Raw genomic sequence first — 57,671 nt, 5'->3', positions numbered from 1 at the left:
AAGCGTCAGTAAAATTCCATTCGTAGGTAGAACCGATCCAAAAAAGATCATCTTTCCAGGGAACAATACTTAGACCTTGTTTATAAATAAAGTTTGTATCGAGATTAGGTATTTGGGCAATAATGGCTTCCCCTTTATTAGGCGAATAAGGAAGATTTCGAAAGAAAGTATTATCAATCCCGTTCACACCGTCGCAAAAAATAATCTTATCGGCTGTAAAATTTTTGTAGGTAATGCTATTGTCCGTGACGGTAAGGTGTTCTGGCAAAAACGTTTCTTCCACTAACACGTGTTTCTTCTGCAACTGCTGTCGCCAAACGCACAGCAATGTATTAATGTCAATCAGCAGGCAGGGACTGATCTCTCCCACCCCGAAATGAAAATTAAAAATTTCTCGCCAGTCTGCTTCAGCCCGTTGATGCAAGTATTCCGTTTCTTCTTCCAATCTTTTTTCAAACGCATCCTTCATTTGGAGGCTTGGATGAAAATCGAGCACGCTGCATTCTTTCACCAGACGTACCCCTAGTTGCTTGCCCAAAGCGCCATACTCGCGTAACGCAAAAGGAAGCAATTCTTCAATCATCCACGTTCGTACAATGCGTCTTCCTGTAACCGGGTTGATAACACCGCTTGCAACTTTGCTTGCTGAGAAAGGTCTGTTATCATCAATTACTAAAACACGCTTACCTGCTTCGAGCAAGTAATAACTTAAAAATGTACCGCAAATTCCGTGGCCGATAATTAGAAAATCAATTTCACCACCTGTTGGGTCAGGGCTTTTGAAGTTGGCGTTGGGAGTTAGGTCGTCCATTGATTCTTCGGGTTAACTATGATTATGGCTATTTGGGTAAATAGTAGAAAAAACGCTGAAACGTGCGACGCAACGATGTAAAATAGTAGCAGTCTGCATTGGTCCAAAAAAAGGCTGCGGAACCCTGCAAAGCTTCAAATTAAAAAGGCCCGCATATTTTGTATGCAGGGCCTTTTCAGTTTTATATCAATTTATTTCTTTAATGCTTCAGCCATCGTTTTTCCGATGTCTGCAGGACTGTCTACCACGCTCACTCCGCACTCTGCAAGAATTTTCATCTTAGCAGCAGCTGTATCATCAGCACCACCGATAATGGCACCGGCGTGTCCCATACGACGACCCGGAGGTGCGGTTTGACCTGCAATAAATCCAACCACAGGCTTGGTTCCGTTTTCCTTTATCCATCTTGCGGCTTCAGCTTCCATTCCGCCACCGATTTCTCCGATCATAATGATACCCTCGGTTTCAGGATCATTCATTAAAAGTTCCACTGCTTCTTTTGTCGTAGTACCAATGATTGGGTCACCACCTATACCTATCGCGGTCGAAATTCCCAACCCCGCTTTGACTGCCTGGTCTGCAGCTTCGTATGTTAGCGTACCTGATTTAGATACAATTCCTATCTTGCCTGGCTTAAAAATGAAACCTGGCATAATACCTACTTTGGCTTCATCGGCGGTAATTACACCGGGGCAGTTTGGACCAATCAGGCGGGTAGTTTTAGTTTGTAAATAATTCTTAACCTTCACCATATCCTGAACAGGAATTCCTTCGGTGATACAAACAACAAGGGATATACCTGCGTCAGCAGACTCCATAATAGCATCGGCAGCGAATGCCGGCGGAACAAAAATGATACTTACATCAGCGCCTGTTTTCTCTACAGCGTCTGCTACGGTATTAAATACCGGCTTATCTAAATGGGTTGATCCGCCTTTGCCGGGAGTAACTCCACCAACTACATTAGTACCGTATTCGATCATCTGAGTAGCATGAAAAGTTCCTTCTGTACCGGTAAAACCCTGTACAATTACCTTGGAGTTTTTATTTACTAATACACTCATAGCAAACGTTTGATGTAGTTTTTTTAATGAAGGGCAAAAATAGTACTTAACGACAATAACAAAATAAAATTAATTCGATAGCAAATGCTATCAATGCTAGCACTTTAGATGTTTTTTTAAGCAATTTAATAATACCTCTAATTATCCGTAGAGCGATCATTCATGCAGTTCTGCCTTCTGCAAATTTTGTTTTCGCACATTTCCTAAAAATCATATAAATCACTTAAATACAACACCGTAACAAAGAATTGCAGCTAAGTTTGCATCGAACAAAAATTATGATGATAAAGACTACGCCTGTATATGCTTACTTACTTGCTCTTTTCATATCGGCTTTTATAGTAGTGGGATTGCCGGGCTGCGCTAACATGATACCTCCAGGTGGAGGGCCAATGGACTCACTTCCGCCTGTTCTTGTTGAGGCAACTCCGCGAGACTCGATGACCAACTTTACCGGCAATCGTATCACACTGAACTTTGATGAATTTGTTGAAATTCAAAATGCGTATGAGAATGTTCTCGTCTCTCCAAATCCTGTTAGTCCGCCAATTATTAATGCCCGTTTTAGAACAGTGACCATTCGAATTAAAGACACGCTTGAACCTAATACCACCTACTCTATAAATTTCGGAAACGCCTTAAGAGACATCAACGAAGGAAATGTCGCGCCTAATTTCACCTACCTGTTTTCAACAGGGCCAAGGTTAGATACAAACTCCATTTCAGGAAAAGTGATATTGGCCCAGACAGGAAAAATAGATACGACCTTAATCGTCGTGCTGCATAGAAACCTGGATGATAGTGCTGTGGTAAAAGAACGTCCAAGATATGTAGCAAAACTTGACGGGAAGGGTAACTTTCAATTTAAAAATATAGCGGCGGGAACTTTTGCCATGTACGCTCTTCCTAACGATTATTCGAAACGATACGATGACACAACTAAACCATTTGCTTTTGCTGATGCTGCCATCAATAGTTCTAATAACAGTCCTGTTACCCTGTACGCTTACCAGCTCGAAAAGATTGACACCGGTACAGTAAAGTCACGTTCAGCACCTGCTACAGGAAAGGCAAAAGAAGACAAACTATTGAGGTTTCAAACAAATTTTGAGGATGGAAAGCAAAGCCTGCTAAACAACTTCGTGCTTACTTTCAACAAAAAAATAACCTCTTTTGATAGTTCCAAAATTACCCTGCTCGGTCCGGACTCTAATGTTGTAGCTAATTATTCAATTGGTCGCGATACGAGTAGAACGAAGTTTACCATTCTGTATAAATGGCCTGAAAATACTGCTTACCGGTTAATACTTCGTAAAGATGCTTTTGCCGACTCAGCCGGCACTACACTCACGAAAAATGATACAATCAGGTTTAGTACAAAAAGAACAGGAGATTATGGTACGGTAAGATTGCGCTTTAAAAACCTTGATCTTACAAAAAACCCAGTGTTACAAATTGTGAAGACAGACCAGGTGGTTGACTCCGTTGCTCTTACTTCGTCTGAATGGTCGCGCAAACTCTATGAACCCGGTGAGTACGAAATACGGATCTTATACGATAACAATAAGAATGGCAAGTGGGACCCGGGCAAGTTCTTCGGCAAGCACGAACAGCCGGAAATAGTGATCATGGTGAATACAAAATTATCAATCAGGGCAAACTCAGATAGTCAGCCAGAGATTACACTATAACGCGTATTATCTGTTCTAAAAAGAGCCGTGTTAATCTCTGTTTTTAAAAAGGATTTAGTCCACCGATAAAGAGCAGGTTTTAATATAATTAACGTAATTCTCCAGCAAAGCAATTTTAACTTTCATAAAGTATTAAAGTCTTAGCAGCGGCGTTAATCTGTCAAGAGCCATAAGTATTTTTACAAGATGCAACTTCCTTCTTCTCTATTAGAAAATGCGGTAAATGAGTTTTCAAGGCTTCCGGGTATTGGAAAGAAAACTGCGTTGCGTCTGGTGTTGCATTTACTAAAACAAGATGTTTCAGAGGTGCTGCAATTTGGTGATACCATCTCGCGAATGCGCCAGGATATTAAGTTTTGCCAAAGGTGTTTAAATATTAGCGACGCTGACATTTGCTCTATTTGCGCAAACAGTTCTCGTAACCAGCATCTCATTTGCGTAGTAGAGAATATTCGTGATGTAATAGCTATAGAAAGCACTCAACAGTATAATGGAACGTATCATGTGCTCGGTGGTATTATATCTCCTTTAGATGGTGTAGGCCCGGACCAATTAAGCATTGAACCACTTATTAGTCGCATACAAAAAGAGGAAACTGAAGAGCTAATGTTTGCCCTAAATCCTAACATCCAGGGCGATACTACCATTTATTACATACAGAAGAAAATCCAACAATTTAGTTGCAAAGTAACAACCATAGCACGGGGCATAGCCTTTGGCGGAGAGCTTGAATATGCAGATGAAATGACACTTGCCCGAAGTATAACTAACCGTTTACCTATTGGTCAATACGTGAAGTAAACCCAACTATAAGAAAATGAACATGAAAAATATTCTCCTTTTTATATTAGCGGCCACTATTGGTACAACGACTTTTTCGCAAAAAGTTTTTAATACCAGGACAGGCAAAATCACCTTTTTCTCCAGTGCGCCTTTGGAAGATATTGAAGCCAAAAACAATGCAGTAACCAGCCAGCTTTTTACTGCAAACGGCCAGTATAATTTCGAGATGAACATCAAAGACTTTCATTTTGAGAATGACCTGATGGAAGAGCACTTCAACGAAGATTACCTGCACAGCGATAAAATTCCTAAAGCATATTTTAAAGGAACGATCACTAATCTCAGGGATATCAATTTCGCCAAAGACGGGGTTTACAACGCGAGTGTAAAAGGCAGTCTTACAATTCATGGAGTGACCAGGGAAATAGTACAAAACGGCACCATTGAGATAAGAGGAGGAAAGGCTATTGCAAGAAGCAAGTTCAAAGTTCAACGTAAAGACTATAACATTGGCGGCTCTCTCGCCAGCAAGATGATTTCTGACACTGTTGAGATTACAATTGACTGCACCTACGATTAGATTCCGCGAGACTCCAAGTCTTCCTGCCTTTCATCGTTTAATATTTTTGTCATATTTTTGCGCCGCTCAGCAGGCGGATTTGTTTATTGTTCAACCTGCTGCGGTAGGGTTTTAACTGAACTAATAAACGATCTCACTCTGCTTTATTTCCAGATTGTCCTCGTTTCTAGTTTAGAGATTTTTTTGAAGTCGGCTTCACAACTTCTTTTTTACATTGTTGCGTCGCACACTTCAACTATAACAATACTATTCATCGTTTATGCTTGTTTGTAAAACAGTCATAAAAAAATCGAAACTATGGATATCAGGAAAGAACTGGAAAAACGAATACTTATCATCGACGGTGCGATGGGTACCATGATACAGCGCTACAAACTCGAGGAGGAAGATTACCGCGGCGAACGTTTCAAAGATTGGCACACCGATGTAAAGGGAAACAACGATCTGCTTAGTATTACTCAGCCAAAAATTATTGAAGAGATCCATCTGCAGTACCTGGCGGCCGGGGCTGATATTATTGAAACAAATACTTTCAGTAGTACAACCATTGCACAGGCAGATTATGATATGCAGTCGCTGGCCTATGAGCTTAATGTTGCCTCAGCAAAATGCGCAAGAAATGCAATTGAGAAATTTCTTGCATCTCCCGAAGGAAAAGATAGATCAGGTGCATGGGTTGCAGGTGCAATAGGTCCGCTTAATAAAACGTTGAGCTTGTCTCCAGACGTAAATAATCCGGGTTATCGTGCAGTTACTTTTGATGAGGTAGCAATAGCTTATACCGAACAAATCAAAGGTTTGGTTGACGGCGGAGTGGACGTTTTATTAATCGAAACAATTTTTGATACGTTAAATGCGAAAGCAGCTATATATGCCGCTAAAAAGTTCTTCCGCGACAACAAATTGGAGGAACTACCGATTATGATTAGCGGAACAATTACTGACGCCTCAGGCAGAACGCTAAGCGGACAAACACTGGAAGCTTTTTATACATCTATCCGTCACGCAAGACCTTTAAGCGTTGGTTTGAATTGCGCGTTGGGTGCAACCCAAATGCGACCACATATAGAAGAGTTAAGCCAAATAGCGGAATGTTATACATCGGCCTATCCTAATGCAGGTTTACCTAACGCATTTGGCCAATACGACGAGCAGCCACATGAGACTGCACACATAATAGAGGAGTGGGCACAGGAAGGTTTTGTAAATATTGTAGGCGGCTGTTGTGGTACAACGCCTGACCATATCAAGCATATTGCTGATTACGTGAGAAATTTTAAGCCGCGGCCCTTGCCAGTGGTGGAAGATGCTTTGGTGTAAGAATAGGACAACCTCTGGTTGTTGCGCACCGAAGAAAAGTACAAGGGTGCGACGCAACAATGTTGAATAGTGTGAATTGGTGCGGTACATAAAGACTTCAAAAAAAGCGTTTGATATCACAGATTGGGACATCAAACAGACGAGGAAATATGTTTGGCAAAAAAACTTGATATCGCAAATTGCGATATCAAACCAGAAAGGTTATCATGGCAAAGTCATTACCCCAACAACAAATTTCAGAACAAATAATAAGTGAAAAGATTTATGTTGTTAGAGGAGTAAAAATAATGCTTGATCGAGATCTGGCGGAAATGTATGGCGTCTCTACCGGGCGATTAAATGAAGCAGTTAAGAGAAACATTACAAGATTTCCTGAAGATTTTATGTTTCAATTAAAAGATGAAGAATGGAATAACCTGAAGTCGCAATTTGTGACTTCAGGTTATGGTGGCATTCGAAAATTACCATTTGCGTTTACCGAACAAGGTGTTGCTATGCTCTCATCAGTGCTAAGGTCAGAAAGAGCTATCCAGGTTAACATACAAATCGTTCGGGTGTATACAAGAATGAAACAAATATTATTTGACAATAAAGAATTATGGATAAAGCTGGAGAAAATAGAACAAGCACTCTTTAAAAAAGATGAAGAAGTGAAATTGATTTTTAATACTCTAAAGGCTTTATTAATCCAGGAAGAAAAGCCGCGCACTGAAATAGGCTTTCTTGCAAATAGAAAAGAAAAAAAGAAATGAGCTCTACAGTTATAAAACCTTACTTACGTCTTTCAGGATTGGAACCTTTAGTCGTTAGACCTGAAATGAATTTCGTCAATATCGGAGAACGTACAAACGTTACCGGTTCCAAAAAATTTGCACGCCTTATTCGTGATAACAAATATGAAGAGGCACTTTCAGTTGCACGCCAACAAGTTGAAAACGGTGCCCAAATACTGGACGTAAATATGGATGATGCCTTGCTTGAAGGCGTGAGTGCAATGACTACGTTTCTCAACCTTTTGCAAGCAGAGCCAGACATTGCCAAGATTCCTATAATGATTGACAGCTCGAAGTTTGAGATCATTGAAGCAGGATTAAAGTGCGTACAGGGCAAATGCATTGTGAACTCGATCAGCATGAAAGAAGGTGAAGAAAAGTTTATAGAGCAAGCCTTCACCTGCAAAAGCTATGGAGCGTCTGTGATCGTGATGGCTTTCGACGAAAAAGGGCAAGCTGATACAAAACAACGAAAAGTAGAAATTTGCGAGCGGGCTTATAAAATACTGACTGAACAAGTAGGCTTTGATCCACAAGACATCATTTTTGATCCAAACATTTTTGCGGTAGCTACTGGTATAGAGGAGCACAACAACTACGCTGTCGACTTTATTGAGGCAACCAGGGAAATCAAACAAAAGATGCCCCTGACGAAAGTAAGTGGTGGAGTCAGTAATGTATCCTTTTCTTTTCGTGGCAATGATCATGTTCGTGAGGCCATTCATTCGGTCTTTTTATACTATGCGATAAAAGCAGGAATGGACATGGGAATAGTCAACGCGGGCCAGTTGGTGGTATACGACGAAATCGAACCGGAGCTTCGAAGGCTTTGTGAAGATGTTTTGCTAAACCGTAATAATGAGAACAACGAAGCAACGGAAGCCCTCATCAATTTCGCAGAAACAGTAAAAGCAAAAGGTAAAGAAATCGTCAAAGACGAGGCATGGAGAAATGACCCGGTAGAGAAACGTTTAGCACATTCGCTTGTAAATGGAATTACAGATTATGTAGAAGCTGACACCGAAGAAGCGCGACAAAAATATCCCAAGCCTTTAGATGTAATTGAAGGTCCTTTGATGGATGGGATGAATATAGTAGGTGATCTTTTTGGAGCAGGTAAAATGTTTTTACCGCAGGTTGTAAAGAGTGCTCGTGTAATGAAGAAAAGTGTTGCGTACTTGTTTCCATTTATTGAGGCTGAAAAAGAAGAGCGCCGCCAGGCTCACCTGGCTGCCGGTACCGTAAACGAGGAAGGCGCCGGAGCAGCTAAAATCTTGTTAGCTACAGTAAAAGGCGATGTGCACGACATTGGTAAAAATATAGTTGGAGTTGTGCTGGGTTGTAATGGTTATGATATCATCGATCTTGGTGTGATGGTTCCCACAGATAAAATTCTGGAAACTGCCAAAAGAGAAAACGTTGATATCATTGGATTAAGCGGTTTAATCACTCCCTCACTAGACGAAATGGTTCATATAGCCCGTGAAATGAAACGCAGACAAATGGACCTGCCGCTGATGATCGGTGGAGCAACCACCAGCCGCATGCATACGGCCGTGAAAATTGCCCAAGAGTATGATGAGGGAGTAGTGCATGTACTCGATGCGTCAAGAAGTGTTACTGTTGCCGGTTCTTTACTAAGCAAAGAACAAAAGCCTGACTTTTTGAAAGGTATCAAAGAAGAGTACAGGAAGCTGAAGGAAGATTTTGCAAACAAGAAAGTAACAAAGGCCTACTTGTCGTACGAGCAAGCGGTAGAGAACAGGGTAAAGTTAGATTGGCAGAACTTCCAGCCGGTGAAGCCTTCTTTCATCGGAACCAAGAGTTTTGTTGAACACGATCTAAAAGAAATTGCAGCTTATATAGATTGGCAGCCATTCTTTATCGCCTGGGAGTTGCACGGTAAGTTCCCTCAAATTTTAACTGATGAAAAAGTTGGCGCGGAAGCAACGAAGCTATACAAAGACGCCCAAGCCCTGCTTAAGAAGATTATAGATGAAAAATGGCTGACAGCAAAAGGCGTGATAGGATTTTGGCCAGCTAACTCAAACGCAAAAGATACAATTACAGTTACAGATGAATTGTCAACTGTAGTAGAACTTGAATCTTTACGGCAGCAGGTAAAAAAAGCTGCAGGCCAGCCTAACATGTCTTTAACCGATTTCATCGCTCCTAAAGAAACAGGTTTGCAAGATTACCTTGGAGCTTTTGCTGTTACCATAGATGGAATTGAACCGCATTTAAAGCGTTTCAACGAGCAGCACGATGATTACAACAAAATCTCATTACAAGCATTGGCCGATCGTTTAGCTGAAGCCTTTGCAGAGTTATTACACCATAAGACCAGGACTGAATATTGGGGTTATGTAAAAGATGAGAACCTAAGCAACGAAGATTTTATCAAAGAAAAATACCAAGGAATTCGACCAGCTCCCGGCTATCCCGCCTGTCCCGATCATACAGAAAAGTATAAATTGTTTGCCCTTTTAGATGCAACGAATGCTACCGGTATCCAGCTTACAGAGAGTCTTGCAATGTATCCTGCGTCATCAGTTTGTGGATGGTATTTTGCAAACCCGGAAAGCAAATATTTTGGAATAGGTAAAATAGAAAAGGACCAGGTTACAAATTACGCTAAACGAAAAAATATGGATCTGGAAGAAGTTGAAAGATGGTTAAGACCAGTGTTGGAATATGATGCCTAGAGGTTAATTGTTAGGTGGAAACTACTTAATAGGTGAAAGTAATGAATGGACTATGCAAATGAAAGCGAGTGTGTTTATAAAAGTCGTTTATCCTTCCACAAAAATTTCGTCGGAGATAACATTTGTCTGATGAATTTCTGAATACACCTTTAAAAACTTATTTACCGCTTCTTTACCTTCTTCGCCTAAACCAATTGAAAAATTATTGACGTATAAATCAATATGTTTCCGCATTACGTCTTCACTCATTTCTTGGGAATGACTGCTGATATATGAAGAGATGGCAGGATAACTTTTAAAAGAATATTCTACACTCCTCTTAATGAGTCTATCAAGTCTTCGCTGCACCTCTTTATCAATATCTTTCTTTACTATTATTCCACCAAGCGGTATCGGTGACCCGGTAGACTGCTCCCAATATTCTCCCAAATCCATCAGCTTCACTAAGCCTTTGTCCTGGTAGGTAAACCGATTTTCATGTATAATGACTCCGGCACCTACTTGTCCCGTTAACACTGCATTTTCGATTTCGTTAAAAACAAAAAACTGTTTGTTTTTAGCAAAAGGAAAGGCATACGAAAACAGCATATGAGCAGTGGTATTTACTCCTGGTATAGCAACTGTAATGTTCTCAATTTTATCGGTAAGATTTTCAACTTCATTTTTTGAAATCAGCAACGGACCCACACCTTTACCTAAAGCTCCACCACTATTAAGCACCACATAATCTTTAACTACCAAAGGCAGAACGCCGTAACTAATCTTACTTATATCCAATCTTTTTTCGATCGCCCATTTGTTCAAAGTTTGTACATCTTCAAGCAACGGCTCAAATTCAAAACCTTCAGTATCTATCTTTTTATTTACCAGGGCGTCAAAAATGAAAGTATCATTTGGGCAGGGACTAAAGCCTATCGTAAATTTCATTATTTCTTCTTTTTATCCAATTGTTTAAGATATTCTATAATAGCGTTAGTCAAATTATCGAGAGCATCCTTAAAGTTCCATTTCGATTTATCGCGTTCTCCAACATAGTTACTAATGGCCCTTATCTGAATAAAAGGCGTCGAAGTCTGCAGGCAACAATAGTGAAGCGAAGCACCTTCCATAGACTCTATTGCAGGTTCATATTTAGCTTTCAGTACTTCTATTCTCGTGGGTCTTGTTGTTATTTCATTTATTGTGATGGCCGTCACTTCTGCTAATCCTCCAAGGTTGTACTCAGGAAGAAACCTGTTGTGAAGCGCTCTTCCGGTAAAAGGAAACAAATTTTCTGTTTGAAGGTTTAAATCAAAAAGGTCCTTAAAAGCTCCATACTCTTCTACGCCAAGATCACCCAACAACTCATCTTTTACGACAACAACTTTTCCAAGTTCAAAGTTGTTATCGAAGGTCCCTGCAATTCCCGCCTGGATAATTAAGTCGGGATGTTGTTCAAAAATGAGTTGGGAGATGGAGAAGCATGATGACAATAAGCCCACACCACTTACGTGAAAAGAAAGGTCGAGCTCCTGGTTTTCCAAGGGAGGTGCTGAAGTAAGACTCTGTCTTACTTGGTCCGTTTCTTTCTGCGTTGCAGATGTGATGACGACATTCATTTTGCGAAGGTCGTTTATAGAAGGAAGTGGACAAGCGTTTACATTTCAAATATTACCTTTGGCAAAATTTAGTGCAGAATGGTTTACCTCACAAGATTGGAACATTTTAATGCAGCGCATAAGTTATACAACCCGGCGTGGAGTAAGGAGAAAAATGAAGAGCTTTTTGGGGTTTGTGCGAATGAAAACTGGCATGGGCACAATTTTGATCTATATGTAACAATCAAGGGACACATCAATCCTGAAACTGGTTTTTTGTTCGACGTAAAAAAATTGAGCAAACTAATACAGGAGCACGTGATAAAAAAGCTCGATCACAAAAACCTGAATTTGGATGTTGATTTTTTGCAAGACAAAATGTGTAGCACAGAAATATTAGCAATGGAAATCTGGAAACAATTGCAGCGCCATTTGCCGATGCACGTAAAGTTGCACTGCATTAAGCTGTATGAGACGCCAAGGATTTATGTCGAGTATTTTGGTGATTAGCAACGGAAAAATCGAATCAAATAATTTTTCAAAATTCTACATGAGTAATAAAGTAGCGGTATATAGAAAAGAACATTTTAATGCAGCCCATCGGCTTAACAACCCTTCTTGGGACGGAGACAAAAACGCGTCGGTCTTTGGTAAATGCAACAACCCAAATTACCATGGACACAATTACGAGCTGATAGTAAAAGTGGTTGGTGAACCTGCTGCTGATACAGGCTTTGTAATTGATCTCGGCGGGCTCAGCCAGCTGATTGAAGAAAATGTGTTGAATCGTTTCGATCATAAAAACCTCAACATGGATTGTAAAGAGTTTGAGCATTTGAACCCCACTGCAGAAAACATTACAATTGTGATCTATCGGATCTTAAGAGAAAAATTAGATCCAAAACTAGATTTGCAGGTACGCTTGTACGAAACTGAAAGAAATTTTGTGGAATATCCGGCATAAAGAAAAAACATAAAAGACAGAAAAGTAAGTTATGGCATATAATAAAAAAGAAGAGTACGATGAGGCGGTGACACAAGGCTTGATGAAAAATTACCGGGAAAGTATTGCGTTACTTGGCGAAGACCCGGACCGGGAAGGGTTGCTAAAGACGCCGGAAAGAATGGCCAAAGCAATGCAGTTTATTACCCAGGGGTATCAACAAGATGCACAGGCAATTCTTAATTCGGCAAAATTTCATGAAGATGTAAGTGAAATGGTTGTTGTTAAGGACATTGAATTGTATAGCATGTGCGAGCATCATATGCTGCCGTTTTACGGGAAGGCTCATATTGCCTACATTCCTAACGGCTGGATCACAGGGCTAAGTAAAATGGCCCGGGTGGTAGACGTTTATTCAAGAAGATTACAGGTGCAGGAAAGGCTGACCACTCAAATATTAGATGCTATCGTTGAGTCGCTTCAACCACTTGGTGCGGCAGTCGTTATTGAAGCATCGCATCTGTGCATGATGATGCGCGGAGTATCAAAGCAAAACTCTGTTACAACCACTTCTGCATTTTTTGGAGAGTTTGAGAAGTATCCAACAAGAAATGAATTCCTGAAGTTGATCTCTTCAAAACTTCATTAATTTTTCTAAAGATCCGTCAATGAAACACGCTTATATTTTTCCCGGGCAGGGAAGCCAGTTCTCCGGTATGGGTAAAAACCTGTACGAGAAAAACCCGGAAGCCAAAGACCTTTTTGAAAGGGCAAACGATATTCTTGGTTTCAGAATTTCTGACCTTCTTTTTACCGGAACCGATGAAGATCTCAAGCAAACCAACGTGACCCAGCCCGCTGTTTTTTTGCATTCAGCGATCGCTTACGCAACCATTCCCGATGCTAGGCCTGACATGGTTGCCGGTCATTCCCTGGGAGAATTTTCTGCACTGGTGGCAAACAAAACACTCCAATTTGAAGATGCACTAAAACTGGTAAGTATTCGTGCGAGTGCTATGCAAAAAGCATGTGAGATCAATCCTTCTACCATGGCTGCGGTATTGGCTTTGGATGATGCAAAAGTCGAAGCTATTTGTAAAGAGATTATGGAAGACACGGGCGAAGTAGTAGTGCCTGCCAACTTCAATTGTCCGCGTCAACTGGTAATAAGCGGTAGTAAAAAGGGAATTGAGATTGCCATCGAAAAAATGAAAGCAGCGGGCGCTAAGCGTGCGTTGGTTTTACCTGTAGGTGGTGCGTTTCACAGCCCGTTGATGAAGCCAGCCAAAGAAGAACTTGCGGCTGCAATAGAAGCAACAAAGTTTTCAGAACCTATTTGTCCTGTTTACCAAAACGTGGTTGCTAAAGCAATCACTAGCCCGGAAGAAATAAAAACAAACCTCATAAATCAACTAACAGGTGCCGTTCGCTGGACACAGTTAGTACAGGCAATGGTAGCGGACGGTGCAACACACTTTACAGAAGTTGGCCCGGGCAAAGTACTGCAAGGGCTGGTAAGTAAAATTTTTAAGGAAGCGGTGGTGAGTGGAGTAAGCTAAAGTCTTGAAGGTTAGAGGCTTTTTCGATGCTTTTTGGTACAAGCACAAAAACTTCTATCGACATTAGTGGCGACGCATTTCGTTCATCAACATTAATTCCGTTTTGCTTTTTTTATGTTTTGCTATTGTTAGCTGATGGGAACACTTACACTACAGTTCACCCATTCAGCATCAAAGGAAGCGTTTAATTTTTTGTAGAACTTAATTGCCGGTTCATTCCATTCCAACACCTGCCACACTATTCCATTTAACTTCTTTTTCTTAGCTTCTTTAAACAATTCGTCAAACAATAAGCTTCCTATTCCTCTACCTCTCAACTCTTCTGTTACTAGTAGGTCCTCCAAATACATGCGCTGTCCCTTCCACGTGCTGAACCGGATGTAGTAGAGTGCAAAGGCTTGAACGACCTCGTTTAATTCTGCAACAAATGCCCACCATACCTGCGCTTCTCCAAACCCGCTTTCCTCAAAATGCTTCAATGAGACAGTCACTTCATCGGGTGCTTTTTCAAACACCGCTAATTCCCGTACCAGTTCCAATATTCTTGAGCAATCCTCTTTTACCGCTCTCCTTATTAAAATGTTCTCCATGGAGGTTTTTATAGATTTTAAACTCTTTTTTGTTTTGGGCAAAAGTAGCTTTTTGTGTCAATCGAGGCTTGCCATTTTAGACGAATGGTGAGAGGGCGGGTTGCCCCAAAAAGATTTGTGGTACAAGAGTGTGACACAACAGTGCTTAAAGTAACTACCGAAGTTGGAACCCATAAAATCAGGTAAGCTTTAATAAAAAAGCCGCAAGAAAAATTCTTACGGCTGATTATTTTGTCGCACTAAAGAAGGAACTGTCACTTAACTCTTGCCATCGTAAGCCCACTTCACCAAGGTAGCGCCCCAGGTAAAACCACCACCAAAAGCAGCTAATACGAGGTTATCACCTTTTTTCAATTGTTTTTCCCATTCCCACAAACACAAGGGGATAGTTCCTGAAGTTGTGTTACCGTAGCGCATAATATTCAGCATCACCTTTTCTGACGGAATGCCCATACGATTGGCAGTAGCATCTATAATTCTTTTATTGGCCTGGTGCGGAACTAACCACGCTATGTCTTCACCCGTAAGGTTATTCCTTTGAAGAAGTTCGTAAGCGACATCCGCCATTCCCACGACAGCAAACTTAAAAACTGATTGGCCCTCCTGGTAGATATAATGCTCTTTTGCGGCAAGCGTTTCTGCAGAAGCTGGTTTCCGTGATCCGCCGGCTTTCATGTTTAGGTATTTTTCTCCGCTTCCGTCTGTTTTAAGGTTGCTATCTAAAACCCCGTAACCTTCTTCACCCGGCTCAAGCAATACCGCACCGGCACCATCTCCAAAAAGTATACATGTTGTTCTGTCGCTGTAATCTACAATTGCACTCATTTTATCAGCCCCAACAACAACTACTTTTTTGTATCGCCCGCTTTCAATAAGTGAGGCACCCATTGTTAGTCCGAATAAAAACCCTGAGCATGCAGCACCCAGGTCAAAGCTAAAAGCATTTTTAGCACCTATTTTCTCGCTGATGATATTTGCCGTGGCCGGAAAAAGCATGTCGGCAGTGACAGTACAGCAAATGATAACTTCAATTTCAAGGGGATCAATACCTCTCTTTTCACATAAATTAAGAACAGCAGGTGCACCAAGATCTGAAGTTGCCTTTCCTTCGCCTTTTAGTATTCTCCTTTCCTCAACACCTGTTCGGGTTTTAATCCACTCGTCGTTTGTTTCTACCAGCGTTTCTAACTCCTTGTTTGTTAATCTGTATTCCGGAACATATCCACCCACACCAGTAATTGCTGCGCTAATTTTCTGTGCCATTTATTGCTTTAGTATTATTTAATTCTGGGGATAAAAGTAATTGTTTATTCTTGAATAGTAAAAGCTGCATAGTTTGAAGCTTTTGATGGCCAAAACCTACTTAAAATAATATTTGTACTTCGCCATTCATCTTATATTTTTGAAACCCGGTTAAATAATTTCATGTGATTGCGTTCGTTAGGGGAAAGTTTGCGGTGAAGAATCCTGCCCAGGTTATTGTTGATGTAAATGGTGTCGGCTACGAATGCCAGGTTAGTTTAAATACTTACTCTGCTATCAGCAACCAGGATAGCGGCCAGTTGTTTACCTATGTTCATATTACTGAAAACAACCAGACTCTCTATGGGTTTGCCGACCTATCTGAAAAAGAACTTTTCACCCAACTGATAAGTGTTTCGGGAGTTGGTGCAGCAACGGCAAGAATGATGTTGTCTGGAATGAAGCCCGACGAAATTATAAAAGCAATCGTTCAAAGCAACGCCAGACTACTGGAAAGCATAAAAGGAATAGGCAGAAAAACAGCAGAAAGGCTGTGTTTAGAGTTGAAAGACAAATTGAGTAAGAACCTGAATGATATTATTCTTACTTCTTCCGGATCAAATAAAGTCGAAATGGATGCCTTGAATGCATTGATTTCTTTAGGAATTCCCAAGCCGAACGCAGAAAAGGCATTAAAAAACGTTATTGAAGCAAATGGCACCAGCATTCAATTAGAAGACCTGATAAAAAAAGCCCTGAAAAATATATAGCCTATAGAGAGAATTGTACTTTAAACAGCCTTCGGTGTCGATACGTTATTATTACAAATTTTCTTTAATAGTTTCCATTATTCTATCAGCTTTCGGGGCAACCTGTTCTTATGCACAAGATACAAGTCGTCGTGCTTCAAGAGATACAACCCGCTTTCCCATCAGCGACAGAGTTGGAGATCCTTTTACCTACAATTCAAATAATCCTTTTAATCTTTCCGATACAGCTTACATAAAAAGGGATATTCAATACGACCCTAAAACAAAGCAATATTACATCGTAGAAAAAATAGGCAATTCTTATTATCGCACACCTACTTACATGACTTTCGAGGAGATGATGCGTTTCAAAGCACGTCAATCGGAAAGCGAATACTTTAGAAAAAGAGCCAATACTTTAAGTGTTTTAAACAGGAAAGTTGAGCGGCCCAAATTAAAAACCTACGACAAGCTTTTCGATAGAATTTTTGGAGTAGGACCTAATGGTTTGAAAGTAGATATTCGTCCCCAGGGAAATGTCGATATTACTGCAGGCTATGAAGGACAGAATATTAAAAATCCTACGCTGCCAGAAAGCGCGAGGAAAAACGGCGGTTTTGACTTTAATATGAACTCAAATATTAACGTCATTGCAAACATTGGAGACAAGCTAAAACTGCCCATTAACTATAATACCCTTGCAAATTTTGACTTTGAAAACCAGCTGAAACTGGATTACAAAGGAATGGACGACGAGATCATTAAATCGATCGAAGCAGGAAACGTGTCTTTTACCTCGAAAGGAACACTTATCCCAAGCGCACAAAGTCTGTTTGGATTGAAAACACAACTTCAATTTGGTAAGTTGTTTTTGTCAGGGGTTATAGCAACTCAGAAGGCACAACGACAATCACTTGCTTTGCAAGGCGGCGCGGCCACCTCAACTTTCAATAAAAAGCTGGATGATTACGAAGAAAACAGACACTTTCTTTTAGGAGACTATTTCAGGGCCAATTATAACAAGGCGATGGAAAATTTGCCTGTTGTGAATACGCAGGTGCAAATTCAAAGAATGGAGGTCTGGGTAACAAATCGTACCGGTGCGACTACAGAGACGAGAGATGTAGTTGGTTTAATGGATTTAGGAGAAGGCACTCCTTTTAATACTCGTTTCCAGGGTAACGGGGGCCTTCCTGCAAATGGGGCCAATAATTTATACACTACCCTCATTAACCAACCAGGCATTAGGAACCCCGTCACCATCAATGCGAACTTGATGGGAATTGGTTTGCGACCGGTCGAAGATTATGAAAAAACGTTTGCACGAAAATTAAGTCCTAACGAATATTACTTCAATCCGCAGATTGGCTTCGTTTCATTAAACCAACAGTTGCAGTCAGACGAAGTATTAGGGGTTGCTTACCAGTATACCTACAATGGTCGTGTTTACCAGGTGGGTGAATTTTCACAAGACGTGGCTTTGGACTCAACACAAGGCGTTCAAAAAGTTTTGTTGTTGAAGCTACTAAAAGCAACCTCACAACGTCCTGCTCTACCTATCTGGAAATGGATGATGAAGAATGTTTACTCATTAGATCTTCCAGGCATTCAAAGACAGGATTTTAAATTGAATATTTTATACCAGGAGCCAAGTGGAGGTTTGAAGAGATTTTTGCCAGAATCTGCTAATTCGGTAGAAGGAAGAACGCTGCTTCGTATTTTAAATCTTGACCGGTTAAACAATCAAAACGATCCTCTGCCGGATGGCGTATTTGATTATGTAGAAGGTTTCACTGTACTGTCCCAACAAGGAAAAATAATATTTCCTGTCCTAGAGCCTTTTGGACGCGATCTTGAAAGGCTTGCTTTCACCGGTACTTCAGATACCTTAAGAAATAAGTACGTTTATCGACAGTTGTATGACTCTATAAAAGCAATTGCTCAAACTTATGCTAACCTAAATCGGTATGTGATGCAGGGAGCAGGAAGGGGCAATTCAACTTCTGAAATTTACCTCGGCGCTTTCAACGTGCCGCCCGGTTCTGTTACCGTAACTGCGGGAGGGCAAATATTAAGAGAAGGTTTCGACTACAGCATTGATTACAATCTTGGAACAGTAAAAATATTGAACGGCGCTATCTTAAACAGTGGCATTCCGGTGAATGTTCAATTTGAAAATAATGCCGGCTTCGGTATGCAGCAGAGAAGTTTCTTAGGACTAAGAGCCGACTACCTGGCAAATAGGAAACTCGCTCTAGGTGCTACCATGGCTCGTCTTTCTGAGCGACCATTTTTCACAAAAATGAATTATGGTGAAGATCCAATCAGGAACACGATGTATGGTGTCGATTTCAACTATCGCACAGAATCTCCCAGCCTTACGCGCTTGTTAAATAAACTGCCGTTTTACCAAAGCAACGTAATGTCTACCATCAATGCTTATGGCGAGGCGGCTTTCTTAAAACCCGGTCATCCGCCTCAAATTGGTTCCGGTAGCAACGGGTTAATTTATGTAGATGATTTCGAAGGAACTCGAAACAACATTGACCTCCGTTTCCCTTTCATCTCGTGGGCCCTCGCTAGTACGCCACAAGGCAACGGCTTGTTTCCGGAGGCAACTCTGGCCGATTCACTTCCTTATAACTTCAATAGGGCAAAGTTGGCGTGGTATAATATTGAACCGATCCTGCAAGACAGAAATAGTGTAAATAACCCGCTTAGGAGGAACGTAGCTGAGTTAAGTGATCCAAGGGTTAGAGCGGTGTACAACCAGGAGCTATACCCACAACGTACAAATAACCTTGGCGAAAACCAGCTGGTTACTTTCGACCTTGCCTATTACCCAACAGACATTGGCCCTTATAACTTTGTGAGCGACCAGGCACAGGTAGATGCAAGTGGTAAATTAAAAAATCCTCGTCAGCGCTGGGGCGGTATTATGAGGTCGATTGACCAAACCGACTTCGAAACAAGTAACGTTGAATTTGTCGAGTTTTGGGTACAGGATCCATTCATTAAAAAGCCAAATAGCACAGGAGGTAAATTATACCTGAACCTGGGTTCGATTAGCGAAGATGTTTTAAAGGATAGCCGCCGTTTTTACGAAAATGGTTTAAACTCGCCAAATCAACCTTCCGCTGTAGACAATAGTTCAACGTGGGGTAGAACACCTGTTAACCCAATCCAGGTTACACAGGCGTTTAGCAATGATCCGGCAGATCGTCCTTTCCAGGATGTTGGATTTGATGGATTGGATGATGCTGGTGAAGCTGGAAAAAGAGCGGGCTATTTAAATAGCATTCGGGCCAACTTTGGTCCTGGTTCTGCCTTGTATGCGAGGGCTCAACAAGATCCATCCAACGATAACTACAAATGGTATCGCGATAATTCTTATGACGCGACTAACACGGGTATATTAGGAAGATATAAGAATTTCAATAACCCCCAAGGGAACTCCCCCATTGCAACTGGTAACTCGCAGTTCAGTCCGGCGGCTACCTTATATCCCGATAACGAGGATTTGAACCGCGACAATACGCTCAACGAAACGGAAGAATACTATCAATACGCAATAGACCTGAAGCCGGGAATGGACGTCGGTAACACTAAATACATTACAGACCGCCAGGTGATACCGGTTCGGTACGCAGATGGCTCTTCTAAGAATGAAAACTGGTATTTGTTCAGGGTTCCCATTGCAGACTATGAGAAAAAAGTTGGAAACATTCCGGACTTTAAATCTATTCGTTTTGTCCGCATGTTTCTTACTGACTTCGAGGACTCTGTGGTGCTTCGTTTTGCCCGCCTCGACCTTGTTCGTAACCAGTGGAGAAACTTCGCCTTTAAATTAGATACCGCAGGCAACTATGTTCAGCAGCCAAGAGGAGGCAATACTACTTTCAATGTTTTAGCAGTAAATGTCGAAGAAAACAGTAAAAGACAACCGGTCAATTACCTGATTCCTCCCGGCATCGAAAGGGTTCAGCAGCTGAGTAATAACGGGATTAATTTATTGCAGAACGAACAAGCAATGAGTTTTCAAATTCGCAACCTTGCTACAAACGATGTGAGAGCCGTATTTAAAACAATGAACTTAGACATGCGTCAATACGGTTCGCTCCACATGTTTGTTCACGCAGAAAGTACACCTTCTACTATAGCGCAACCTATCAAAAACAACCAGTTAAATGCTGTCATTCGTATCGGAAGTGATTTCCTAAATAACTATTACGAGATAAAAATTCCGCTTACTGTTACACCTCCCGGCAATTATCCAAATACTGACGCGGGACAGCGAAGAGTTTGGCCCGACAGCAACAATCTTGATTTTGATATCCAAGACCTTGTTCAGTTAAAAATGAGACGCAATAGCAGATCGATCAATATCACCAACTACTACCAGGAAATAGTTGGTAATAAAACGTATGCGATCAAGGGAAATCCGAACCTGGGCGAAGTACAGGCATTTTTAATAGGCGTAGAAAATTCGCAGTCTTCCAATGGTATCCCTGCGTCGGCTGAGGTTTGGGTAAATGAACTTCGTTTATCAAAACTAGACGAGAAAGGAGGCTATGCCGCTACCGGTCGTGTAGACATTGCCCTTGCTGACCTTGGAACAATCGCTGTTTCCGGAAGTACACATACAACCGGTTTTGGTTCCCTCGAGCAAAGAGTAAATGAAAGAGCCAGGGAAAACTTTATGCAATACGATATTGCAACTAACCTTGAAATGGGACGATTGTTACCAAAGAAACTGGGCATCTCTATTCCTCTTTATGCAAGCATCAATCAGACTATAACAACACCTGAGTATGACCCATATGACTTGGATATTAAACTGAAAGACAAACTCAATGGGCTTTCAGGAAAAGATAGAACCAATTCTAAAAATGCTGCAATAGACAAGACAACTATTAAGACCGTCAACTTTACTAATATGCGGGTGATGCCCACAGGTAAAACAAAGATCTGGAGCATTAGTAATTTTGACTTTAGCTATTCTTATATAAAATACGAACAAACCAATCCGCTGATTCTTAAAAACGATGTAGTTAAACATCGCGGCGGTTTGGGATATACCTTCAATAAACAGCCAAAGTATTTCGAACCATTTAAAAGGATTATCAAATCGAAATCTCCATGGTTTGCTTTGGTGCGTGATTTCAATGTAAATCCTCAGCCTTCTCTTTTAAGTTTTAGGGCAGATGTAAACCGCCAGTTTGGAACATTTGTGCCTAGAATTGTTAATAGCTTCGACAATAAGGTAGATAGGGTGGATACTACTTTCGATAAATTTTTCACTTTCGATCGGTATTATAATTTACGTTGGGATTTAACGAAGTCATTGAACATCGACTTCTCTGCTGTCAATAATGCGCGTATCGACGAACCGATTGGTTCAATTGATACCAGGGCAAAAAAAGATACTGTTCGCACCAACTTTATGAAGGGAGGAAGGAATACTTTGTATCAGCAAAGAGCTATAGCCAGTTATACTTTCCCACTTACCAAACTACCTCTTACAAATTGGATGAACGCCCGGTACAGTTACACAACCACTTATAATTGGATTGGAGCAAGTCGCCTGGCAATTAGCTTGGGCAATACTATAGAGAATAGCCAGGAAAATAATATTACCGGCGAGTTGGATTTTACCAGGTTATATGCGAAAAGCAGGTGGTTGCGTGCTTTAGACCAGGCCCCTGCTCCTCAGCAAGGAAATCCCCAGGATCCAAATGCACCGGGCCGAAATAAAAGGACACCTCAAAACGCAAACCCCGCTAATCCACCTGCAGCTGTATCTACTTTGCCAACACGCGAAGAAGTGATAAAAGGATTATCAGGAAAAGAAAAAAGAGTAGCCTTACGCAAATGGAGGAAACAAAGACGGGAAGAGCGAAAAGCAGCACGTCTGCTGAAAGCAGCTCAACCGGTTGAAATGCCGGGAATAGCCAGGGCTGGCGGACAATTACTTACTATGGTTAAACACGCCACAGTAAACTTTGGCGAAAGTTATCGCAGCCGTATCCCCGGTTACACTGACAGTACCAAAATACTAGGTCAGAACTGGAACACAATGGCTCCGGGCCTTGACTTTGTATTTGGTCGTCAACCAGATTCTAACTGGCTTAATCAGAAAGCAGCAAGGGGTTTAATAACGCGAGACACAACGCTCAACTTTATGTTCCGCCAAAGCATCGATCAAAAGATAAATGTTACAGCACAGTTGGAACCAATCAGGGAGTTCCTGGTTGATTTGAATATGGAGAAAACTTATACTAAGGACTATTCTGAACTGTTTAAGACAGTTTCTCAAAATGGAAAATTTGAGCACTTAAGTCCCTTAGCTACCGGTGGATTCAATGTTTCTTATATCGCTTTCAAAACGCTGTTTACTAAAAACAAACCCACAGAGATTTCTCAAACATTTAGACAATTTGAAGCCTATCGTCTTATTCTGTCTGAACGTTTAGCCCTGGCGAATCCGTATCAGAAAGGTTTGGGCAATAATCCGGATGGTTTCTATAAAGGCTATAATCGTTATGCGCAAGACGTTTTGATACCTGCGTTCATTGCTGCTTATTCAGGGCAGGATCCAAAGAATGTTGGACTTATTCAGCAATCAAATCCAAATATTAAGTCGAACCCGTTTGCCAGTATTAAACCTAAACCAAACTGGCGGGTTACTTATACCGGCCTTACCAGGCTTCCAGCCCTGGCTAAGACTTTCAGCGCCATCAGCATTACGCATGCTTATAATGGAAGTTTGGGTATGAACAGTTTCAATAGCGCTCTAAATTTCACTGACCCATTTGCTTACAGTGCTCCGGGTTTCATAGATACGATCTCAGGAAATTTTGTTCCTTTCTTCCTTGTTCCTAATATCACCATACAGGAGTCCTTTAGTCCTTTGCTTGGTATTGATGTGACTACAGTTAGCCAGCTAACGGCTAGCTTACAGTACAGGAAAACGAGGCAGCTAAGTCTGAGCCTTGTAGACTACCAGTTAAGTGAAGTAAACAGTACCGAGATAACATTGGGTGGTAGTTTCAGGAAAAGAGGTTTCAACCTGCCTTTCAAAATTCCGGGTACAAAAGGTAAAAAGCTTCAAAATGATGTAAACTTCCGGCTTGATTTAAGTATCAGGGATGATGCCACCAGTAATAGTCGTTTGGACCAGGACAATGCATTTAGCACCGGTGGTCAAAAGGTAGTGACCTTACAACCTTCCATTGATTATGTATTGAATAACAGGGTGAACATAAAACTGTATTTCGACCAGCGAAAGGTAGTCCCTTACATTTCAACATCAGCGCCGATTACTAACACGCGGGCGGGAGTTCAAATAAGAATCTCGTTAGCACAATAAAAGCATAAAGAATTTTAATTATCGAAAGCCCCGGCCTTTTTTGCCGGGGCTTTTTTATGACCATTTACAAAAGAGCCGAATAAAGATTAAAAGTAAAACGGAGTGACACAACGATGTTGACTGTGGTTTTGTAGCTCATAACAAAAAGATCCCTAGGCGGCGAAAATCAACATCTTTCCTGCACGCATGCTACAAACAATGGAATAATTTTTTAAGTTGACATTCGACTAAATATAAAAGATGTACACGCTTGGTATTAACGCCGTTTTTCATGATTCTGCTGCTTGTATTTTGAAAGACGGAGAGTTATTAGCTGCTGCCGAAGAGGAACGATTCACCCATATCAAGCATGGAAAAAGGCCCATACCTTTTAGTACGTACGAACTTCCCTATCACGCCATTAATTATTGTCTTGAGGCTGCCGGTATTCACTTAAACGACGTCGATCATTTTGCTTATTCATTTGATCCTTATTTACTTCTTGGTGAACATGCAAACGATGGGGAAATACGTTTACCACTACAACCAAGTAAGGCACCTAAAAGTAAGGAATGGCTTTCTCCATGGGATCCTTTGTTCCTGTCTTATATAGTTAATGCACGGTTGCAACTGACAGGTGGCTATCCTCATCATCTCGAAAAAAGATTTAAAGGAGCACATATTGATGATAGTAAATGGCACTTTGTAGAACATCACATTGCCCATGCAGCTAGCGCATATTTTCCGTCCCCGTTTGATCATGCCGCAGTTATTACTTTAGATGGAAGGGGCGAGATTGCAACCACAACTTACAATGTTGGCAACGGGAACAATTTAACCAGGATTGGTCAGGTAAACATGCCTTCCTCCCTTGGGTTATTATATGAAGACGTCGCATCTTATCTTGGTTTTCTGAGAAGTTCAGATGAATACAAAGTGATGGCGCTTGCATCTTATGGTAAGCCTGAATTTGTAAGGGATTTCCGGGAGATGATTCAATTAAGACCAAACGGACAGTATACTATATCGAATGAAACGCTCGCTGAAAGATTTGGTCCTGCCAGGTTAAGACACGAACCATTTACGGCGCATCATTTCAACATTGCCCACTCGTTGCAATTAGTACTTGAAGAAACGTCTATAGAACTTTGTAACTGGCTTTATAATGAAATAAAAGAAGAAACCCTTTGCATGGCTGGAGGGGTCGCTTTAAACTGTGTGATGAATGCACGGATAAAAGAAAAATGTTCTTTTAAACATGTTTGGGTACAACCCGCAGCGGGAGACTCCGGAACAGCTTTAGGCGCAGCACTTTGGATAGATTTGCAAAACAGGAAAAACCTTTCAAAAACATTTAAAATGTCTCACACTTACTGGGGACCGGAATACAGTGATGACGAGATCGAACAGTTTTTGAAATGGACGAAGGCAAAATATCGAAAGCTTAAAAATATAGCTGAAGAAACTGCAGAGGTGTTGGCAGAAGATAAAATTATAGGTTGGTTTCAAGGGAGGATGGAGTTTGGTCCCCGCTCTTTGGGAAGCAGGTCAATTTTAGCTTCACCGATACATGCAGAAATGCAGAGCAAATTAAACGAAGTAAAAGACCGCGAAGACTTTAGACCGGTGGCGCCAGTGGTTTTAGAAGAGGACGCAGCAGACTGGTTTGTGGAAGCGAACTACTCCCCTTTCATGTTATTCGTTTATAATGTAAAACCTGAAAAAGCCGACAAAATACCAGCCGTTAGACATGTGGATGGAACGGCCCGAATACAAACAATTAACGAAAACCAACACCCGTTATACTACAACCTACTAAAAGCCTTTAAAAAGAAAACGGGTGTTCCTGTGTTGGTGAATACATCTTTTAATACTTTAGGCAAACCCATTGTCTGTACTCCCCGCGATGCCGTTGAATGTTTTTATAGTTCACCTTTTGATGCCTTGGTTATAGGTTCATTTTTATTGGAGAAGTAATGGAAGACATCCAAATTTCCGTGGTAGTTCCAACATATAAAAGACCTGTGCTTTTAAAAGCTTGTCTAAAAAGCGTGGTAAATCAAACATTAGAAAAGCATCAGTTTGAGATTATTATTGTAAGTGATGGACCGGACGAGGAGAGTGAAAAAGTAGTTGTGCAAGAGTTGAAGGAAGGTGCTCCGGCTATTCGCTTTCTTTCTTTGCCAAATAAAAGCGGCCCTGCTGCCGCCCGAAACCTTGGTTGGAAAAGTGCTTCGGGAACCATCATTGCATTTACAGATGACGATTGCTTGCCGGACAAAAACTGGCTTAAAAACATTGTTAGCAGGTACAACGGCCAGAAAGAAATCGCTTTTACCGGAAGGGTAATTGTGCCTGTAAGCAAGCAACCTACAGATTTTGAGCTAAATACAAAAGGACTTGAAACGGGTGAATTTGTAACGGCTAATTGTGCGGTAACCAAAGCGACACTGCAAACTGTCGGCGGTTTTGATGAAGCGTTCAAAGCAGCATGGAGAGAAGATAGCGACCTGCATTTCAAACTAATTGAGTGGGGTATAGCTATAGAAAAACTGGATGAAGCAATAGTAGTTCACCCCGTTAGAAAAGCGCCGTGGGCCATCAGCCTTCGAGAACAAAAGAAAACGCAGTTTAATGCTTTGCTTTACAAAAAACATCCATCCTTGTATAGGCAACGAATAAAGAGTAGCCCCTCTTGGAACTACTACTTCATCATCCTTTTTTTTGTAGTGTTGCTTCTTGGATCATTGTTAGAAATTAGCTGGTTGATGTCGATTGGATTGAGCGGTTGGTTTTTGCTATCTACAGCTTTTGCCTTCAAAAGATTAAGAGTAAGCCGCAAAACAGTCAGTCATATTTTTGAAATGATTGTTACTTCCATTATCATCCCTTTTTTATCTGTCTATTGGACACTCCGTGGCGCAGTAAAATACAGGGTATTATTTTTTTAAATAACAGTCAATTGAAAAGAAATTTAAAGTCTAATAAAAGAAAATCTTGATTAATGAAGCTTGAAGGAATCAAAAAGATTGTTGTTTTTCGGGCATTGCAAATCGGAGACATGCTTTGTTCTATACCTGCAATAAGAGCATTGAAGCAAGCGTATCCTGAGGCTGAAATTACATTGGTAGGATTACCGTGGGCGAAAATGTTGATAGAGAGGTTTCCGGGTTATTTTCATTCACTGCTTACTTTCCCCGGGTATCCTGGTTTTCCTGAACAACCCGTTGATCGTGTTGCATTTCCTGATTTTTTGAAGCAGGTTCAGCAAGAGCAGTTTGACCTAGCGTTGCAAATGCAGGGTAGTGGCGTTATTTCAAATCCACTCGTCGATTTATTTTTTGCTAAACGAATTGGCGGTTTTTATACTCCGGGAAATTATTGTCCTGATAAAGAATTATTTGCCGAATATCCTTCAAACCTTCACGAAGTAAATCGTCATCTTGAACTAATAAAAAAGCTGGGAATTACCGAAGCTTCAACCGAAATGGAATTTCCGATAACACAAAAAGATCTTGAGGATTTTGCGAATGCAGCGTTACCGGTTCAAGAACAGGAGTATGTAATTCTTCATCCAGGCGCAAGAGGAACCAATAGACAATGGGAGCCCGCGTATTTCGCAGCGATCGGAGATTATTGTGCTAAAAATGGTTTACAAGTGGTAGTGACAGGTACAACAGACGAACTCGACATTGTAGAAAGCGTAATACAACTGATGGAGCATAAGCCAATAAACGCAGCAGGCAAAACATCGCTTGGAGCAGTGGCGGTCCTAATAAAAAATGCTGCTGCTTTGATTTCAAATTGTACCGGCGTCTCTCACATTGCTGCCGCACTTAAAACTAAAAGCATTGTAATCAGTCTTGATGGCGAGCCGTTTCGCTGGGGTCCCTTAAACAAAGAATTACATAAAACAATTGATTGGACGGTGACATCTGATCTTGAATTGGTAAAAGAAAAGTTGGGAGGATTATTATTATTGAGCGGACTTGAAGTCTAAGAAATCTTTTTATCTCCGCTAGTCTCTGCTAACAACTGAGTTACAGCGTTTACAATATCCTCTGCGAGGGGAACGGGGGAAGGTTCTTTGTACACGTCTTTATATAAATGTTGAATAACCTCGTTGCGGCTTCGAGTATCTACATCTATACTGTATTCTAACACCTTGTTTGGTACTTCCCACGGTGTATGTTGAGGATTGGTTTGAGCGTACAAAACAACCACAGGAGTATTCACCGCGGCTGCAATATGAACGGTTCCGGTATTAACGGAAACTACTAGTGGAGCCTGTTTGATAAGAGCTATAAACTCCTGCAATGAAAATAATCCTGCAACCGAAATTGCACCTTTGCCTGTTAATTCAGCCAGTTCATTGCAAGAATGTTTTTCTGATCCAGCACCTGTAAATAAAATTTGAAATCCCATTTGCCCGATCAAAGTCTTTGCCGCTGCCACCCATCTTTCCTTTGGATACTCCCGCTTTTTTTCACTCACCCCGGCATGAAAAATCAACCAGGGCTTTGAAGGATTTATGCCTGCATTTTCTAATTTACCAATTACTACTTCATCGGTCAATTCTGAAACTGATAGATGCAAATGAGTATTTGTAGTAGTGGCGCCAATGGAATTGACTAATTGCAGGTCCCGGCTAACCTGGTGCTGAATAAAAGAATAAGGTTCTCTGTCGGTAACCCAATTGGTAAGTAATTCGTAAGGGTTCTCGCGGCAATAAGCAAGTCTTAAGGAAATGCCGGCCAGATAGGCAATCATGGCTGCGGGAAGTGGATTTTGACTAAAGACAGTGAAAATCACGGCAGCATCAAAGCTTTTTTGCCTTAGTTCTTGTACAAGCGTAAAAATTTCTTCACTTGCAATTGTCTCCTTAGCCTTTACCCAGGGAAGATCAAAAACAATAACATCATCTATCTCCGAAATAGCAGGAACAATGCCTGCAGCCATCGAAGAAGTAAGAACCGTGATTTTAGGAGAGAAGCTTTCTTTTATAGCCCGGATGGCAGGAACAGACATGATAAGATCGCCCATGTTGTCTGCCCTAATAATGAGAATGTTCTTACAGTGCTGCCAACTTTTTGTCATTTAACTCTTTGGTTTCATACTCATTATCGCAGATGTACTGAGCTGCTTTAAGGAAGTTTTCAGCTATATAAGTGGGAGTACGAAAAGGGCCTTCTACCCATTCTGTCTCGTTTCCATTGTTGATTAAAATGGTTCTACAGCCGGCACGGTTACCAGCTTCTGCATCATTTAAAATATCGCCAATCATCCAGGATTTTTCAACAGCAAGTTGCAGGTCTCTCACAGCTTGCAAAATCATCCCCGGCTTTGGCTTTCGACACTCACAGTCTTTTGAAAATTCTGGTATTTTTCCTTGAGTATGGTGAGGACAGAAATAAAACTTTTCGATTTCAATTCCTTCTTTCTGTAAAAGCAAATCGATTTTTTGCTTGACCTGCTCCAATTCATCTATTTGAAAATATCCTCTTGCTACACCGGCCTGGTTAGAAATAACGACAAAGACGTATCCAGCTTTCTTCAATAATTGTAGGCCTTCGATCACACCTGCTTCAAGTGATATTAGGTCCGGGTTTACATTATAAGGTACGTCAGGTATCAGGGTGCCATCTTTATCAAGAAATACAGCTTTTCTTTCTGCCATTAGGTAAATGTACAATTAAGGGTTGGCTTGAAGTTGGAAGGGTCAAGCATTGAAGACTTCAGCTCCACACTGGTTTATCGATAAACGTATTGCGACGCAACAATGTAGCAATGGAAACAAATGCTGGTACAGAACAAATTATTACGCAGCCTGGCTCTTTTTATTAATTGTTTCCTGTGTTCTTGACTTAGAAACCAAAGCAGGAACTTGTATCTGTTTGTATAACTCCGCAACTGAAACAGCTACTTTTTGCCAAGTGAAATTTTCTTTGACTCTTTGAATAGATGCCTTTTTCATTTGCTGATGCAAAGCCGGATTGGAAACAAGTAAATGAACTTTTGAAGCCAAAGCTTCAGGATCATTTGCAGGAACGAGAAAACCGGTCTTACCATCGACCACGCTATATTTTATACCGCCTACATTCGATCCAATAACGGGAGTACCGCAGGCCATAGATTCCAAAGGCGTGATACCAAACGGCTCATACCATGGGGTGGAAATAAAGATATCGGCAGCACAGTAGTAGTACTTCAGCATCTCACGATTCTTTCTTCCTACGAAAGTGACCATATCTTCAACACCCTCTGCCCGTGCTATTTGTAACAACCTTGCAATCTCGGGGCAGGCCATTGGGTTGGGATCGTCAGTCTCGCCGCCCACAACAACCAGCCTATAAGGAACTCCGGAGTTTTTAAGTTTTCCAAGAGAACGAACTACATTATCTACCCCTTTTCTTGGTACCATGCGTCCCAATTGCAAGAGAATTTTCTCATCAGTCTTTAGTCCTACCAAAGTGCAAGCGATCTCTTTGTTCATCGGGTAAAACTCCTTCGAACTAAAGCCGCAAGGAATAATGGTTATTTTATCTACTGGCGTGTCGTAATATTCAATCAAATCACTTTTATCCTGCGGACATTCTGCTATAACAGCATCAGCGTATTGCACGATTTGTTTTTCAATTTCAATTCTTTCAGCCGGAAATTTATCGCTTTTGCCCTGGTGGATCTGGCGAACATACCCTAATGCATGAAATGTAATTACAAATGGGATGTCTAATGCTTCTTTTATCCACATAGCCACCAACCCTGACATAAAAAAGTTCGCATGGATTAGGTTATAATTAATCTTTTCAGACGTTATAAACTCTATCATATCTTCTTTAAACTCAGGCATAAATGGAAGCAATTCCTCCTTGGGAAGTAAACCAACCGGTCCTGCCTTTACATGTATTACACGAATGTTGTTTTCCCAATCAATCACTTTGGGAAGTTTTGGATCTTCCCACCGTGTGAATATATCGACGTGGTGCCCTGCTGATGCAAGGTGCTTCGCAAGTTCTGCTACATAAACATTTTGACCTCCACTATCAACTCCGCCAAGTGATGCCAGGGGTGATGCATGCTCGCTGATAAATGCAATCTTTCTTTTCATATAGTAGTTGTTTGCAGTCTTTTCGATGAAGAAAACACTGTATTATTATCCGATCTTACCAACAAATTACTTTTTTCAATATAGTGAACAAAAATAGTTTTCCATGCTTGGGGATATATTAGTTTAAATAATGATAATGAGAAAGTTAGAAAGTAATTTACCAGCCCAAAAACAGACTTAAACTGTTTGTAAATAGAATAGACGTAGCATTCTATTTTTCTCAAAACCAGGTTTTTTAACTTTTGTTCTCTCCTTATTCTTTTAAAGGAAATTGGAGTTGACGAAGCACCCGAAGAAGATATTGATTCTAGGGTTGGATGGGAATTATTCTTGTTACTATTTAAGCTAAAAGAGTTTACAAAAAACCAGTTATCATTGTTGCACCCGGATCTTTTAATTTTTGTTTCCTCCATTAACTCAATTGTCATAATTTTTTGTACGCTGTATTAGTATCAATAAGAATTTCAATTTTAATACCATTTTGATTTTCAATGGAAAAGGAGCATTAGGACTACTTCTAACCAGATAAGAAGCACTTGATAAAGTAAATAGTAGAAAAAATTCCTCGCATTGTTAAAGCCTGTTAACAGTAGTATAGTGGCTTGAATCAAAACGAGTTATAAAGAAACCAAAAGAAGTCATTTTTAGAGAGTCTAGAAAAACGGTTCCAAGTTTAGGCGTACTTCAACTTCGCTTATTTATTTGTTTTTTGCTTTCGCCCCTCTTACTTTTGCAGCAGTTCTTAAAAACACTTATCAAGAAAGGCAGAGGGTGATGGCCCTTTGAAGCCTTGGCAACCCTTACATCTCACTCTATTTGTAAGAAGGTGCCAACTCCATCCCGCAAACGGGAGAGATAAGCATGAGTAAGTTTTAATAATCTACGGTATTAAAATATATAAAGCTCATCGTTTACGGAGGGCTTTTTTTGTTTAGCCTTACCTGGCCTTCTTTGTCTCTTTCTAGGTGTTAATAGCGAAAAAAGTAAAAATTTAAGCAAGCATGGAAGCTCACAAAAGTCTTACTATTGGAATTTTTGGATTTGGTGTTGTTGGAGAAGGGTTGTATAAAGTTTTAAACCAAACTCCCTCATTAAAAGCTCAAATAAAGAAGGTTTGTATTAAGCACCCCGGAAAAAAAAGAAATGCGCCGAGTGAATTGTTCACGTCGAATAAAGAAGACCTGCTTTTTGATGAAGATATAAACGTGATTGTAGAAGTTATCGACGATCCTGAAGCAGCTTTTGAAATTGTATCAACTGCGTTGCGGAATGGGAAAGCAGTGGTTAGCGCAAGCAAAAAAATGATTGCCGACCACCTGCCCCAAATACTTGAGTTACAACAACAGACCGGTTTACCTTTCCTTTATGAGGCCGCCGCTTGTGCAAGTATTCCTGTTATTCGTAACCTGGAGGAATATTACGATAACGATCTTTTACACTCTATAAAAGGAATTATAAACGGTTCCACCAACTTCATTCTTTCGAAGATGTTCGAGGACAGGCTTGATTTTAAAGAAGCCCTTATGCTGGCCCAACAATTGGGTTTTGCGGAAAGCAATCCTGCTTTAGATGTCGAGGGTTACGACGCGGTAAACAAGTGGAGTATCTTATTAAACCATGCTTATGGAATTGTCGAACATCCTAACAACATCTTATTTAGTGGTATTCAAAATATTCAACTTGGCGATGCTATTGTTGCGAAAGAAAAACAGGTAGATATTAAGTTGGTCGCGCAGGCTAAGAAATTGAAAAACGGTAAGGTGGCTGCCTTTGTATTACCGCAATTTGTAAAACACGACGATGCGCTTTCTTTCGTCAAATACCAATACAACGGGGTGGTAATTGAAAGCGGTTTTGCCGATAAGCAGTTTTTCTACGGTAAAGGAGCAGGAAGTTTTCCTACGGCCTCGGCCGTGCTGAGTGACCTTTCTGCTTTGCGCTACGATTACAAGTACGAATACAAGAAGCTGTATCATCACCAGCCAAACGAGCTAACCAACGACTTTTACGTGAAGGTGTATGTAAGCTTTGATGATTGGGCTTACATACCAAGAGAAAAATTTGAATGGATTGAAGAATGGCATGCGGAAGCTGAAAGAAAATATTTAGTAGGTGTATTGCATGTTGGTGAACTGCGAAATAATAGTTGGTGGAAGGAAAACAAAACTTCTCTTGTGTTGGCAACAGAGCCTATTATCGAAGATTTTGAGGTGATAAAGCTGAAGAAAAGAAGTTTAGAACTTGCAGGCATAGTGTAATAGAAGTACCATAGATGAACGGATTGCGACGCAACGCTGACGCGATGAAAAACAAATGCCGGTACTCAAAAAAGTATCGGCATCTATATTAAAGTCTATACCCCATTTGCTATTTCTGCAAAAGGGTGATACAATCCTTTAAACTTTCTTTCCAGTCTTTTAACTCGATGCCGACCGCTTTAATCTTTTCTTTGTTCATAGCAGAATACCCAGGCCTTTTGGCAGGAGTCGGATAACCTGAAGTATCAGTAGGCTGCACGTTGCACTCTAACCCAGACATATCCCGGATCGCTGTCGCGAAATCGTACCAGCTAATAATTCCCTCATTTGAAAAATTGTAAATTCCGCCGGCTACTTCTTTATTTAAAGCAAGTTTCATAATAGCAGCAGCAAGATCAGCAGCGTAAGTCGGAGAACCAAACTGGTCGTTAATTACATTTATGCTGTCGCGCTCTTTCATCAGGCGAAGCATTGTTTTCACAAAGTTGTTTCCAAAGAAGCTGTAGACCCACGAAGTTCTAATGATGATGGTTGAAGGCAATTTTTCCAAAGCAACCTCCTCTCCTCTCAGTTTGCTTTCACCATAAAAGTTAACCGGACTCACAGGATGATCTTCTTTGTATGGAGTGTTTGCGGTGCCATCGAAAACATAGTCAGTGGATACATGTATAAAGCGAGTATTGACTCTTGCACAATTTTCAGCGAGGTTGCCAACGGCTTCGGCATTTATTTTCAAGGCCAACTCTTTTTCGGTTTCAGCTTTGTCCACAGCAGTGTACGCCGCCGCGTTAATGCATAAAACAGGTTTATACTCGTCGAAAAACTCATTCACTTTTTTTGCATCCGTAATATCCAACTCCGCTACGTCGGTAAAAACATAATCGAACTGATCATACTTTTTCGCTAAAATCTTCAATTCATTTCCAAGCTGCCCGTTTTGCCCGGTTACCAGCACTATTGGTTTTGCCATATTGTTATATTATAAACTCCAGTATTTTCTGCTCGTTATTTTATTCCGGTAAGTACCTTTTAAATCGGCAATTAAAGCGTGATGTTTTGTAATGGAGGAAAAGTAAGCATCGTCGTAATCAGCGTACGAATTGTGCGGAACGCTGACCATCACCACATCGTAATCGTTGTCTAACTCTTTCGTCAAATGAATGCCGTATTCCTCTTCAAGTTCAGCTGAGTTTGCGGATGGATCGTGTACAAAAACATTCAAATAGTATGACTTTAAAGTCTTAATCACGTCGATCACTTTTGAATTTCGGATATCACTTACGTTTTCCTTGAAAGTAGCACCCATCACCAGCACCTTTGCTTCCTTTACATTATCTGAATGAGCTATTACATGTTGAATAACTTTCTTAGAAACGTAATTTCCCATATTGTCATTGATGTACCTGCCGGATAAAATGACTCTTGAATTAAAACCTAGTTCCGCTGCTTTGTAAGTGAGGTAATAAGGATCGACTCCAATGCAGTGTCCGCCAACAAGGCCTGGAAAGAATTTTAAAAAATTCCATTTTGTTCCTGCAGCCTCCAGTACTTCGAAGGTATTTATGCCCATTCTATCAAAAATGATAGAAAGCTCATTCATCAAAGCAATGTTTACATCGCGCTGTGTATTCTCAATAATTTTTGCAGCTTCGGCCACCTTAATGGAAGAAGCGCGATGCACTCCAACTTTTACGATCAGTTCATATAGTTTAGCGATCTCTTCCCTCGACTCTTCATCGCACCCTGACACAACTTTTATAATCGTGGACAAAGTATTTTTCTTATCCCCCGGATTTATTCTCTCAGGCGAATAGCCAATTTTGAAATCCTCGCAAATCTTCAGTCCGCTTTGCTCCTGTATTATGGGCAAACAATCTTCTTCTGTGCAACCGGGGTAAACTGTAAATTCATAAACAACATAATCTCCTTTTTTGATCACTTTTCCAATTGTCTCAGAAGCCTTTTGCACAGGCCTGAGATCGGGAACATTATGGGAGTCAACGGGCGTTGGTACTGCCACAATAAAAAAGCTCGCTTCCTTTAGCACCGAGATAGAACTGGTAAAAACAATATCAGTGTTTTCGAAATTCTTTGCCTGCATTTCTCCACTAGGGTCGATGCCCTGGCGCATCTGCTGCACACGTGCTTCATTTATGTCGAAGCCAATTACAGATAACTTTTTCGCAAACTCCAATGCTATTGGCAGACCCACATACCCCAACCCAATCACAGCTAGTTTTGCATCCTTATTTACAAGGGATGAATAAATTTTCATTTCTATTTAGAGAGATTAAGAGCATTTCTATAAGTCATAACTACAATCAAACGGTTTTAAAAGCCTGTTATTATTTGTTTATAAACTTAAGCACATGATCGGCTACATACTGCAACTGCTCCTCATCCAACTCAGTATGCATAGGTAAAGAAATGACCCTTTCTGTTAGCCAGTCGGTCACTGGGAGATTGTAATCGCTTCCTCCAAAAGCAGCAAACATCTTTTGCCGGTGTGCGGGCACCGGGTAGTAAATCATCGAAGGAATTTGTACCGAAGAAAGGTATTTGCTTAACTCATCCCTGTCCACACCTTCTACCAATATTGTATACTGGTGATAAACGTGATTAGTGAAATGAGCAGTTTTAGGTACCGTAATGTTTTCAACGGAAGCAAAGGCGTTATCATAAAATGCAGCCGCTTTTTGCCTTGCTGTAATGTATTCGTCAAGGTATTTCAACTTCACATTCAACACTGCCGCCTGCATCGAATCAAGTCTTGAATTACAGCCGACCATCTCGTGGTAGTATCGAACTTTTTGGCCATGATTTGCAATCATCTGTAATTTTTCTGCAAGCACATCATCGTTAGTGAAAATGGCTCCGCCGTCTCCGTAAGCGCCTAAATTTTTAGAAGGATAGAACGAGGTCGTTCCAATCGTGCCCATGGTTCCGGTCTTTTTTACTGTACCATTAGACAGCGTATAATTACATCCGATCGCCTGCGCATTGTCTTCTATAACGAACAAATTATGCCTCGATGCTATTGCCATAATTTCTTCCATGTTCGCTGCCTGTCCATATAAATGTACCGGCACAATCGCTTTTGTTCTTGGCGTGATAGCCGCCTCTATGGCAACAGGATCAATATTAAAAGTTGCCTTATCTACTTCAACAAAAACCGGCTTTAATTTAAGCAAAGCTACCACTTCGGTGGTGGCGACATAAGTGAAAGAAGGAGTAATTACTTCGTCACCAGCCTCCAGCCCCAGCGCCATCATTGCTATCTGCAATGCATCTGTTCCATTGGCACAAGTGATGGTATGGTTGACGTTAAGATATAGAGAAAGATTTTTTGCAAACTCACGAACTGGAGTGCCGTTGATATATGCGGCGCTATCGAGAACTTTGTGAATACCCGTGTCTACCTGGTCTTTAATTTTTTGGTATTGAGTCTTAGTATCCACCATTTGTATTGGCCTCATATCTCGTTTTTTGGATGCGGGCAAAGCTACATTAAAAAGCCTTTTAGCACACTTGCCCGAATATTCGGTGGGGGAAGGTTTATTTTTGCTGGAAACCATCCAGTGAACAGTGGGAAAACTTCTCTATCAAATCTTTACAGGGCTTTATCCTTTCGTGATAAAAGTTGTTTCACCTTTTAATCCGAAAGCAAGACTTTGGGTGAGTGGACGGGAAGGAGTGCTGCTAAAAATGCGGGAAACAATCAATGTAAGCGACAAGATAGTTTGGATGCATTGCTCTTCTCTCGGAGAATTTGAACAAGGAAGACCACTACTAGAGAAAATCAAATCACACTTTCCTTCGTATAAAATACTACTTACCTTTTTTTCTCCGTCAGGATATGAAGTAAGAAAAGATTATGCAGGAGCAGATTACATTTTTTACCTGCCCTCTGATAGTAAAAAAAACGCCGCGCAATTCTATGATATTGTAAAGCCTCAATTGATTGTCTTTGTAAAATATGAGTTTTGGTATTATTATCTCTCCGGGGCAAAAAGAAGGAACATTCCTTTACTGCTTATTTCTGCTATTTTTAGAAAAAGCCAACCTTTCTTTTTAAACTACGGAAGCTTTCATAGAAGCATGTTGACTTGCTTTACGCATCTTTTTGTTCAAAATAACCAATCAATTGGTTTGCTTAATACGATAGGCTATACTGAAAATGTAACCTTATCGGGAGACACCCGATTTGACAGGGTAATTGAAATTGCAGAAAGCTTTCAACCAATTGCTTCAGTTGAAAATTTTTGTCAGGGTTCGAACGTGATTGTTGCTGGCAGTACTTGGTCAGAAGATGATAGAGAATTAGCTCATTATGTTAATTCCAAAAGTGCTCTGAAATTCATTATTGCGCCTCATGACATCAGTAAAGAGCGACTGCAGGAATGCTTGAAACTATACAAAAACTCCACATTGTTCTCAGCCCTTAACAGCACTTTGCCTCCAACTAAAATCAATACTATTATCATTGATAATATTGGAATGCTTAGCCGACTGTATAAGTATGCTACCATTGCTTATGTTGGCGGAGGGTTTGGAGCAGATGGAGTGCACAACGTATTAGAAGCTGCAGTCTACGGAAAACCGGTTATCTACGGACCGGAATACTCAAAATTTAATGAAGCAATTGAACTGGTTGAAAGTGGTGGCGGTATTAGTATAAAAAATGGGCTGGAGCTAGAAACAACCCTCGACACCCTTTTAAAGAATAATGAAAAATATGCTGAAAAAGCTCAAAGCGCTCTGCAATATGTTTATAGCAAAAAGGGGTCGACGGAAAAAATACTTCAGTTCATTTATGAAAATCGCCTCTTAACCAATTGATCAAAAGTTTTTACAAGTTCAAGCGAGGTATCCCAGCCCAGCTTTACCTTAAGCTCACGCTGAATCCAAAACTCGGCCTCGGCAAAAATGTGGAAGGTGTTAATGGTCTTAATGGAGCGCTCATACATCGTCTCATCGCCCCTAAAAAGTTCGCTGATAAACCGATGCCTGTCATTGATGCTAATAGCTTTTTTCAAATCGCGGATAGGTGCTTCCTGCAAAACTGAGCTCATCTCTGCTTTATTCTGCTTCAGTTTGTCATTTAAAGAGGCGGCCGTTCCTTCTGCCACCATCGTATCATTCAACTCGTAGCCAGCTTTCTGTTGATGAGCTAACGTGGGCACTTCTAAAACAGGGTCTAAAGCCCACGGACTTCTTTTATCTTCCTGCGATGGGAAAACCTGGTGCCATGGCTTTTGCTCTACAAAATGCGGTATGGGCTCCGGTTCAGGTCTTGGCGTTGGCATTGGGGCTGGTTCAGGCAACGGAGACTCAGGTACAGGCGTTGGTTCAGCCACAGGTTCAGGTTCCGGCTCTGGCCTGGCAACAGGCTTATATAGATCTTCAGTGGATAAATTAGGAAGAGCTTCAGCGTTTATAACGGCAGCGCCAGGTACGCTCACTGAAACCTTTTTATTTTGAATTTCGCTAGACTGACTAACGGCAATCAACAATTCATTGTGTAGTAACTGGGCTGTAACAAGCATGTTCTGTACATCTGCTTTCTGCGATAGCTGCTCCTGCAATTTATTTACCAAAACGCCCACTCTTTCCATCGGAAAATATACTTTTGAAGTTTCGTTAGAGTTATAAAATTTAAAATTACTAACTCTTTGCGTACAACAACAAGTTATATTAAGAATGTTTATTGAACCGAATATTTCAGGTGAACGGCGTGGTTGGATCGAAGTAATTTGCGGCAGCATGTTCAGTGGAAAAACCGAAGAACTCATCAGAAGATTAAAAAGAGCCAAAATTGCTAACCTGAAAGTCGAAATTTTTAAACCTGCTATTGATGTCCGTTACGACGAAACTGATGTAGTAAGTCATGATTCAAATTCTATACATTCTACTCCAATCGATAATTCACAAACCATTTTATTGCTGGCAAACGACGTTGACATTGTAGGAATTGATGAAGCTCAATTTTTTGACGATGAAATTATTAATGTCTGCGAAAAACTGGCGTTGAAAGGCATTCGCGTGATCGTGGCAGGTCTCGACATGGATTTCAAAGGACGACCATTTGGGCAAATGCCAAAGCTGCTTGCAATTGCTGATTTTATTACAAAGCTTCATGCGATCTGTGTAAGGTGCGGTCATCTTGCAAACATTTCTTATCGCAAATCGGCAGAAGAAGGCCAGGTGTTATTAGGCGAACAAGATGTATATGAACCAAGATGCCGAAAGTGTTACAATGAAGGACAATCGAGGCTGGTAGGATCTGAACATAATTAGTTTTTCGTGCCGGACTGTTATCCCTGGTTTTACATCCTTGCGTCGCACTACGTTCATCTGTTGTTTTACTATTGAGCTTTTTATCATGTTTTGTTTAAAACTGTACATTATTTCGTTTACGTCATTTCTAAAAAATGCCCTTTTAAAGTGAATAGCTTTAAGACCATAATAGCCCTGTTGAAAAAAGATGTACTCCTTGAGATAAGGCAACAGTACAGCTTTTATGGTGTGCTATTATATGTTATCTCAACCATCTTTGTTTTATACCTCGCGATGGGCCAGCCCGAAGATGATGTATGGAACGGGCTGTTTTGGATGATCCAATTGTTTGTTTGCGTAAACGCTGTCGCCAAGAGCTTCCTCCAGGAAAGCAAGGGAAGAATGTTGTATTTCTACTCTGTAGCAGGGCCGGTAGATTTTATCCTTTCTAAATTACTCTTTAATGCATTACTCATGCTCGTTATGAGCATCATGAGTCTTTTACTGTTCCTTGTGTTGATGGGTAATCCCTTAAGGCAACCTTTTCAATTTGTAGGGTTGGCAACTTTAGGGGGAGTAAGCTTAAGCTTAGTTTTTACCTTTTTAGCAGCAATTGCTTCAAAAGCTCAACAGCAGGCTGCGCTGATGGCAATTCTTGGTTTTCCCATCATAATTCCTCAATTGTTACTCTTAATGAAGATTGCCACTATTGCTTTTTCGTCCGTTATACAAGCAGGTCTTGGTCAAATGGTTTTGCTATTGATAGGGCTAGATGCAATGGTAATCGTTCTCGCAATTATTCTTTTCCCATTTCTTTGGAAGGATTAATCGGGCATTCTCCGGACTGCAATTTTAGCATTGTTATTTCTGACATTGAAACCCTTTCCCCTATTTTTGCTCCTTAAAATTTGAGAAGGCTGAAAAAGGGGCGTTGCCTCTATAATTCAGCTTAAAATAAAATTACCATGATTAGAAAGTCCTGGTGGAAAACACTTACCGCAGTACTGCTGGTTTATACATTTATAGCAGGCTTTCTTATTAAAGTTCCACACGTAGGAAATCTTTACGGTTCTATAAGAAACTTCTTCTTCCATGTGCCGATGTGGTTCGGTATGATGGTTCTCTATACGGTCTCAGTTGTCTATGCCATTAAGTACCTACGCAATCCTACCATCACTTCGGATATTTATTCAAAAGAATATGCAAAAGCAGGTACCGTCTTTGGAGTTTTGGGGTTGGTTACGGGTGCCCTATGGGCTAATTATACATGGGGAGAAGCGTGGAGTAATGACCCAAAACAAATACTTGCTGCTATTGCCCTCCTTATTTATGCAGCCTATTTTATATTAAGAAATTCCGTTCCCGACCTTGACAAAAGAGCAAAGCTTGGTGCGGTATACAATGTATTCGCTTTTGCCATGCTGTTTCCTACACTTTGGATAATACCAAGAATGGTAGAAAGCCTGCACCCTGGCGGACAGGGGGTTGAGGGTAACCCGGGGATGGGTGGCGGAAAAGACCTTGATGCAACGATGCGAATTGTATTCTGGCCTGCAGTTATTGGCTGGACACTGCTAGGCGTATGGATTACTACTTTAAGAGTAAGATTTGAACATTTAAAAGAAAAACAACTCGTAAATGCCCAACTATAAAAAGCTTGCATTGTTTGCAATTTCATTTTTTGCTTATGGATTTGCCATAGCACAAACTTCCGCCTCAACCACTGCAGCAAATGAAGGTGGAGTTATGAGAAGCGAGGGGAAAATATATGTAGTAATGGCTGTGGTAATCACAATACTTGCTGGCTTGCTCTTTTATATTGTAAGGTTGGATAGAAAAATAACCAGGTTAGAAAAAGGAAATGTGTAACGACTACCTCTGTCTAAAGCTTGCATTAAATTGACTACAACAATTATTCAAATTTTGTCGTTTACCCAAATACCTCTTAAAAAGCTCAATAACGTTTTGCTGCACAAGGGAGTGACACAACGATGTTGGACAGAGTACGATTGCCTGTGTCAGGACAAATAAGAAGAACTTTTTTGCCAATATGAAAATTTAAAAGGAGATAAAAATGATAGTATCCGCTGATTATAGCTTTTTCGACAGCGTCATAAGAAGCTTTGATAAAGCTGCAAGATTTACTAGTTGGGATCCCGGAATTTTAGAACAAATAAAAGCCTGCAATAGTATTTACAGTATGAAGTTCCCGGTGAGAATCGGGGAAAATATAGAAGTGATTGAGGCTTACCGTGTACAGCACAGCCACCACAAGTCTCCGTGCAAGGGCGGTATTCGATTTAGCATGGAGGTAAACCAGGACGAAGTGATGGCGCTTGCCGCTTTAATGACGTATAAATGTGCAATCGTAAATGTGCCTTTTGGAGGGGCAAAAGGGGGTATAAAGATTGACCCTAAGAAATACACCGCTTTTGAACTTGAAAAGATCACCCGCCGTTATACTTCAGAATTAATTAAGAAAAATTTTATTGGTCCGGGCACTGATGTTCCAGCGCCTGACTATGGAACTGGTGCAAGAGAAATGGCGTGGATCCTCGATACGTACGTCGCCATGCACCCGGGAGAAGTGGATGCAGCAGGCTGCGTAACAGGTAAGCCAGTGTCTCAAGGCGGAGTTCGTGGTCGTACAGAAGCAACCGGAATGGGTGTATTCTTTGGTATAAGGGAAGTGTGCAACATGGTTGACGTCATGTCAAAACTTGGCTTAACAACGGGCGTTGAGGGAAAAACTGTGGTTGTCCAAGGGTTAGGTAATGTTGGTTATCACTCGGCCAAATATTTTAGAGAAGGAGGAGCAAAAGTAATTGCCATTGCAGAATGGGAAGGTGCTATTTATAATGCCGATGGCTTAAATGAAGAAGAAGTTTTTCAACATAGAAAGACAAATGGTACAATCTTAAACTTTCCAGGTGGAACTAACCTACCTCTGACGTCTGATGCACTCGAATTGGATTGTGATATCTTAATTCCTGCGGCCTTAGAAAACGTAATAAACGGTCAAAACGCACCAAGGATCAAGGCAAAAATTATAGGAGAAGCAGCTAATGGGCCGTTAACGCCGGAGGCTGATGAAATATTATCGCTAAAAGGTACGCTGGTTGTACCTGACATGTACCTAAATGCCGGTGGGGTAACCGTTAGTTACTTTGAGTGGCTGAAAAACTTAAGTCACGTTAGATACGGAAGGCTCGAAAAGCGTTTTACCGAAAATATGAACAAGCATATAATAGGTCAGATGGAAGATCTTACGGGGAAGACTGTTGATCCAAAAGAAAAAACGTTCATTGAGCATGGTGCTGATGAAATTGATCTTGTTCACAGCGGCCTTGAAGAAACTATGGTAACTGCAACCCGCGAAATAATGGATGTTTGGAAAGCTAATCCTGAAATTCCTGACATGCGTACAGCCGCTTACGTTTGTGCTATTAATAAAGTTGCTACCAGTTATGCTGAGCTGGGAATTTTCCCTTGATCATCCTCACAAATAGATTTGAACATCCTCTCAAAAAGGGGATGTTTTTTTATTTGAAAAAGTAGCGACATTAACCTAAACTTTATACTTTCATTAGCGTTTTATTGGTATTTTTAGAACTCGTTATCTTACTTTTATAACATTAATATTTCAGTAACATTCTTCTAAATCATCCCAATTAGTTTATCTACTTAAAACTTTTATATTCGCAGTGCTTATGAAATAAACTTTACAATAATTATCTTTTCTTCACGTTTATTACGAGTTAAAATGTTTCAAATGCACAAAGTTTTGCGTCTAAAAAATTTCACCATCCTTCTTGGAGCAGTTGCGTTAATGGCGTCTTGCAACAAAAACAAGGGCCCAAAGTCAGACATGACAGGTTGGAAGTACAATGATAAAAATATGGGCGGTTATAACGTTGCGAAGGCTAAAAACGTTAAGACAGGTCCGGGATTGGTGTTTGTACAAGGTGGTACTTTTACCATGGGCGCAACTACTGAGGATATTATGGGCGACTGGAATAACATTCCACGTCGTGTAACCGTGAACTCCTTTTTTATTGATAAAACTGAAGTTGCAAACGTTCACTATCGCGAATACATTCATTGGATTGAAAGTGTTTTCTCTGATCCTCAGTATGATGCTGTTGTACAAGGTGCCAAACCAGATACGCTGGTTTGGAGAAGTGAATTAGCTTTCAATGAACCTTATGTAGAATATTATTTCCGCCACCCTTCTTACAATTTTTATCCGGTTGTTGGTGTGAGTTGGAAACAAGCTCATGATTTTAGTATTTGGCGTACTGACAGGGTTAACGAGGGTGAGTTGATCAACGCGGGTTATCAAAATAAAAATACTATTAAAACAGAAATGGCGGGTGGAGGCCAGGAAAACTTTAATACAAAGGCTTACCTAATGGGCGAATACCAAGGCGTACCTGGTAAACCGAAGAAAAATGCATTGAAGGATGCTCAAGGTCGTCCTCGTACACATGTAAACTTTGATGATGGTATCTTACTACCAGGTTATCGTTTGCCAACCGAGGCCGAGTGGGAATATGCTGCTTTAGGATATATCAATCAAAACCCGCAAGTTCGTAAGAGCGAGAAAAAACGTGGTGAAGAGAATAATACCAACAGGCAGATCTATTCATGGCAGAACGATGGATATGATAATCTTCGTGCTACTCGCCGTGGTGCATGGCAAGGTAGTTTCTTAGCAAACTTTAAACGTGGAAGTGGTGATAATATGGGAGTTGCTGGTGGTCTAAACGACCGTTCTGCTATACCAGCGGAGGTTACAGCCTTCTTTCCAAATGGCTTTGGAGTTTATAATATGAGTGGCAACGTGAGCGAGTGGGTTGCTGATGTCTATCGTCCTTTAACTAACCAGGAAGCTGATGATTTTAACCCGTATCGTGGTAACCGATTCCAGAAGGTTGATTTAAGCGGTGGTGAAGGAAACTTGAGAGATAGTTTAGGTAGAATTAAAATGGTTGACGAAAACGACTCAACACTTAGAATGCGTCGTAACTACCAAAGATCATACGCAATTAACTACCTTGATGGAGATAGTACAAGCAACGTTTCATATGGTTATGGACTAACAACTCTCGTGAGTGATCAATCAAGAGTTATTAAAGGTGGTAGTTGGAATGACAGAGCCTATTGGCTTAGCCCCGGCACACGTCGTTTTCTTGAAGAAGATCAAAGTAGCAGTACAGTGGGTTTCCGTTGCGCCATGATTGCGCCTGGCTCACCAGAAGGAAATGGCCGTAAAACTGGTAACTTCTTCCCTAAACGCAGACAAAAGAGATAAGGAAAAGGTAAATACAAAACAAAGAGCCATCCCATTCGGGATGGTTTTTTTGTTTACAAAAAATCGAAGGTAAAAGAGCCAAACTGATATTCCTTATCAATAACTTTCTTCACTTAGGCTATTCCCCTCGATCCTTTAATTGTCCTTCTCTATTTTTGCTCTTATAAATCAACATTTTGACTACAGAACAACTATACGAGCTTTTCCTTCAACATCCTTCCGTTCAAACAGATACTCGGAAATTAAAAGAAGGAGATATATTTTTCGCACTTTCAGGACCAAATTTCAATGGTAATCAGTTTGCCTTAAAAGCAATTGAGAGTGGCGCTTCTTACGCGGTGGTTGACGAAGAAATAGCAAATGATGATGGAAGAATTCTTAAAGTAGACAATGTACTGGAGAGTTTACAGCTACTTGCAAAACATCATAGAGAACAATTTCACATTCCATTTATAGCTATTACAGGTAGTAACGGCAAAACCACTACAAAAGAATTGGTAAGTGTAGTTTTGTCCTCGCATTATAAAACGTACACTACTCAGGGTAATTTAAACAACCACATTGGGATACCTATTACTTTGCTAGGAGTAGGAAAGGATGCGCAGATGGCAGTAATCGAGATGGGTGCTAATCACCGGAAAGAGATTGAAAGCTATTGCAGATATACCGGACCTACTCATGGTATTATCACAAATTGCGGCAAAGCACACCTTGAAGGATTTGGCGGAATTGAAGGAGTTAAAAAAGGAAAAGGCGAACTTTTTGATTATCTGCGCCTACATAACGGATCTGCTTTTCTTTTTAAAGACTACCCTTATCTACAGGAAATGGCCACAGGTGTTGATTCTATTATTACTTACGGAACTTCAAATGCACAAGTTACCGGACGTTCAATCCCCTCAGATACTTTTCTACGGGTGGAGTTGACCGGAAATGATCAAGCTATTATTCAAACGCAACTTGTGGGGGACTATAATCTCCCGAACGTATTATGTGCGGCTGCGGTTGGAAGACATTTTAGTGTTCCAATTGAAAAAATCATAAAAGCAATAGAAGATTATGCTCCGGGAAATAGTCGCAGCCAGATGCAGGTTAAAGGATCGAACCACATTATTCTTGATGCTTACAATGCCAACCCCTCAAGTATGAAAGTGGCAATCGAAAACATAGCAAATATTAAAGCTGGCAAGAAAGTATTGATGTTAGGGGGGATGATGGAACTGGGAGAGGAAAGTGTCGCGGAACATGAGAATGTTTTGGACCTCATTAAGAAAAACCAATGGGACCACGTAGTTTTAGTGGGGGGTGATTTCGCTAAAATCAGTCATCCCTTTATTTACTTTGATAGCTCGGCGGCAGCGGCAGATTGGGTAAAGAAAAAGGGAATTAAAGACAGTTATATATTAATTAAGGGCAGCAGAAGTGTTCAGATGGAAAAAATTGCGGAAGCACTTTAATTCTTTTTGTGCTGCTTTTTCCAGATTTACAGGTATAAATATTGTTATACATTCCTTGAGATTTTTCATAAAAAAAATCACTCTTACTATGAATACAGCAGCAAAAGAATCATTTGGAGAAATTATAAAAGGTAACACCCCCGTGTTAGTTGATTTTCATGCTGAGTGGTGTGGACCCTGTAAAATGATGAAACCGGTTTTAGAAGAACTAAGGCAAATAATGGGTGACAAAATCAGGATCTTAAAAATTGATATTGATAAAAATCCTAAGCTTGCGAGTTCTCTCAATATCTCCGGCGTGCCGACGCTTATGTTATTTAAGCAGGGGGAAACTTTATGGAGGCAATCAGGCGTCTTATCAGCGAAACAATTACAATCAATTGTGAACCAAAAAGCAATGGTATAATGGTCTAAAATGGTTGGTAAGCGAATGATTACCTTGCACCTATAAGTTTATTTTATGACAGAGAAAAACAGGAGGCCGATGTATTTGTGGGCAGTCCTTACAAACAGATGTCCAAGATGCCGAGAGGGAAAAATATTTGTTACTGAAAATGCGTACGACTTCAAGAACAATTTAAAGATGCATGAAAAGTGTCCTGTTTGTGGTCAACCTACAGAAATTGAAGTCGGCTTTTACTATGGAACCAGTTATGTTAGTTATGCGCTTACCGTTGCTTATAGCGTAGCTACTTTTGTTGCCTGGTGGGTTTTGCTTGGTTTTAAATTATTCGATAACAGCATTGTTTACTGGATCATTTTTAATGGCGTTACCCTCCTACTTCTGCAACCACCGTTTATGCGATTGTCCAGGTCTTTGTGGTTGAGTTGGTTTGTTAAGTACGACTCCGACTGGAAAGAAAAAAAGGCTAGCGAATATGAAAGGGTAGTTAAAGAGCAAATGAATAATTGGTAGCCGCTATTTTTACTCCACAAGTGCACACGTCCACGCTCCGGTCTTATTTCTAAAACATCCGTAGTAATTGCTTACAGTTGTGCTGGAAGTCTTACCTCCCTCCTGCTCACAAATTTTATATTGGGTCTTGACCGGGTAGATCATAGCCCCTGCCGGCGCAAATGCAAATTTTATTTCCAACACATTTGCAGCTGTTACGCTAACAGTATTTACGTACGGGCTTTCAGTAGCCATCGACAAAAATGTGATCCCTGTTCTTTTGGTAGTATTTCCTTTATTGGCAGCTATATAAGACTCATAAATTTTTCTTTTTGCTAACTTCTCTGAAAACCTATCTGCATTTGATACAGGAGGAGCCGGCGGCTCAAAAGAACAATTGTTTACTTTAAGCGTTTTAACCGTATTTATTGCAACTGGCTTATTTTCTAAAAATGTAGCGGTGTCTATATTTCTTATTTGTGTTACCGATACCCATTCATCGTGTTCTGATGTTCTTCCGAGGTAATGAACTTTGTATAAAAATTCAGTTTCCTTATCTATAATTGTCGCCTTTTCCCATTCTCCCTTAGTGTTTACTTCTGCGCTTTTGCCAATAAGATTTACGTTTGATGTTGAAGTGTTATTCTTAATGAGTGCAAGATTTGCAACCATTGAATCGCTGCTAGCTGCAGTTGTATTGGAAGTATTGATTTGAGTATCTTTTTTCTCCTTGTCAATAATTGCCTTTGAAATGTTCAAAGTATCAGGTGTCTTCTCTTTATTCACTTCATCCAGGCTTGTTTTTGAAACTGACTCTTCTTTAACTGAACTAACAAGATTAACCTTTTGATACTGTTTAACCCAATTATCAGCAGTATCAACATTTGAGTTGGTGATGGTAACTACGGGCAAGGAGGGTGTATTAGTAGTGCTTTTTGTTTTCGGCTCGACAATAGTGTCGGAAGAGGCTGAACTGATAGTTGCCGCAGGACTTTTGATTTCAGCAGTACCATTAACAATAGCTGTTTCTGACTCTGCAGCCTTCTCCTTAATGGGTTGACTTGCAACAACCGCTGGAATTGCACTTATCGCAGTGTCTTTATGAATTTCTCTTACAATAGTATCACGCTTTATTTTATCAGCAGATCCTGTCAAATTAGAAGCATCTAAACGAGTCTCACCTGTTTTTGTCACATTCGGAATGTACACCTTATCCATTTCGGTAGAGTCATCGGGATGAGCAGCATTTGCAAGATCCTCCTTCATTTTTTGAGAACTAGCTCTTGCAACTGAATCTGCCTTTTTAACCGCTTCCTCTAACGTTGGCCCAGGGGGAGTGGGTTTGGCATTTGGGTTAGGTATTATAGATGCAGGAATAGCTTTATCGGTTCTATTTTCAACGCTTCGTGCAGTGGAAGAGCTTTTGGCAACAGGTTCGGTAATGCCTTTAGCCAGGTTCGCAGCGCGCTCCTCTTCTTTTAGGCGGTTAGCATTCTGCTTCATCCTGGTACCGGTCTGTCTTTTCTCCTTGAAATAGATACAGTCACATTCTTCCGTTGGGCCTTCTCCGTAACACTTTAAGATTTCCACTTTCATCCCTCCGCCAACATCTATTTCCTCGTGGTTTCTGTAGCTCTGTTTTGTTTGAGCGGAAGAAGAAATTGATACGACTGAAAAAATTAGTTGAAAGATAAAAATCAAAATATTACCACCACCATATGACTTCACACTTGCCATGATCTTCTTTATATTATTAAACTACTCTTACCGTCAAAAATTGTCTTAGGTTTTTGAGATAATCAAATATTCACGCGCGAACAATCATTAACAATTATCTAATGCCTGAACGATGTCGTTTAAAATATCATCCTGGTGTTCGAGGCCGACAGAAATTCTAATAAGTCCAGGGGTGATATTAACAGCTAGCCTTTCTTCCTCTGTCAGTTTCGCGTGCGTGGTGCTAGCGGGATGAGACGCAATACTTCTCGTATCGCCAAGGTTTGCAGTTAATGTGAGCATTTTTAAATTATTCAAAAAATTCCGCCCCGCCTGCAATCCTTCTTTCAATTCAAAACACACAATTCCACCGCCATTTTTCATTTGCTTTAGGGCAATGTTATATTGAGGATGACTTGGAACAAACGGATACTTTAAGCTTGCAATTTTTGCATGATTTTCTAACGCATTAGCAATATACAGGGCGTTTTTTGCATGCCGCTCCATTCTTACATCGAGCGTTTCAAGACTGCGACTTAAGACCCAGGCATTAAAAGGCGACATAGATGGACCAGTACTTCTGCAGAAAGCATGGATGTCCTTTACAAGTTCCTTCTTACCTACCACTATTCCACCCAGGACCCTACCCTGCCCATCTATCCATTTTGTTGCCGAGTGAACCACCAGGTCTGCACCAAAATCAATTGGCCGCTGGCCGAGAGGAGTTGCAAAACAATTGTCTACATTAAAAATGATGTTCTTTTCCCGTGCAATCGCAGATACCAATTCAAGATCTATAATGTCAAGCCCTGGATTAGTAGGCGTTTCGATGTAGATCATTTTAGTATTTGGCCTGGTTGCGGCCTTCCATTCTTCAGCACTTGCATCCGCGTTGATGTAGCTATATTCTATTCCGTATTTAGGTAAATACTTTGAAATAACGGTGTGGGTACTTCCAAAAACAGCATTACACGATAAGAGATGGTCACCGGTTTTAAGTAATCCCATAAACGAAGCAAAGACTGCGCTCATACCTGAGGAAGTAGCAAACCCTGCTTCCGCGCCTTCGAGTGCTACCATTCGGTCGGTAAACTCCTGCACCGTCGGGTTGCTAAAGCGGGAGTAGATATTATTGTCGTTTTCATCAGCAAATGTTGCGCGCATTTCCTCGGCATCATCATAGCAAAAACTACTGGTCAAAAACAAAGGCGATGAATGCTCCATCTCATTCGTCTGATCTGTTCTTATCCTAATTGCTTTTGTTATCGGGTGCTGTTCCATGAAAATTGGTTTAGTGGTTCGGGCTAATTCTTATCGATTATGGAAATTCGAAAAAAGTAGCCAGAATAATTAAAAGTACAAGTGTGTGACACAACGATGTTGAGTGATCTTATGCCGCTGGTCAAATAAATCCTAGGAAGCACTAATTGCAGGCTCCGGAGTTGTCACTCTCACATCCCAGGTAATATTGCTGCCGGATTTACGTAATGTTTCTGCAACAGAGCAATACTTATCCATAGAAAGCGCGCACGCTCTTTTTGCCTTATCAATATCAATATCGCCCTTTAGTTCAAAAACAATGTTAACGGTTTTCCATAACGAAGGCTCTACTCCTGCCTCGCGCTCACCTTCTATCTTCATATCAAAACCCTCTACTATCTGGCGCTGCTTTTTTAAGATCGAAACAATATCAATGCCGGCACAGCCACCCATCCCCATTAGTAATAACTGCATCGGACGTGCTCCAAAACCCTTTCCCCCCGACTCTGGATTACTATCCATACGCACTACATGTCCATTTGAGTCTTTGGCCTCGAAACCAAAGTCACCTTCCACCCGGGTCAATTCTATATTAACCATAATAAATATTTTTGCAAATGTAATTCAAGCAAGCTGTTACTTTGAATTTTGAATATAGGAAGAACTAATGAATTATCTGAACTGCGACATACCTTTTGAGACTGAAAGCGGGGAGAACATAAGTGACCTGAAAATCGCGTATCACACGTACGGCACGTTGAATAAAGAGAAGAACAATGTGGTTTGGGTATGCCACGCCCTTACCTCCAACTCGGCAGTTACAGAATGGTGGCCAGGCTTGGTAGGCGAAAATTGTGTTATCAATCCTGACAAATACTTTATTGTTTGTGCAAACATCATCGGTTCATGTTATGGCAGTACCGGGCCGACAAGCACTAACCCCGCAACAGGCAAGCCTTATTTTTCTACGTTTCCGGCGGTAACCATACGAGATATGGTTAAAGCACACATTATACTGAGACAGCATCTTGGCGTTGAAAAAATTCATTTGTTAATGGCCGGAAGTATGGGCGGATACCAGGCGCTCGAATGGTGCGCAATGGAAAGTGACAAAATTGAAAACCTATTTTTGATTACAACTTCGGCCGCAGAAAGCGCCTGGGGTATTGCTGTCCACACCGCCCAGCGGCTGGCAATCGAAGCCGACAGCTCGTGGCAAGACGAAACCTTTGAGGCAGGGAAAGCCGGATTAAAAGCGGCAAGAGCCATCGGCCTTCTTACTTATCGGAATTACAAGATACTAGTCGAAAGACAAACGGATCCGGATGCGGAAAAAACTGACAACTTTAAAGCTTCTTCCTATATAATTTACCAGGGCGATAAATTGGTAAAACGATTTAATGCGCAAAGCTACTGGCTACTCACGAAAGCGATGGACAGCCATAACCTTGCGAGGGGAAGAAATAAAACGCAGGAGGAGGTGCTTCAATCGTTGGAACAAAGGGCCTTGATCATGGGGATCACAAGCGACCTTCTCTGCCCCGTTGATGAGCAAAAGCATATCGCTGATAATATGCCTAACGCAACCTATATTGAAATCGACTCTTCTTATGGCCACGACGGATTTTTGATTGAAGCCGGCAAAATATCTATGCACCTGGGCAAGTGGCTCAGCGAAGGCTAGAAAGGTTTGAACAAATATTTACCGTTTTGCCAAAACCGTTAAAATAAAGGCAAACAGGCCTGATGTTTCCCGTAACATCTTTCACTTAAATGCAAATGTTTACTTTTGCACGATGGATTTTGCTCAGACATCTGTGATCACCACGCTTCCGGTTATGGAAGCTTTTTATACCATCCAGGGGGAAGGATTTCACCAGGGGCGTGCAGCTTATTTCATCAGGCTAGGCGGTTGTAATGTCGGCTGTTTCTGGTGCGATGTAAAAGAGAGCTGGGATGCCGACAAGCATCCAAAAATAGCAATCGACGAAATTGTTGAGACAGCAAGTAAAGAACCCGGAAGGCTGGCGGTGATCACAGGAGGGGAACCTCTGATGCACAACCTGGACGAACTTACATACAGATTGCAAAGCGAGGGTTTTGAAACTAATATTGAAACGTCTGGCTCATTCCCTCTGTCGGGTCATTGGAACTGGATCTGCGTTTCGCCAAAAAAGTTCAGGCCACCAACTGACGAAGCACTTGCTAACGCGAATGAACTGAAGGTGATTATCTATAATAAAAATGATTTTGCATGGGCGGAAAAGCACGCCGCAAATGTGAGTGCAGAGTGTAAATTATACCTGCAACCGGAGTGGGAGAGAGCGCCTATTATGACACCACCTATCATTGATTATATAAAAGAAAATCCTCGCTGGGAATTAAGTCTCCAAATTCATAAGTACATAAATGTACCCTAACAACACGGAGAAAATTTCTCCTCCGATTTTACGTTTTAATTAAGAAGAACACTTTCATCGCCTTACAATTTAACAGGATCTCTAAAAGAACTTTTACGAACTTCATTCCTATTCGACCGGCAACTATGAAGAACATTTTATTTATCATTTTTTTTAGTCTTTCAATTGGCTCATATGCGCAGGTATACAATGCAGATAAGGTCAATAAAAAAGCTATTGACATATACGAAAGGGCATTGTTAAAGGTGCAGGATGGCCAACTAAAAGAAGCTATTGCAGGTTTAAAAAAAGCCATCGAAACGGAACCCAGATATGCTGATGCCATCCTTTCATTAGCCAGCGTTTACGGCGAAATGAAAGATTATAAAAGTGCTGTTGAGCAATTTGAAAAAGGACGTGCTATTGATACTAACTACTTCCGTTTTTTTTACCTTCCCTATTCTATAAATCTCGCAGGACTTGGGCGTTTCAGTGATGCTCTCAATGCAATTAATCAATTCTTAAACATTGCAGAGTTAAGCGACCGAAGCAGAAAAAGCGGTGAGTACCGTAAACGCAGTTACGAGTTTGCAGTGCAGTACATGAACAAATATCCTGCAACTGATTATGTGTTTGCGCCTGTTAATCTTGGCGACAGTGTAAATTCTGAGAAAAGCGAATACTACCCTTCTATTACCATCAATGACAGCATGTTTGTTTTTACGAGAAGGGGTTCTGGGTTTAGAGAAGATTTTTTTGAAAGCACGATATTGGGAAATAGAAAATATGCAAGATCAAGATTAATAAATGGCGACATCAATCTTGAACCTTCAAAAGGAGCTATCAACATTTCGCAAGATGGAGAATGGTTGATCTTTGCAGGCTATAACTTTCGCGGTGGGTTTGGCGACTTTGATCTATACATATCATACTATACACCAACCGGTTGGAGTGAGCCGGAAAATCTTGGTAGAAATATCAACACCGAAAGTTGGGAAAGCGCCCCGAGTCTCAGCCCGGATAAAAGAGCTTTATACTTCAGCAGTAACAGGCCGGGCGGTTATGGCAACACCGATTTGTATGTTAGTTATCGTCAGCCAAATGGACGCTGGGCTCCCGCAGTCAATATGGGACCTTCCATTAATACGGCGGGTAAGGAGCAAGCCCCTTTTATCCATGCGGACAATGCTACTTTGTATTTCACATCAGACGGGCTACAAGGCTATGGTGGCAACGACATTTTTATCTGCAGAAAAGGGCCAAACAATCAGTGGAGCACGCCCGAGAACTTAGGCTTCCCTATCAACACGATTGAAGATGAAGGAAGCTTGTTTGTCGCAGCGGATGGAAAGACTGCTTTTTATGCCAGTGACAGAAGTGATAGTCGTGGCGGCCTCGATATTTATACATTCGACCTCAGGCCTAATGTGCGCCCGGCAAGAACCTTGTATGTGCAGGGCAAGGTATACGACATAAAAACGAAAAAGGGTTTGCCTAGTGCAGTGGAGTTGGTAGACAATCAAACACAAAAGCTGGTTATGAATGTGCAGACTGATGAAACAGGTGAATACTTCATTACCCTACCAGTGGGCAAAGACTACACTTTTACGGTAAACAGGAAAGGCTACTTGTTTTATAGCCAGTTATATCCGCTAAGTAAGAACCAGCCCGACAGCACTTATAAAAAAGATATTCCACTTCAGCCAATCGAGTTGAACGCTTCGCTTGTTTTAAAGAATATTTTATTCGAAACCAATTCTGCCGAATTGCCCCCAATAAGCCTGATCGAAATTAACCGCTTACTGCAGTTATTAACTGAAAACCCAACGTTAAAAGTTCAAATAAACGGCTACACAGATAACGTTGGTAAACCCGCTGATAACCTTAAACTGTCTGCCAGCCGCGCAAAAGCTGTTGTTGATTACCTGGTAAGTAAGGGCATTAGTTTAACTCGTCTCGCGTTCAAAGGTTTTGGAGAAACGAAACCAATTGCAGACAATACTACCGAAACCGGCCGGGCTCAAAACAGGCGGACGGAGTTTGTTATTACCGGTCAGTAAGAAGAACACTATTTCAGGTTTGAATAATTTAGAGAGGAAAACGACAAAATCTGTTTTCCTCTTTTTTGTTACCGACAAATCGCTGCTATTAGCTTTTGTTGCGTCGCACTCTTGTACTTTAAATCTTTCGTGGGCAATTTTTCCAAATCCTATAAATCCTTCATTTCTCTTTCAATTTAACGTCAGTCGAAAACAACAAGGTGTTGCATTCCTGCCAGAGTTCAGATACATTACTTTCATTTTACAACTTTTATCTGCACCATGCCAAACGACCTGCTTTACCAGATTGCCCTTACTATGATTCCTACTGTAGGACCGGTGCAGGCTAAAATACTTTTAGAATACTTTGAATGTTCTGAAGACATATTTAAAGCACCGAAAAAAGAACTTGAGAACATCGAAGGTATTGGCAGTATAAAAGCAGGCGTCATTAAAAAGTTTGATGATTTCAGAAGTGCAGAAAATGAAATCGAGTTTATTAGTAAGTACAAAATCGAGACCCTTTTCATTAAAGACAAAGATTATCCCCGACGCCTTCTCAATTGTTATGACTCTCCTACTCTACTATATTATCGCGGCAACGCTGACCTTAATGCATCAAGAATAATTAATATTATCGGCACCAGGAACCATACTGATTATGGAAGGCAGGTTGCAGAACAACTGATAGATGAATTGCAAAGTCAACAAGTGATCATTGTTAGCGGGCTTGCTTATGGGATAGATGCGATTGCTCATAAAGCAGCGGTTCAAAACAACCTGCCTACAGTTGGCGTGCTGGCTCACGGCCTTGATACAATTTACCCGGCTCAACATACTGGCCTGGCAAAGCAAATGGCACTGAATGGAGGTTTATTAACAGAGTTTAGAAAAGAAACAAAACCGGACAAACACAATTTCCCGCGACGAAACAGAATTGTTGCCGGGATGGCGGACGCAACCATCGTAATCGAAACTGCATTAAAAGGCGGAAGTATGATAACTGCAGAATTAGCCAACGGTTACAACCGGGACGTGTTTGCCTATCCCGGGAAAGTGACAGATTCAAAAAGTGCAGGATGCAATCATCTCATCAAAAACAATAAAGCTATTTTGTTGGAAGGCAGCGAACAGCTTATCGAGACGATGGGCTGGAGTTTAAAGAAAACGAAGCGACGTCAACAAACAGAATTATTTATTTCCTTAACAAGTGACGAACAAATATTGGTGGACATTCTAAAACAAAAAGAAGCAGTACACATTGATGAAATCTACCTGAAAAGCGGTCTAACCAGCAGCACTGTAGCTGCCTCCATGCTCAACCTAGAATTTCAAAACTTACTCGCATCGATGCCCGGCAAGATGTATAAGCTTTTGTGAAGTATCAAGGCAACAAGGTATCAAGGCAACAGGCATCAAGGCAGCGTCGATGCCTGGTAAGATGTATAAGCTTTTGTGAAGCATCAAGGCAATAAGGCAACAAGGTATCAAGGCAACAAGGCAAACCACCACCTTCTACCCCCGACTATAATTTGGTGCTTCTTTCGTAATTACTACATCGTGTACATGGCTTTCACGCATGCCGGCATTAGAAATTCTTACAAAACGTGCTTGTTGTAGCTCATTGATTGTTTGTGCTCCACAGTAACCCATTCCCGCACGTAGGCCACCGGCAAACTGGTAGACAACTTCGTTAACGCGGCCCTTATAAGCTATTCTACCTTCGATACCTTCGGGGACATATTTTTTAATGTCAGCTTCAACGTCCTGGAAGTAGCGGTCCCCGCTTCCATCAACCATGGCACCAAGTGATCCCATTCCACGGTATTCTTTAAACTGCCGTCCCTCGTAAATAATTGTTTCTCCCGGGCTTTCCTCCGTTCCGGCAAAAATGCTTCCCATCATTACAGCATTTGCGCCGGCCGCAAGCGCTTTTACCATATCCCCGGTAAAACGAATTCCTCCATCAGCAATCAATGAAACACCTGTGCCTTTTAGAGCGTAAGCTGCTTCCATAATGGCCGTTAGTTGGGGAACGCCAATTCCCGCGACAATGCGGGTTGTACAAATAGAGCCGGGACCTATTCCCACTTTTACAGCATCGGCGCCTGCTTCTGCCAGGGCGATCGCTCCTTCAGCAGTACCCACATTTCCCGCTATTACCTGCAAATCTTTGAAATTGCTTTTTAGACTTTTCAATGCATCTATTACTCCTTTACTGTGCCCATGAGCACTATCAAGTGTTACCACATCTACTGATAAATTTTGCAAAGCAGAAGCACGATCAAGCATATCTCTTGTTATACCGAGTGCTGCACCGACCATCAACCTTCCAAAAGTATCTTTACCCGCGTTCGGAAAATTCCGCAGTTGTAAAATATCACGGTAAGTAATCAATCCCACTAATCTTCCGTCGTTATTTACCACCGGTAACTTTTCAACCTTATGTTGACGAAGGATCATTTCTGCCTTTTTAAGATCAGTTCCTTCAGGGGCAACAACAAGATTTTCCTTGGTCATTAATTCGCTCACCTTCCGCTGCTTGTTGCTCTCAAAACGCAAATCCCGATTGGTCAGGATACCAACTAAAGTATTTGATCCATCCACAATGGGAATTCCCCCGATCTTATTCTCCCGCATCAACCTCAATGCATCACCGATAGTAGCATCAGCTGTCAAAGTAACGGGATCGATGATCATAGCACTCTCACTTCTTTTTACTTTACGAACGTGTTCTGCCTGCTGTTCGATACTCATGTTTTTATGAAGAATTCCGATACCACCTTCCCTTGCAAGGGCAATAGCAAGTCTGGCTTCGGTCACCGTATCCATGGCAGCCGAAAGCATAGGAACTTTTAATTGTATTGTCTTAGTAAGCTGACTGGTAATGTCTACATCACGGGGTAAAACCTGGCTAAAGGCAGGAACAAGTAAGACATCGTCGAAGGTTAATCCTTCACCAAAAAATCTGGAAAGAATAACATCGTTGCTATAAGGAGTGGGATTTGTTGCCATGTGCAAAGATAGAGTTGGGACATTATACGAGACAAATAAAAGTTGCCGGGAAAGATGACAGGTGTAGGGTGGAAGGTGGAAGGTGGGAGTGCGCGACATCTGTTACCAGTTTTCAATTTGGTCGTTACAAGTTGCTGCCTTTTGCCTTTTGCCTTTTGCCTTTTGCCTTTTGCCTTTTGCCTTTTGCCTTTTGCCTTTT

Annotated in this window: 47 protein-coding genes and 1 riboswitch (1 of these 48 running past the window's edge); of the genes, 30 read left to right on the top strand and 17 right to left on the bottom strand. The window is 41.0% G+C overall.

All coding sequences use genetic code 11. The features are described 5' to 3' along the window. Positions 1-811 carry the 5' portion of an NAD(P)/FAD-dependent oxidoreductase gene (locus tag SAE01_RS09060; protein ID WP_147203436.1) on the bottom strand. Its footprint begins 302 nt before the window's first position, so the window shows 811 of its 1,113 coding nt (coding positions 1-811); it begins with the start codon at positions 809-811; its stop codon lies beyond the left edge, outside the window. Between the two features lie 191 nt (positions 812-1,002). Next, positions 1,003-1,875, bottom strand: coding sequence for a succinate--CoA ligase subunit alpha (gene sucD, locus SAE01_RS09055; RefSeq protein ID WP_147203435.1), 873 nt, complete (start codon positions 1,873-1,875; stop codon positions 1,003-1,005). 278 nt (positions 1,876-2,153) lie between these two features. Here sucD and SAE01_RS09050 point away from each other — a divergent pair, with 278 nt between their 5' ends. The 6 genes from SAE01_RS09050 to metH all read left to right on the top strand — a co-directional run bounded on the left by SAE01_RS09050 (position 2,154) and on the right by metH (position 9,727). Further along, positions 2,154-3,566 (top strand): Ig-like domain-containing domain, encoded by a 1,413-nt coding sequence (locus SAE01_RS09050; RefSeq protein WP_246113192.1) that lies wholly within the window; start codon positions 2,154-2,156, stop codon positions 3,564-3,566. 186 nt (positions 3,567-3,752) lie between these two features. Next, positions 3,753-4,367 carry a recombination mediator RecR gene (recR, locus tag SAE01_RS09045; protein WP_147203433.1) on the top strand — a complete coding sequence of 205 codons (615 nt, stop codon included), beginning with the start codon at positions 3,753-3,755 and terminating at the stop codon, positions 4,365-4,367. A 22-nt stretch (positions 4,368-4,389) separates the two neighbouring features. Then, positions 4,390-4,929 carry a YceI family protein gene (locus SAE01_RS09040; RefSeq protein ID WP_147203432.1) on the top strand — a complete coding sequence of 180 codons (540 nt, stop codon included), beginning with the start codon at positions 4,390-4,392 and terminating at the stop codon, positions 4,927-4,929. 297 nt (positions 4,930-5,226) lie between these two features. Then, positions 5,227-6,249: a homocysteine S-methyltransferase family protein gene (locus SAE01_RS09035; protein WP_147203431.1), complete on the top strand. Its 1,023-nt coding sequence runs from the start codon at positions 5,227-5,229 to the stop codon at positions 6,247-6,249. Positions 6,250-6,455: 206 nt separating this feature from the next. Beyond that, positions 6,456-7,001: an ORF6N domain-containing protein gene (locus SAE01_RS09030; protein ID WP_147203430.1), complete on the top strand. Its 546-nt coding sequence runs from the start codon at positions 6,456-6,458 to the stop codon at positions 6,999-7,001. Beyond that, positions 6,998-9,727, top strand: coding sequence for a methionine synthase (metH, locus tag SAE01_RS09025; RefSeq protein ID WP_147203429.1), 2,730 nt, complete (start codon positions 6,998-7,000; stop codon positions 9,725-9,727). Before SAE01_RS09030 ends, metH begins: the two co-directional genes overlap by 4 nt. A gap of 87 nt (positions 9,728-9,814) precedes the next feature. Here the strand turns inward: metH and SAE01_RS09020 are convergent, their stop codons facing one another. Together SAE01_RS09020 and mqnB are read right to left on the bottom strand one after the other, a co-directional pair. After that, positions 9,815-10,654 (bottom strand): 1,4-dihydroxy-6-naphtoate synthase, encoded by an 840-nt coding sequence (locus tag SAE01_RS09020; RefSeq protein ID WP_147203428.1) that lies wholly within the window; start codon positions 10,652-10,654, stop codon positions 9,815-9,817. Further along, complete coding sequence (mqnB, locus tag SAE01_RS09015) at positions 10,654-11,325, bottom strand: futalosine hydrolase (protein WP_147203427.1); 672 nt, start codon at positions 11,323-11,325, stop codon at positions 10,654-10,656. Before mqnB ends, SAE01_RS09020 begins: the two co-directional genes overlap by 1 nt. Positions 11,326-11,403: 78 nt before the next feature. Here mqnB and SAE01_RS09010 point away from each other — a divergent pair, with 78 nt between their 5' ends. Genes SAE01_RS09010 through fabD form a run of 4 tightly spaced genes read left to right on the top strand, consistent with a single transcriptional unit; the run spans position 11,404 to position 13,806 of the window. Beyond that, positions 11,404-11,814: a 6-pyruvoyl trahydropterin synthase family protein gene (locus SAE01_RS09010; protein WP_147203426.1), complete on the top strand. Its 411-nt coding sequence runs from the start codon at positions 11,404-11,406 to the stop codon at positions 11,812-11,814. Between the two features lie 40 nt (positions 11,815-11,854). Continuing rightward, positions 11,855-12,268, top strand: a complete 414-nt coding sequence (locus SAE01_RS09005) for a 6-pyruvoyl trahydropterin synthase family protein (protein ID WP_147203425.1) — start codon at positions 11,855-11,857, stop codon at positions 12,266-12,268. Between the two features lie 31 nt (positions 12,269-12,299). Next, a complete protein-coding gene (gene folE / locus SAE01_RS09000) occupies positions 12,300-12,896 on the top strand; it encodes a GTP cyclohydrolase I FolE (RefSeq protein ID WP_147203424.1) in 597 nt (198 codons plus the stop codon). A 19-nt stretch (positions 12,897-12,915) separates the two neighbouring features. Then, entirely contained in the window at positions 12,916-13,806 is an 891-nt protein-coding gene (fabD, locus tag SAE01_RS08995; RefSeq protein WP_147203423.1) for an ACP S-malonyltransferase, read from the top strand. Positions 13,807-13,934: 128 nt separating this feature from the next. Here the strand turns inward: fabD and SAE01_RS08990 are convergent, their stop codons facing one another. Continuing rightward, on the bottom strand, positions 13,935-14,396 hold the full coding sequence (locus SAE01_RS08990; RefSeq protein ID WP_147203422.1) for a GNAT family N-acetyltransferase: 462 nt from the start codon (positions 14,394-14,396) through the stop codon (positions 13,935-13,937). A gap of 258 nt (positions 14,397-14,654) precedes the next feature. Continuing rightward, complete coding sequence (locus tag SAE01_RS08985; protein ID WP_147203421.1) at positions 14,655-15,659, bottom strand: beta-ketoacyl-ACP synthase III; 1,005 nt, start codon at positions 15,657-15,659, stop codon at positions 14,655-14,657. A 164-nt stretch (positions 15,660-15,823) separates the two neighbouring features. Between SAE01_RS08985 and ruvA the strand changes: the two genes are divergently transcribed. The 5 genes from ruvA (at position 15,824) to SAE01_RS08960 (ending at position 27,735) form a co-directional block, all read left to right on the top strand. Continuing rightward, on the top strand, positions 15,824-16,408 hold the full coding sequence (gene ruvA, locus SAE01_RS08980; protein ID WP_147203420.1) for a Holliday junction branch migration protein RuvA: 585 nt from the start codon (positions 15,824-15,826) through the stop codon (positions 16,406-16,408). 34 nt (positions 16,409-16,442) lie between these two features. Then, positions 16,443-23,756, top strand: coding sequence for a T9SS outer membrane translocon Sov/SprA (sov, locus tag SAE01_RS08975; protein ID WP_147203419.1), 7,314 nt, complete (start codon positions 16,443-16,445; stop codon positions 23,754-23,756). Between the two features lie 240 nt (positions 23,757-23,996). Continuing rightward, positions 23,997-25,712, top strand: a complete 1,716-nt coding sequence (locus SAE01_RS08970) for a carbamoyltransferase family protein (protein ID WP_147203418.1) — start codon at positions 23,997-23,999, stop codon at positions 25,710-25,712. Further along, entirely contained in the window at positions 25,712-26,686 is a 975-nt protein-coding gene (locus SAE01_RS08965) for a glycosyltransferase family 2 protein (protein ID WP_147203417.1), read from the top strand. The genes SAE01_RS08970 and SAE01_RS08965 overlap by 1 nt, the downstream gene beginning before the upstream one ends. Positions 26,687-26,739: 53 nt before the next feature. Next, on the top strand, positions 26,740-27,735 hold the full coding sequence (locus SAE01_RS08960; protein WP_147203416.1) for a glycosyltransferase family 9 protein: 996 nt from the start codon (positions 26,740-26,742) through the stop codon (positions 27,733-27,735). Here SAE01_RS08960 and SAE01_RS08955 read toward each other — a convergent pair. The 3 genes from SAE01_RS08955 to SAE01_RS08945 all read right to left on the bottom strand — a co-directional run bounded on the left by SAE01_RS08955 (position 27,732) and on the right by SAE01_RS08945 (position 30,843). Beyond that, positions 27,732-28,832, bottom strand: coding sequence for a glycosyltransferase family 9 protein (locus SAE01_RS08955; protein WP_147203415.1), 1,101 nt, complete (start codon positions 28,830-28,832; stop codon positions 27,732-27,734). The two genes, SAE01_RS08960 and SAE01_RS08955, sit on opposite strands and share 4 nt — an antisense overlap. Further along, the gene (locus SAE01_RS08950) at positions 28,807-29,412 is read right to left on the bottom strand and encodes a D-glycero-alpha-D-manno-heptose-1,7-bisphosphate 7-phosphatase (RefSeq protein WP_147203414.1); all 606 of its coding nucleotides are present in this window, start codon (positions 29,410-29,412) and stop codon (positions 28,807-28,809) included. The genes SAE01_RS08955 and SAE01_RS08950 overlap by 26 nt, the downstream gene beginning before the upstream one ends. Before the next feature lie 141 nt (positions 29,413-29,553). Further along, positions 29,554-30,843, bottom strand: a complete 1,290-nt coding sequence (locus SAE01_RS08945) for a glycosyltransferase family 4 protein (RefSeq protein WP_147203413.1) — start codon at positions 30,841-30,843, stop codon at positions 29,554-29,556. A 749-nt stretch (positions 30,844-31,592) separates the two neighbouring features. Continuing rightward, a riboswitch (SAM riboswitch) is annotated at positions 31,593-31,705 on the top strand. 139 nt (positions 31,706-31,844) lie between these two features. On the opposite strand from SAE01_RS08945, the gene SAE01_RS08940 reads away from it, so the two are divergent. Then, positions 31,845-33,101, top strand: coding sequence for a homoserine dehydrogenase (locus SAE01_RS08940; protein WP_147203412.1), 1,257 nt, complete (start codon positions 31,845-31,847; stop codon positions 33,099-33,101). Positions 33,102-33,210: 109 nt separating this feature from the next. Here the strand turns inward: SAE01_RS08940 and rfbD are convergent, their stop codons facing one another. The 3 genes from rfbD to SAE01_RS08925 form a co-directional block, all read right to left on the bottom strand. Further along, on the bottom strand, positions 33,211-34,071 hold the full coding sequence (rfbD, locus tag SAE01_RS08935; RefSeq protein WP_147203411.1) for a dTDP-4-dehydrorhamnose reductase: 861 nt from the start codon (positions 34,069-34,071) through the stop codon (positions 33,211-33,213). A 9-nt stretch (positions 34,072-34,080) separates the two neighbouring features. After that, entirely contained in the window at positions 34,081-35,376 is a 1,296-nt protein-coding gene (locus SAE01_RS08930; protein ID WP_246113191.1) for a nucleotide sugar dehydrogenase, read from the bottom strand. A 70-nt stretch (positions 35,377-35,446) separates the two neighbouring features. Continuing rightward, the gene (locus SAE01_RS08925) at positions 35,447-36,577 is read right to left on the bottom strand and encodes a DegT/DnrJ/EryC1/StrS family aminotransferase (RefSeq protein WP_174834610.1); all 1,131 of its coding nucleotides are present in this window, start codon (positions 36,575-36,577) and stop codon (positions 35,447-35,449) included. 109 nt (positions 36,578-36,686) lie between these two features. On the opposite strand from SAE01_RS08925, the gene SAE01_RS08920 reads away from it, so the two are divergent. Beyond that, positions 36,687-37,940 carry a 3-deoxy-D-manno-octulosonic acid transferase gene (locus SAE01_RS08920; protein WP_147203410.1) on the top strand — a complete coding sequence of 418 codons (1,254 nt, stop codon included), beginning with the start codon at positions 36,687-36,689 and terminating at the stop codon, positions 37,938-37,940. On the opposite strand, the gene SAE01_RS08915 is transcribed toward SAE01_RS08920, so the two are convergent. Further along, positions 37,913-38,716, bottom strand: a complete 804-nt coding sequence (locus SAE01_RS08915; protein WP_147203409.1) for a DUF8457 domain-containing protein — start codon at positions 38,714-38,716, stop codon at positions 37,913-37,915. The two genes, SAE01_RS08920 and SAE01_RS08915, sit on opposite strands and share 28 nt — an antisense overlap. 85 nt (positions 38,717-38,801) lie before the next feature. Here SAE01_RS08915 and SAE01_RS08910 point away from each other — a divergent pair, with 85 nt between their 5' ends. The 9 genes from SAE01_RS08910 to SAE01_RS08870 all read left to right on the top strand — a co-directional run bounded on the left by SAE01_RS08910 (position 38,802) and on the right by SAE01_RS08870 (position 47,064). Beyond that, positions 38,802-39,398 (top strand): thymidine kinase, encoded by a 597-nt coding sequence (locus tag SAE01_RS08910; RefSeq protein ID WP_147203408.1) that lies wholly within the window; start codon positions 38,802-38,804, stop codon positions 39,396-39,398. Between the two features lie 147 nt (positions 39,399-39,545). Continuing rightward, on the top strand, positions 39,546-40,205 hold the full coding sequence (locus SAE01_RS08905) for a heme exporter protein CcmB (protein ID WP_147203407.1): 660 nt from the start codon (positions 39,546-39,548) through the stop codon (positions 40,203-40,205). 137 nt (positions 40,206-40,342) lie between these two features. Then, the gene (ccsA, locus tag SAE01_RS08900; RefSeq protein ID WP_147203406.1) at positions 40,343-41,029 is read left to right on the top strand and encodes a cytochrome c biogenesis protein CcsA; all 687 of its coding nucleotides are present in this window, start codon (positions 40,343-40,345) and stop codon (positions 41,027-41,029) included. Continuing rightward, entirely contained in the window at positions 41,016-41,246 is a 231-nt protein-coding gene (locus SAE01_RS08895) for a CcmD family protein (RefSeq protein ID WP_147203405.1), read from the top strand. The genes ccsA and SAE01_RS08895 overlap by 14 nt, the downstream gene beginning before the upstream one ends. Positions 41,247-41,451: 205 nt before the next feature. Continuing rightward, positions 41,452-42,870, top strand: a complete 1,419-nt coding sequence (locus SAE01_RS08890; protein ID WP_170234121.1) for a Glu/Leu/Phe/Val family dehydrogenase — start codon at positions 41,452-41,454, stop codon at positions 42,868-42,870. 279 nt (positions 42,871-43,149) lie between these two features. Continuing rightward, complete coding sequence (locus SAE01_RS08885; RefSeq protein ID WP_147203404.1) at positions 43,150-44,691, top strand: SUMF1/EgtB/PvdO family nonheme iron enzyme; 1,542 nt, start codon at positions 43,150-43,152, stop codon at positions 44,689-44,691. Positions 44,692-44,867: 176 nt separating this feature from the next. Continuing rightward, the gene (locus SAE01_RS08880) at positions 44,868-46,148 is read left to right on the top strand and encodes a UDP-N-acetylmuramoyl-tripeptide--D-alanyl-D-alanine ligase (RefSeq protein ID WP_147203403.1); all 1,281 of its coding nucleotides are present in this window, start codon (positions 44,868-44,870) and stop codon (positions 46,146-46,148) included. 88 nt (positions 46,149-46,236) lie between these two features. Then, the gene (trxA, locus tag SAE01_RS08875; RefSeq protein WP_147203402.1) at positions 46,237-46,554 is read left to right on the top strand and encodes a thioredoxin; all 318 of its coding nucleotides are present in this window, start codon (positions 46,237-46,239) and stop codon (positions 46,552-46,554) included. Positions 46,555-46,608: 54 nt separating this feature from the next. After that, entirely contained in the window at positions 46,609-47,064 is a 456-nt protein-coding gene (locus SAE01_RS08870; protein ID WP_147203401.1) for a DUF983 domain-containing protein, read from the top strand. Between the two features lie 9 nt (positions 47,065-47,073). Here the strand turns inward: SAE01_RS08870 and SAE01_RS08865 are convergent, their stop codons facing one another. From SAE01_RS08865 to SAE01_RS08855, 3 genes are all read right to left on the bottom strand, one after another. Then, the gene (locus tag SAE01_RS08865) at positions 47,074-48,780 is read right to left on the bottom strand and encodes an MBT domain-containing protein (RefSeq protein ID WP_147203400.1); all 1,707 of its coding nucleotides are present in this window, start codon (positions 48,778-48,780) and stop codon (positions 47,074-47,076) included. A gap of 87 nt (positions 48,781-48,867) precedes the next feature. Next, the gene (locus tag SAE01_RS08860) at positions 48,868-50,040 is read right to left on the bottom strand and encodes a trans-sulfuration enzyme family protein (RefSeq protein WP_147203399.1); all 1,173 of its coding nucleotides are present in this window, start codon (positions 50,038-50,040) and stop codon (positions 48,868-48,870) included. 132 nt (positions 50,041-50,172) lie between these two features. Further along, positions 50,173-50,619: an OsmC family protein gene (locus SAE01_RS08855; protein ID WP_147203398.1), complete on the bottom strand. Its 447-nt coding sequence runs from the start codon at positions 50,617-50,619 to the stop codon at positions 50,173-50,175. A gap of 67 nt (positions 50,620-50,686) precedes the next feature. Between SAE01_RS08855 and metX the strand changes: the two genes are divergently transcribed. The 4 genes from metX to dprA all read left to right on the top strand — a co-directional run bounded on the left by metX (position 50,687) and on the right by dprA (position 55,837). Further along, on the top strand, positions 50,687-51,703 hold the full coding sequence (gene metX / locus SAE01_RS08850) for a homoserine O-acetyltransferase MetX (RefSeq protein ID WP_147203397.1): 1,017 nt from the start codon (positions 50,687-50,689) through the stop codon (positions 51,701-51,703). Between the two features lie 112 nt (positions 51,704-51,815). Further along, a complete protein-coding gene (locus SAE01_RS08845; protein ID WP_147203396.1) occupies positions 51,816-52,439 on the top strand; it encodes a 7-carboxy-7-deazaguanine synthase QueE in 624 nt (207 codons plus the stop codon). 125 nt (positions 52,440-52,564) lie between these two features. Next, entirely contained in the window at positions 52,565-54,478 is a 1,914-nt protein-coding gene (locus tag SAE01_RS08840; protein ID WP_147203395.1) for an OmpA family protein, read from the top strand. A gap of 261 nt (positions 54,479-54,739) precedes the next feature. Then, positions 54,740-55,837, top strand: a complete 1,098-nt coding sequence (gene dprA, locus SAE01_RS08835) for a DNA-processing protein DprA (protein ID WP_147203394.1) — start codon at positions 54,740-54,742, stop codon at positions 55,835-55,837. A 135-nt stretch (positions 55,838-55,972) separates the two neighbouring features. Here dprA and guaB read toward each other — a convergent pair whose 3' ends face one another. After that, positions 55,973-57,472, bottom strand: coding sequence for an IMP dehydrogenase (gene guaB / locus SAE01_RS08830; RefSeq protein ID WP_147203393.1), 1,500 nt, complete (start codon positions 57,470-57,472; stop codon positions 55,973-55,975). Positions 57,473-57,671 lie beyond the last annotated feature (199 nt).

Origin of the sequence: Segetibacter aerophilus (genome assembly GCF_007991655.1) — a bacterium.
In the GTDB taxonomy this organism is placed as follows: Bacteria; Bacteroidota; Bacteroidia; order Chitinophagales; family Chitinophagaceae; genus Segetibacter; species Segetibacter aerophilus.
This window is presented reverse-complemented; position numbering and strand designations above follow the sequence as displayed.

Excerpts from the sequence above, each read along its gene's own strand:
- sucD (WP_147203435.1), bottom strand. The coding sequence starts at position 1,875 with ATGAGTGTATTAGTAAATAAAAACTCCAAGGTAATTGTACAGGGTTTT.
- SAE01_RS09050 (WP_246113192.1), top strand. The coding sequence starts at position 2,154 with ATGATGATAAAGACTACGCCTGTATATGCTTACTTACTTGCTCTTTTC.
- recR (WP_147203433.1), top strand. The coding sequence starts at position 3,753 with ATGCAACTTCCTTCTTCTCTATTAGAAAATGCGGTAAATGAGTTTTCA.
- SAE01_RS09040 (WP_147203432.1), top strand. The coding sequence starts at position 4,390 with ATGAAAAATATTCTCCTTTTTATATTAGCGGCCACTATTGGTACAACG.
- SAE01_RS09035 (WP_147203431.1), top strand. The coding sequence starts at position 5,227 with ATGGATATCAGGAAAGAACTGGAAAAACGAATACTTATCATCGACGGT.
- SAE01_RS09030 (WP_147203430.1), top strand. The coding sequence starts at position 6,456 with ATGGCAAAGTCATTACCCCAACAACAAATTTCAGAACAAATAATAAGT.
- metH (WP_147203429.1), top strand. The coding sequence starts at position 6,998 with ATGAGCTCTACAGTTATAAAACCTTACTTACGTCTTTCAGGATTGGAA.
- SAE01_RS09020 (WP_147203428.1), bottom strand. The coding sequence starts at position 10,654 with ATGAAATTTACGATAGGCTTTAGTCCCTGCCCAAATGATACTTTCATT.
- mqnB (WP_147203427.1), bottom strand. The coding sequence starts at position 11,325 with ATGAATGTCGTCATCACATCTGCAACGCAGAAAGAAACGGACCAAGTA.
- SAE01_RS09010 (WP_147203426.1), top strand. The coding sequence starts at position 11,404 with ATGGTTTACCTCACAAGATTGGAACATTTTAATGCAGCGCATAAGTTA.
- SAE01_RS09005 (WP_147203425.1), top strand. The coding sequence starts at position 11,855 with ATGAGTAATAAAGTAGCGGTATATAGAAAAGAACATTTTAATGCAGCC.
- folE (WP_147203424.1), top strand. The coding sequence starts at position 12,300 with ATGGCATATAATAAAAAAGAAGAGTACGATGAGGCGGTGACACAAGGC.
- fabD (WP_147203423.1), top strand. The coding sequence starts at position 12,916 with ATGAAACACGCTTATATTTTTCCCGGGCAGGGAAGCCAGTTCTCCGGT.
- SAE01_RS08990 (WP_147203422.1), bottom strand. The coding sequence starts at position 14,396 with ATGGAGAACATTTTAATAAGGAGAGCGGTAAAAGAGGATTGCTCAAGA.
- SAE01_RS08985 (WP_147203421.1), bottom strand. The coding sequence starts at position 15,659 with ATGGCACAGAAAATTAGCGCAGCAATTACTGGTGTGGGTGGATATGTT.
- SAE01_RS08970 (WP_147203418.1), top strand. The coding sequence starts at position 23,997 with ATGTACACGCTTGGTATTAACGCCGTTTTTCATGATTCTGCTGCTTGT.
- SAE01_RS08965 (WP_147203417.1), top strand. The coding sequence starts at position 25,712 with ATGGAAGACATCCAAATTTCCGTGGTAGTTCCAACATATAAAAGACCT.
- SAE01_RS08960 (WP_147203416.1), top strand. The coding sequence starts at position 26,740 with ATGAAGCTTGAAGGAATCAAAAAGATTGTTGTTTTTCGGGCATTGCAA.
- SAE01_RS08955 (WP_147203415.1), bottom strand. The coding sequence starts at position 28,832 with ATGACAAAAAGTTGGCAGCACTGTAAGAACATTCTCATTATTAGGGCA.
- SAE01_RS08950 (WP_147203414.1), bottom strand. The coding sequence starts at position 29,412 with ATGGCAGAAAGAAAAGCTGTATTTCTTGATAAAGATGGCACCCTGATA.
- SAE01_RS08945 (WP_147203413.1), bottom strand. The coding sequence starts at position 30,843 with ATGAAAAGAAAGATTGCATTTATCAGCGAGCATGCATCACCCCTGGCA.
- SAE01_RS08940 (WP_147203412.1), top strand. The coding sequence starts at position 31,845 with ATGGAAGCTCACAAAAGTCTTACTATTGGAATTTTTGGATTTGGTGTT.
- rfbD (WP_147203411.1), bottom strand. The coding sequence starts at position 34,071 with ATGGCAAAACCAATAGTGCTGGTAACCGGGCAAAACGGGCAGCTTGGA.
- SAE01_RS08930 (WP_246113191.1), bottom strand. The coding sequence starts at position 35,376 with ATGAAAATTTATTCATCCCTTGTAAATAAGGATGCAAAACTAGCTGTG.
- SAE01_RS08925 (WP_174834610.1), bottom strand. The coding sequence starts at position 36,577 with ATGAGGCCAATACAAATGGTGGATACTAAGACTCAATACCAAAAAATT.
- SAE01_RS08915 (WP_147203409.1), bottom strand. The coding sequence starts at position 38,716 with ATGGAAAGAGTGGGCGTTTTGGTAAATAAATTGCAGGAGCAGCTATCG.
- SAE01_RS08910 (WP_147203408.1), top strand. The coding sequence starts at position 38,802 with ATGTTTATTGAACCGAATATTTCAGGTGAACGGCGTGGTTGGATCGAA.
- ccsA (WP_147203406.1), top strand. The coding sequence starts at position 40,343 with ATGATTAGAAAGTCCTGGTGGAAAACACTTACCGCAGTACTGCTGGTT.
- SAE01_RS08895 (WP_147203405.1), top strand. The coding sequence starts at position 41,016 with ATGCCCAACTATAAAAAGCTTGCATTGTTTGCAATTTCATTTTTTGCT.
- SAE01_RS08890 (WP_170234121.1), top strand. The coding sequence starts at position 41,452 with ATGATAGTATCCGCTGATTATAGCTTTTTCGACAGCGTCATAAGAAGC.
- SAE01_RS08885 (WP_147203404.1), top strand. The coding sequence starts at position 43,150 with ATGCACAAAGTTTTGCGTCTAAAAAATTTCACCATCCTTCTTGGAGCA.
- trxA (WP_147203402.1), top strand. The coding sequence starts at position 46,237 with ATGAATACAGCAGCAAAAGAATCATTTGGAGAAATTATAAAAGGTAAC.
- SAE01_RS08870 (WP_147203401.1), top strand. The coding sequence starts at position 46,609 with ATGACAGAGAAAAACAGGAGGCCGATGTATTTGTGGGCAGTCCTTACA.
- SAE01_RS08865 (WP_147203400.1), bottom strand. The coding sequence starts at position 48,780 with ATGGCAAGTGTGAAGTCATATGGTGGTGGTAATATTTTGATTTTTATC.
- SAE01_RS08860 (WP_147203399.1), bottom strand. The coding sequence starts at position 50,040 with ATGGAACAGCACCCGATAACAAAAGCAATTAGGATAAGAACAGATCAG.
- SAE01_RS08855 (WP_147203398.1), bottom strand. The coding sequence starts at position 50,619 with ATGGTTAATATAGAATTGACCCGGGTGGAAGGTGACTTTGGTTTCGAG.
- metX (WP_147203397.1), top strand. The coding sequence starts at position 50,687 with ATGAATTATCTGAACTGCGACATACCTTTTGAGACTGAAAGCGGGGAG.
- SAE01_RS08845 (WP_147203396.1), top strand. The coding sequence starts at position 51,816 with ATGGATTTTGCTCAGACATCTGTGATCACCACGCTTCCGGTTATGGAA.
- SAE01_RS08840 (WP_147203395.1), top strand. The coding sequence starts at position 52,565 with ATGAAGAACATTTTATTTATCATTTTTTTTAGTCTTTCAATTGGCTCA.
- dprA (WP_147203394.1), top strand. The coding sequence starts at position 54,740 with ATGCCAAACGACCTGCTTTACCAGATTGCCCTTACTATGATTCCTACT.
- guaB (WP_147203393.1), bottom strand. The coding sequence starts at position 57,472 with ATGGCAACAAATCCCACTCCTTATAGCAACGATGTTATTCTTTCCAGA.